The sequence below is a fragment of the Bartonella eidoli genome (assembly GCF_036576145.1).
In the GTDB taxonomy this organism is placed as follows: Bacteria; Pseudomonadota; Alphaproteobacteria; order Rhizobiales; family Rhizobiaceae; genus Bartonella.
In genome coordinates this window covers 173015-230685 of the sequence record NZ_JBAFWX010000002.1, presented here as the reverse complement: position 1 = coordinate 230685, position 57671 = coordinate 173015, and the positions used below count along the sequence as shown (strand labels likewise).

Sequence of the window (57671 nt, the reverse complement as noted above, 5' to 3'; positions counted from 1 at the left end):
AGCTGAAATTATTGATGAAAAAAGTGAAGGTGATGCAGTTCGTTTTTTCTTACAAGTTCCAACACGAATAACACCTTTTATTGTTAACAAAGGTTCTGTTGCGCTTAATGGGACATCTTTAACAGTTAATTGTGTTGAAAGTGATGTTTTCGATGTTCTCATTATTCGTCATACACTTGAAGTGACTACTTGGGGACAGGCAAAAGTCGGCGACCAGGTTAATTTAGAAATTGATCAGCTTGCTCGCTATGTTGCTAAACTTTCCGGTTTTCAAATAAAAAATGAAAGTTTATCGTAATTTTTAAAATTTTATGCTTTGTATTTCAGTTTTCTTGATTAACTTTTTATGAGATTTCATTATGATAGAAGAGATAAGTAAAAATCCACATATTTTGATTATTGAAGCACGTTTTTATAATGAAATTTCTGATGCGCTTCTTGATGGTGCGGTGGATACCTTGCAAAAAGCAGGGTCAAGTTATGATGTTGTTACAGTTCCAGGGGCATTAGAAATACCAGGTGCAATAGCTTTTGCTGAAAAAAACAGTAAGGTGCCATACGACGGTTATGTAGCACTTGGTTGTATTATTCGGGGTGAGACATATCATTTTGAAATTGTCGCGAATAATTCTTGTCGAGCATTAATGGATTTAACTATTCATCAGCATTTGGCTATTGGAAATGGTATTTTGACCGTTGAAGATGAAAAACAAGCGTGGATTCGTGCAAAAAAAAATGAAAAAAATAAAGGTGGTTTTGCTGCTGAAGCTGCTTTATGTATGATCACTCTGAAAAAGAGATTTGGAGATAATCATTAAATATGGCTGATATAAAAAGCAGATATTCTCCGCGTAAAGCTAATAAACGTGGTGTGGCGAGACTTGCTGCGGTACAGGCTCTTTATCAAATGGATATAGTTGGTACTGGTATTATGGAAATAGCGTCTGAGTATGCAGCCTATCGTTTAGGAAAAAATATTGATGGAAATCAATATCTTGATGCTGATTTCCAATGGTTTTTTTCTATTATAGCTGGTGTTGTCCAAGATCAAAAACAGCTTGATCCTATGCTTCATCAACAACTTTCTGCAGAGTGGTCTCTTTCACGTCTTGATTCTATATTGCGAGCAATTTTGCGTGCAGGTTTATGGGAATTGATTAACCATCCTAATATCCCTATTGCTGTTATTGTGAGCGAATATGTCGATGTAGCAAAAGCATTTTTTGAAAGTGATGAACCAAAGTTGGTCAATGCAGTTCTTGATAATATAGCAAAAGAAGTTCGTCTTTAAAAGTAATCATACAATCTCGATTTTATCGAGATTGTATATAAAATATTTTAAATTTAGCTATGGGTAATAGGTAAATTTGTAGAGCCTTTGAATATTTGAAGTAAAAAAGGCTGTTCTTTTCCAGTAGTGGGTGTTGTCTGTGCTATAAAATCAAACACTTGACCATCTTGTAAACCATAATTGGCTATTTTAGTAACCTGGTCATTTTTATTAAAGTAAATAGCTAACACTTTGCGATCAATGATTTTAGTTTTCATAAATTGCATCCCACGGTATCGAGTTTGTGAGATATAGTAGAAGATATCATTATCATATTGCGTTTTTAGGGAGGGGTTTCCTAAAGCTAAAATAACCTGTTCTTGGCTTGATCCAACAGAAATAGAATCAAGAGCACTTTGATCAAGTACATAGCCTTCTTTATATATCTGACTTGATCCTGAAGAATCAATGAAACGGCAACTAGAAATTGTTATTGCACATGTTATTAGTAGCCCAATCGATAATTTAGACTTGATGGAGGTTATGATGTGGGATAACTGAAACAATGATATCTCCCTTTTAAATTAGAAGTGCGATAAATTTAAATGTAGTTACATGACAAGGAGGTATCTTCAGAATTTTTTCTAATTTTAGATTAATCTATCATAGTTTATACTGAGTTTCCTTGTTATAAGCTAAATTATGCCATACAGAGTTTCTCTAGAAAAGGAAAAAATACATAAAATGTAACCTAGCTCAAAGCATAGTGCATTATGTTTTTTCACATTTAGGAGCTATTAATGAATGCTAAAAATGTTTCTCAAATGACATTTGCTTTGGTTTATCCAATATCGGTACGTTCATTGCCTGCTAAAGGTATAAAAGTACGTATTTGTGCAAATCAACAAGAATGTGCACATTTAGCTAAGAATCATGATTTGATTGAAGTCAAATTTTGTGAAGGGGAGTTTCATATTTTACCATCAAAAAAACGCGGGGTACGTGTTAAAGGTTTATTGCGAGCAGGTGTAGTACAATTATGTGTTGTCACATTAGAACCGTTAGAAAACATTTTAAATGAGGATATTGAGGTTGTTTTTGTTCCTGAAGGTTCAAATTTAATTAAGCCAAAAATACCAGAAGATACAAATGAATTATTTTTAGATGTAGATGGATTGGATGCACCAGAAACATTCTATGATGATAAAATAGATATTGGTGCAGTTATGGAAGAGTTTTTTGAATTGTCTATTGATCATTATCCGCGTAAAGAAGGTGTAAACATAAGCATAACTAAAGGTTTCGATGAGATCGAACAGAAGTTATCACCATTTTCTATTTTGGAAAAGTGGAAGTAGAAAAAGTGGGATTAATTGTAAGTAGATAAAAAATTATCTGTTGTATACTAGCATAAAAACGGTATTTTCTGCGAAGCTGTTTTTTACGATATGCTTTATAAGTATTTATCAGCAAAAATTATAACATAAATCTAAAAATGTAATTAAAAGATTAGGATATTCAGGTGTGGTTAAAATTTCTGTGGATGTAATGGGCGGTGATTATGGCCCGGAGGTAACTATTGCTGGAGCAGCAATTGTACAAAAATATTTGCCTAATATTCATTTTTTGTTTTACGGGGTAGATGAGTCTGTTAGGCCGGTTTTAAAGAAATATCCCTCTTTGTCTTGCACCTCACATTTCTATCCAACAGAAAGTTATACACGTATGGATGAGAAGCCAAGCCAAGCGCTTCGTACCGGACGTGGTAAATCATCAATGTGGTATGCGATTGAAGCGGTTAAAAATGGTGAAGCTGATGTTTGTATTTCTGCGGGTAATACTGGCGCTCTTATGGCAATGTCCTATTTTTCTTTAAAAATGATGGCAGAGGCTGAGCGTCCTGGGATTGCGGGGATTTGGCCAACACTTAGAAATGAAAGTATTGTTTTAGATATTGGGGCAACTATTGGTGCATCTGCTCGTCAGCTTGTTGATCTAGCAGTTATGGGTGCTGGTATGTTTCGCGCCTTATATCACATTGAAAAGCCAAGTGTTGGGCTTTTAAATGTTGGGGTTGAAGAGGTTAAAGGTCTTGATGCAATTAAAAAGGCTGGAATGATATTACGTAAAGTGCAATTGGAAGGATTAGAATATAGAGGTTTTGTTGAGGGCGATGATATTGGAAAGGGAACAGTCGATGTTGTTGTTACTGAGGGGTTTTCTGGTAATATCGCTTTAAAAACCGCAGAAGGTACTGCAAGGCAGATAGGGGAAATCTTAAACACAGCCATGCGTAGCTCTTTTTTTTCGTATCTTGGGTATCTTTTATCACGGAATGCATTCCGTACATTAAAACAGAAAATGGATACTGATAAGGTAAATGGTGGAGTACTTTTAGGTTTGAATGGTGTTGTCATAAAAAGTCACGGTGGTGCTAGCGCTAGTGGCTTTGCTTCTGCTATTCGTGTTGGTTATGAGATGGTTAATAATGAACTTTTACAAAAAATAACTTCTGATTTACGGCGATTTCATAAAAATAAGGCGATATTTTCTGATAAAGATAATGAAGAAATAATGAATGAGGGTGTCATATGATCAGTACTTGTCATACAAGTAAAAAAATTCAAGAAAAGGTTAGTATCGAATGATTCGATCAGTTATCTGTGGCGTGGGAAGTGCCTTGCCCAAAAAAAGCTTATCGAATGATGAGATTGCAGAGTTTGTTGATACTTCTGATTCGTGGATTGTACAACGTACAGGAATACATCAACGTTATATTGCTAATGAAAATGAAACGACAGTTTCCTTAGGAGTTGAAGCTGCGCAAGCTGCACTGATGAATGCTGGCCTAACAGTTAACGATATTGATTGTATTATTTTAGCAACTTCAACACCAAATCGTACTTTCCCTGCTTCTGCTGTTGAAATTCAATATGCTTTAGGAATGACGCATGGGTTTGCTTTTGATCTTCAAGCTGTTTGCTCTGGTTTTATTTTTGCGTTAACAACAGGAGATGCTTATTTGCGTTGTGGGGCAGCCAAAAGGATATTAGTTATCGGATCTGAAACATTTTCTCGAATTTTAGATTGGGAAGATCGGACAACTTGTGTTTTGTTCGGTGATGGCGCAGGAGCAGCTGTTTTAGAAGCTCAAAAAGCGGAAAGAGGTTTTCCCTTTGATTGTGGTATATTATCTGCAAAATTGCGCTCTAATGGTGCATATATGAATAAGTTGTACGTTGATGGTGGCCCTTCAACAACGCAAACGACAGGTTATTTACGCATGGAAGGGAGAGAAGTTTTTAAATATGCAGTTGGTATGATAACTGATGTAGTTGATGATTGTTTTGCAGCTGTTGGTATGAATTCTTCGCAATTAGATTGGTTTGTGCCTCATCAGGCTAATAAGCGTATTATTGAAGCATCAGCTAAAAAACTTGGAATTTCTATGGATAAAGTTGTAGTTACTATTGGTCAACATGGTAATACATCTGCAGCATCAGTGCCATTGGCTTTAACAACAGCTGTTTGTGATGGAAGGATTAAAAAAGGAGATATTGTTATGTTGGAAGCAATGGGAGGTGGCTTTACATGGGGGGCAGTTCTTATTCGTTGGTAGGTTATAGCCGCTTGACCATATTCGAATAAGCCGTATAAATCACTTTTTAATTTTTAATATTAGAATAGGTGTTATAATGACAAGTAAAACAGTAACGCGTGCAGATCTGGCGAGCGTGGTTTGTAGAAAGATAGGCTTGTCACACAGTGAATCAGCAGCTTTAGTTGAATTGGTTTTAGATGAAATTTGCAATTCACTTATAAAGGGTGAAGCAGTTAAATTATCTTCTTTTGCAACTTTTCAAGTTCGCAGTAAAAATGAACGAGTTGGACGCAACCCCAAAACTGGTGTAGAAGCATCTATTCCACCGCGGCGTGTTGTGACATTTAAGGCCGCTAATGTGCTGAAACAAAGAATTTTAGATTCGCATCGTGCAAGAAAAAATAGTATCACATAAATGAAGGTTATGTCAGTGTAGAGTGTTTATTTAAAGTAATTATTGAACTCTGTTTAAAAAGTTTCAAATGTAGCTGAATATATTATGATCTTGAGTGTATGTTACTGAGACGTTAAAAGTTAATTGATAAGCGCGATGTTATTTATATATTGGGATAAGGTATTATAGAATGGATAAGAGCTCCGATGCTTTTCGCACAATTAGCGAAGTAGCCGAGTTGTTGGGGCTGCCACAACATGTGTTAAGGTTTTGGGAAACACGCTTTACACAAATTAAGCCAATGAAGCGTGGGGGTGGAAGGCGTTATTATCGTCCAGCTGATGTGGATTTATTAAACGGCATTAGACAGCTATTATATGAGCAGGGTTATACTATAAAAGGTGTGCAGCGTCTTTTAAAGGAAAGCGGTGTCGCTTTTGTTGTTGCTTTTGGTAGTGGTGATCTTGATGCTATGAATGTTGTAATGGAAAAGAAAAGTGCAGGGCAGACGCTTGAACTTACCCATAATAAACCTAAAAGGTCTTCTTTTGGTCTTTTAGGTTTTATAAAAAATGAGGGTGATACATCCGTTGGTACAGTTAATGCTTATAAAAATAAGAGTGATAAAGAATTATTACAAGAAACATTGTTCGAATTAATCGAGTGTAAGCGCGTTCTTGATCGAGCGCGATAACAGGGATGAATTTTTTATTCTGTGCGTATTAACGTAATTTACATCAGACGCTGCAAATCTGGTGGTATTGCTTCATTTGAAAGTTGTTTAACTACTTCCTCTATAGATAAAGAGATTTGATCTGTACTTCCTAAACGGCGCATATTGACACTGTTGGTTTCAGATTCACGTTTACCGCATACCAAAATTATAGGCACTTTTTGTAAAGAATGTTCACGTATTTTATAATTAATTTTTTCATTACGAATATCTGCTGTTGCTGAAAGACCAACAGCTTTAAGTCGTGTTGTTATTTTTTTTGCGTATTCATTTGCTTCAGATGTTATTGTTGCCACAATAATTTGTTGGGGTGCAAGCCAAAGTGGCATGTGTCCAGAAAAATGTTCGATTAATATACCGAGAAAACGCTCCATTGATCCAAAAATAGCACGATGAATCATAACTGGTTGATGTTTTTCTGAGTCTTTATCAATATAAAATGCATTAAAACGTTCAGGAAGATTAAAGTCAACTTGTGTTGTTCCACATTGCCATTCACGGCCGAGAGCATCTTTTAGTGTATATTCAAATTTTGGTCCATAAAACGCGCCTTCGCCAGGAAGGATACTTGTTTTAATTTGTCCTGCAAATTTTGTTTCAATGGTTTTAAGTACAGAGGCCATAATATTTTCAGCGTGATCCCATAATGCGTCGGATCCAACACGTTTTTGTGGGCGTGTTGAAAATTTAAGGCTGATTTCTTTAAAACCAAAGTCAGCATAAGTTGATAAAATCAAATCATTGATCTTAAGGCATTCATCAGCTAATTGTTCATCTGTACAAAAAATATGCGCATCATCTTGCGTAAAGCTACGCACACGCATGAGACCATGTAAAGAGCCTGAAGGTTCATAGCGATGAACAAGACCAAACTCTGCAAGTCTAATTGGTAAGTCGCGGTAGGATTTTAAACCATGTTTAAAAATTTGTACGTGGCCAGGGCAATTCATTGGTTTTAGAGCGTAAATGCAATCATCACTCCAATCATCGATTGCTGGAATTGCTTTAAACATATTTTCCTTGTACCATCCCCAATGACCAGAGACCTCCCAAAGCGACTTATCAAGTACTTGAGGAGCATTCACTTCAGAATATTGATGATCCTCTAAGCGTCTACGCATATAATTGATCAAATTTTGAAACATTTTCCAGCCTTTTTTGTGCCAAAAAATCATTCCAGGACCTTCTTCTTGAAAATGAAATAAATCCATTTCACGTCCTAGGCGACGATGGTCGCGTTTTTCAACTTCTTCCAACATGTATAAATAGGCTTTTAAGTCATTTTCGTTAGAAAATGCTGTTCCATAAATTCTCGTTAACATTGGCTTATTTGCATCACCACGCCAATAAGCTCCTGCAACTTTCATCAACTTAAAAGCAGTACCAATTTGTCCTGTAGACTGCATGTGCGGACCGCGACAAAGATCAAACCAATCGCCTTGATAGTAAATTTTTAAATCTTGATCTTCTGGTATACTATCAATAAGTTCAACTTTGTAAAATTCCTTTTTTTCAGAAAAAATCTTTTTTGCTTTTTCACGAGACCAAATTTCCTTTTTAAAAGGTTTATTCCGTTGGATAATTTCATGCATTTTCTTTTCAATGATAGCCAGATCATCTAGTGTAAAAGGCTGTTGTCGTGAAAAATCATAATAAAAGCCATTTTCAATGACGGGGCCAATTGTAACTTGTGTTTCAGGAAAAAGTTCTTGCACCGCTTCGGCTAGGACATGTGCACAATCATGGCGTATTAATTCAAGAGCACGTGGATCTTCACGAGTAATGATTTCTACTTTACCAGAGTGTTCTAATGGGTCTGATAAGTCTCGTAAAATTCCATTTAGGCTATAGGCTACCGCCTTTTTTGCAAGCGATTTAGAAATGGATGTAGCCAATTCCAAACCAGTCATTTCGACGGGGTAATCGCGCTTTGAGTTATCAGGAAAAGAAAGAGAAACAGAGGAAGACATAATACACAACTCCTTTATCCAGTTCCGCCAACGGTTGCGGATGGTCTTATAAAAAAATAGCAAATAACTATAGAGCTAATCAGTGATTTTCTTATCACTAAGCATAAAAGAAGAAAAGAATTATTTATTATTATGTTTGGCAGAAATTTTCCAATAGCGCCAAGGCTTATAAAAACAGTAAAATTTTTCAAGAAAGGTGGGGACTGGATCAAAGCCATGCGTTCCAAATGGACCGCAACGTATAATACGAAAAAAGCTCATCCACGCACCAGTCCATAATCCATATCGTGCTATTGCTTCATAAGCATATTCTGAACAGGTTGGCATATGGCGACATTGATTTCCTATAAAACTTGATAATGTTATTTGATAAAAACGTATCAATGTAATCCCGAGTAAACGCCCAGGTGTTTTTCGCCAAGGTCCTGTATAATTACGAGTCTGTTTTTTTTTCTGCGAATGCAATTTAAGCATTTATTTTTTCTTCAAATTCGTTTTTCTCAATTTGTTGAATACAGTCTATAACGGCATCAAAGCTTAGCATCGTTGATGCGTGTCGTATTTTAAAATCTTTAATAGGCTGTAAACAAGAAAATGCTTCAAATGGAGTTGGGGGAGGGGGGCCATCTTCCGTTAACATATTATAAACTATCTTGTGTAGTGTTTTAATATTTTGTGTTGTTTGGCCGATGATATGGCGCGCTAAAAGTGAAGCAGATGCTTGTCCTAGCGCGCATGCGTGCACTTCATGGGCAAAGTCTGTAATTATATAGTTCTCTACTTTTAAATCCACGGTAATTGTTGAGCCACAAAGATGTGCGTATTTTTTTGACGTCGCATCTGGGTGATTGAGACGTCCAATTTTGCTGATATGGGCAGCATATTCAAGTATTTTATCATTATAGATATTGTCAATCATATCAGTTATTGCCTAAATTTGAAAACCGTGATTGCTTAAGCTTTTAAATCTATTATATAAAGCTTATACAAAATGAAATGAATATATAGCAAATATTTTGTACATAATAAGCAATGAGCTTGGAGTTTTTTTATGCACGATATTAAAGGATGTCCCACAACCCGATTTTTATCAGGGGAAGAGCGGCGCCCTAGTTTTGAAGAAGTGGAAGCAGCGGTTCGTACATTGTTATTATGGATAGGGGAAGATCCGAATCGAGAAGGGCTTTTAGATACTCCAAAGCGCGCAGTTAAAGCCTATAGCGAGCTTTTTATTGGGTACCATGAATCAGTTGAAGAGGTTTTAAATACGGTTTTTGAAGAAGTTTCAGGGTATAATGAAACAATAATAATGAAGGATATTCCTTTTTATTCACATTGCGAACACCATATGATTCCGATTGTTGGGAAAGCTCATATTGCCTATCTTCCTGATAAAAAGATTGTTGGTCTTTCGAAAATTGCGCGTGTTGTAGATATTTTTTCTCGTCGTTTACAAACTCAAGAAGCTATGACAGCTCAAATAGCAAGTTCTTTGGTAAAATACTTAAAACCTCGTGGTGTTGCAGTCTTAATTGAAGCTGAACATATGTGTATGGCTATGAGGGGAATAAAAAAACAAGGTTCTACAACAATTACGACAAATTTTCATGGCTATTATGAAAAAGATCAAGCTGCACAAGCTCATTTCATTATGATGGTTCATAAATCATAGTAAACTCTGTGGTTGAAGATGCGTTAGGTAGCTCTAAAATAAATTATGGAGAAGTGAAAATGGGCTTGTGCCGTTCTTTGTGATTTGTTAAGTTGGAGCAGATAAGTAATGTATTTAAAAATTGTGTGTGGTCGTGGCGGAATTGGTAGACGCGCAGCGTTGAGGTCGCTGTGGGGCAACCCGTGGAAGTTCGAGTCTTCTCGACCGCACCATAAGTGCACTGTAATGTGTGAACGGGATATAATAGCGGGGGGCGTGTTGTAAATGCGTGTTAGTGTTTTAACCTCGTTTAAGAGTATGTTTCGTGCCCGTAGATCAAATGTTGGTTCTTTTCGATAAGTTTTCAATAAAATTGAGTGCCCTTCCGTGAAAGATACAATTTTAAAGTATTTAGTGTTTTTGGTTTGCCTTGTGTTATTGGCAGCTTGTGATAGGTCGCGTGCTGTTCTTTGGCACGGAGTACATGCAACGCCATCTATGGTTGCGGTGCAAAGAGAGGTTGAAGGTGAGCCAGTTCCTCCTAAAGCAATTGTGCCAGTGTACGTTGCTACAAGCCGTAGAATGCAAGAAAATTATTCTCAGCCTTATGGGGCAGAGAGATCAAACAAAGTGCACTATAATCGGATTGATGTAGGAATTCCTCAACAACATATGAAAGGTGTTGTTGAGACAAATGCGTATAGACCTACCCATGATAAGTATTTCGCAGCGGTGGAGTTGCAAAAATATGATAGTAAGAAGCAATTTAAGAAACAGTTAAATATTGCTTTAGCTAAAAAAGCAAAAGGTAAAAGGGAAATTGTTCTTTTTATTCATGGTTATAATAATAATTTTGCAGATGGTGTATTTCGTACAGCTCAATTAATTTATGATTATTCTTTGAACGTTGTTGTTGTGCATTATTCATGGCCTTCTGCTGGATCGATACCTCTTTATATTTATGATCGTGATAGCGCTAATTTTGCACGTGATGGGCTAATTGAGCTCTTAACACTTATCAGTGAAACTGATGCTGATCAGATTTTGTTGGTTGCTCATTCTATGGGTAATTTTGTTACGATGGAGGCGTTTAGAACTTTAGCATTACGAGGAAATTATAAACCGATTCGACGTATTACAAGCTTTTTAATGGCTGCGCCAGATATTGATCTTGATGTTTTTGAACGTCAGCTTAATGATATTAAGCAGTTACCTAAGCCAACAGCTATTTTGGTATCGCGTGCAGATAAGGCGCTAGCTGTTTCAGGGCGTCTTACAGGGGGGCATCCTCGTGTGGGAGATGGTTCAGATATTGAAATATTGCGTAAAAATGGAATAGCCGTTTTTGATTTTTCTAATATTGATGGTGGTGCGCATAATGTATTTGCATCTTCACCAACATTGATGGCTCTTTCGAGGGAAGGTTCTTTAGCTTCAACAATTATGCAAGGTACAGAGTTATCGCCCAGTCAGGTTATTCTTGCTGATAGTAGTAGTGTTTTGGAGAAAACAGCGCGTATTATATTTTATGCACCTATGCGTATTTTTTCCCTATTAACTGGAAATTAAGTGTGAAGAGAGTAAAGTGGATCATCTAAGTATTTAAGAACGCTGTTTTAGTATTTTCTTTAGAATGGTTCTATAAAATCTAAGGCAGATAGTGGGATAAATATAAAAATTTGTCATTAGGTGATTTGATGATAGTTGCAGAAAAGCATTGTGCTAGTACACCTACATTAGTGGATTATTTATCTCATTCTGCAATGAGGTTATTAGATATTCATGCTATGCTTTTAAAGGTAAAAAAAGATAATGTAGGGGGAGAACCAAATTTATTACAACAAATTGATTCTACTCAAAAACAGTTAGATGAAATAAGCCATGCTCTTATTTTAGAATATCGTAAACGTCAAGAAAATGAGCGTTTCTTAAAGCAGGTTTTAATATCAATTTCTAGTCAACTCTTTTTGCTTAATAATGACTTTAAAGAAACAAGTCGACTTTTTTTTCAAGAGATTAGAATGATTCAATCTCAGATGCAGTGTTTTTACAAAGTTAAAGAGAAAAAAAAACTATCAGATAATGATGAATCTTCATCTTCTCCATCAAAAATTGATGAGGCTATTCAACAATTACAAAAAGCACGGGAGAAACTTATTATTGAAAGTCCACATCTTTTTGAAAAAGAATATTAAGTCTAAATTATCAGCCATAGAATACGCAAAAGTAGGTTAGGGTTTGTGGAGCGTAAAAGAGAATAGAATATCTATCTATATTAAAAAATGGATTGCATATATTTATAGGGACGATATCGTTAAAAACGGTTTTATAGCGAAGATTTGTAAGCCATTTTATCACGAAAACATTTTATTACTTTCTATTAAGAATTTATAGAGCGCTGCTATTATAAACAGAAATATCATAAAAAGACTTATGGTGAAAAGCTATTGAATTTCTGTATAGTTTACTTTTCTCTATTATTTAAATTAAGAGATAGGTGTATTTTAGCTTGTACAGAAAAGTGGAGTCATATTAATGTTAAAAAAAGTCATGATCGTGGAGGATAACGAACTAAATATGAAGTTATTCCGTGATCTTGTAGAAGCTAGTGGTTATGAAACCGTTGAAACACGGAATGGTCTTGCTGCATTAAATTTAGCTCGTTTATCAATGCCCTCTCTTATTCTTATGGATATTCAATTACCTGAGGTATCAGGAATAGATGTCATAAAACAATTAAAAAAAGACAAAGACCTTCAATCTATTCCTATTGTTGCTGTAACAGCTTTCGCTATGAAGGGAGATGAAGAAAAAATTCGTGCGAGTGGATGTGAAGAATATATGTCAAAGCCGATCTCGGTTCCCCACTTTATTAAAATGATAAAGCGATTTTTAGATTAAGACCTTATCGTACTTGTATTAATTAAGTGGTGACAAATTTAGTTTTAATTAGGTGAGTAAAGTTACCGTATATATTAAAAAGCTCCGTTGAAAACGGAGCTCGATGTAACGTTTGAGAATAATAATTAGCGCTTTGAAAATTGGAAAGAACGACGGGCTTTCGCTTTACCGTATTTTTTACGTTCAACAACACGACTATCACGTGTAAGAAAACCACCTTTTTTCAGAATTGTACGAAGCTCAGGTTCATAATAGGTCAAAGCTTTGGAAATACCGTGTCGTACTGCACCAGCTTGTCCTGAAAGACCTCCTCCTGCAACGGTTGCAATAATATCAAATTGTGTATCTCTTTTTGTAGCAACAATTGGTTGGCGAAGAACCATCCTAAGAACGGGACGAGCAAAATACTTATCACATTCTTTATTATTGATGATGATTTTTCCAGATCCTGGTTTAATCCATACACGGGCAACAGCATCTTTACGTTTTCCTGTTGCGTAAGCGCGTCCTAGTGAATCAAGTTTTTGTTCATGAATAGGGGTAATATTTTCATCAGTTTTCACAATATTTGTTATTGTGCTAAGCTCAGAAAGAGAATTAATTTCAGCCATAATTAAGAAGTCCTTTTGTTTTTGCGGTTTAGAGCACCAACATCAAGAGCTTCGGGCTGTTGTGCCACATGCGGGTGTTGGCTTCCAGCGTAAACACGCAGATTCTTTAATTGACGGCGACCAAGTGGTCCACGAGGAATCATACGCTCTACAGCTTTTTCAATAACGCGCTCTGGAAAACGGCTTTCAAGAATTTGACGAGCTGTACGTTTTTTTATTCCACCAATATAACCAGTATGCCAATAATATTTTTTATCTGTATATTTTTTTCCAGTGAGAGCTATTTTGTTTGCATTAATCACAATAACATTGTCACCATCATCAACATGTGGAGTAAATGTAGCTTTATGTTTGCCGCGTAGGCGATTTGCAATGAATGTGGCAAGACGACCTAACACAATGTTTTCTGCGTCAATAATAACCCATTTTTTCACCACTTCAGTTGGCTTTTGTGAAAAAGTTGCCATAGAAGTATCCTCTATTGAAACTCTTATGAGAGTATTTTCCTGTTTCTTTGCGTCGAAAATTGTTATTATAGCAAATACCCAACGCATATTGATTTCCCTGATATAACGTCTTTTAACTTACGTCAAGAAAAAATAAAAACTTATAAAACAATACTTTATGGATGAGGTATTATAATACCTTATATTTATATTTGTAATTGAAAGGAAAAGTAAATGCTATGGTTTAATTATTTTTAAAAATCTAAATTGTATTTGATCTATTTTTGTTATAGGTGAATGACAATGCAGCAGTCTCGTTATTTTCTTAATGTTGAATCTTCTGCTTGTGGTCAGGCATGGATAAATGCTCTTGATTCTCAAGGTATAGCGAATGCTTGCGCTATTTCCCAAAAATTTGGTTTTCCAGATACATTAGCCAGGATTCTTTCGGCGAGAAACGTGGATGAATCTGAAGCTATTACGTTTATTAATCCAACACTGCGTGATTTAATGCCTGACCCAACGAGCTTTACAGATATGCAATGCGCAGCAGAACGCATAGTTAAAGCTATTATAAATCAAGAAAAAGTTGCGGTTTTTGGTGATTATGATGTTGATGGTGCTTGTTCATCAGCAATTATAGCACGATTTTTACGGTACTTTGGTATGAAAGTAAAAATTTACATTCCTGATCGTGTTGTTGAAGGATATGGACCAAATAAACAAGCAATGAGGATGTTAGTAGAAGAAGGTGCACGTTTAATTATTACTGTTGACTGTGGTGCTAATAGTCCTGATGCAATAAAAGAAGTAAGACTTGCAGGTGCTGATGTTGTAATTTTAGATCATCATCAAATGACTGAGATTCACCAAGAAGCTATTGCTCTTGTTAATCCTAATCGCCCTGATGATTTTTCTGGACAAGGGCATTTATGTGCTGCTGGTGTTGTCTTCATTACGTTAGCATGGGTTAATAATTTATTGCGGAAAAAAAAATATAAAGGGGAGATACCAGATCTTTTGAGTATGCTAGATCTCGTTGCGTTGGCTACTATTTGTGATGTGGTACCGTTACAAGGTGTTAACCGCGCTTTTGTTGTTAAGGGGCTTCAAGTTGCTCGTTCTATGTATAATCCTGGGATAGCAGCTTTAACAAAGGTTTCACGTATAGGTGAACCGCTTAACAGTTTCCATCTTGGTTTTCTGTTAGGACCTAGAATTAATGCTGGAGGTCGTATAGGAGATCAATCATTAGGAGCACGTTTGCTTTGCTGCGATGATAATGAGGAAAGCAGAAAAATAGCAGAACAATTGGATCAGCTCAATCAGGAGCGCCAAAAAATGGAAGAGATTCAATTAACTCAGGCAGAAGCTTATATTGATTCTTTATATGATAGTAAAGAAGAGCCATCGTCGCTTGTTGTTGCTTATCAAGAATGGCATCCTGGAATTATTGGCATTCTTGCATCTCGTTTAAAAGAGCGCTTTTTTTGTCCTGTTTTTGCAATTGCTTTGAAAGATGATGGAAGAGGTACAGGATCGGGTCGGTCAATTAGTGGAATAGATTTAGGTGCGCTTGTTCATGAAGCAGTCGCATTAAATTTATTAGAAAATGGTGGAGGACATAGTATGGCAGCTGGTATTACGATTCAGTCGAACAAAATAGACGTTTTTAGAGAGTGGTTGGAAAAAAAAGTCTCTTTAATGGTTTCTCAGTTACGTACTCAAAAGTCCCTTAATATAGATGGTTGCCTTTCTGCTTTTGGCGCTAACAAAATACTTTGCGATTTAGTTGAAAAAGCAGGACCATTTGGTTCAGGGAATGCTGTTCCTGTTTTTGCTTTTCCTTCTCATAGATTGGTTAGTGTATATGAGGTGGGAAAAGGTGGACATCTCCGCCTTGTTATTTCCAGTATTGAAGGACAAAAATTACAAGGGATAGCCTTTCGTGCAGTGGGAACACCACTTGGTCATTTTCTTTCTGAAAATATTGGTAAAATACTTCATTTTGCCGGAAGCCTTAGCTTAAATCATTGGAACGGAACCATATCTCCACAGTTACGAGTGGTTGATGCTGCTGTAGTAACGTGATAGAATTTTTTCTATAAACTAAATATTTATACGAGAAGCAAAGGTAGAGTTTTCCTGTATGAATCGGAATCTTGCTTCAGCTTTAGTTCCCATTAAATTTTCTACTATATCTTTAGTTTCTTGTATTTTTACTTCATCAATGGAAATCCGTAAAAGTGTACGTTTTTGAGGATGCATCGTTGTTTCTTTAAGTTGTTCAGCACGCATTTCACCAAGACCTTTAAAACGTCCAATTTCAATCTTAGCTTTCCCGGTAAATTCAGTTTTTAATAATTCATCTTTATGAGCATCATCGCGTGCATAAGCGACCTTTCCTCCTTGTGATATTCTATAAAGAGGAGGAACAGCGAGATATAAATGTCCTTGACTAATAAGATCAGGCATTTCTTGAAAAAAGAAAGTAATGAGAAGTGAAGCAATATGAGCACCATCAACATCAGCATCTGTCATAATAATAATACGCTCATATCTAAGATTTTCTTCACGATATTTAGAGCGCGTTCCACATCCAAGGGCAAGTATAAGATCACGAATGGTTTGGCTTAAGCTCATTTTTTCACGTGCAGCACTTGCTACATTTAAGATTTTTCCACGAAGAGGTAAAATTGCTTGGTTTTCTCTGTTTCGTGCTTGCTTTGCAGAACCACCAGCAGAATCACCTTCAACAATAAATAATTCAGCACCAGCAGCGGAATTTTGGCTACAATCTGCTAGCTTTCCTGGCAAACGCAATTTCCTTACAGCAGTTTTTCGATTTATCTCTCTATCTTGACGCCGTTTAACACGCTCTTCAGCTCGTTCAATAACCCAATCAAGAAGCTTGGTAGCTTCTTGTGGAGAATTGGTTAACCAATGATCAAAAGGGTCACGTATTGCATTTTCAACAATACGTTGCGCCTCGACTGTTGCTAGCCGATCTTTAGTTTGGCCAACAAATTCAGGATCTTTTATGAAGATTGATAGTATTGCATTCGTTGAAATCATAACATCATCTGATGTAATAATAGCAGCACGTTTATTTCCTGTTAATTCAGCATAAGATTTTAATCCACGCAAAAGGGCTTGTCGTAATCCTATTTCATGTGTGCCACCATCTCTGGTAGGGATAGTATTACAATAAGATTGTATAGAAGAATCTCCGCTATGCCAAGCTACAGCCCATTCAATTGAGCCATGGCCACTGCGTTGTTTTGTTTGGCCGGAAAAAATTTCTGATGTTATTAGACATTCATTTTTTAGAGATGAAAGCAAATAATCTTTTAGCCCATCTGGAAAGTGAAAGACAGCTTTTGCAGGAATATTTTTTGTGTTTTCAAGTATGATAGGATCACAACTCCAGCGAATTTTTACCCCACCAAAAAGATAAGCTTTAGAGCGCGCCATTTTGTAAATTTTTTCTGGATCAAAAGCTGCTTTTTCACCAAAAATTTCACTATCAGGATGAAAACGAATTCGCGTGCCGCGACGGTTATATACCTCACCTAAATCTTCTAATTTTGATTGAGGAATGCCGCGTGAGAATCTTTGTCGATACAGTCTGCGTTCTCGCGCAATTTCAACTTCTACATCGTCGGAAAGGGCATTAACAACAGAAATTCCTACTCCATGTAGTCCACCAGCAGTTTGATAAGCTTTTCCATCAAATTTTCCACCTGAATGGAGTTGGGTCATAATAACTTCAAGAGTAGATTTTTCAGGCATTTGAGGATGATTTTCAACAGGAATACCGCGCCCATTATCGGTGACCGTTAAATAACCATGTTTATCTAATGATACATCAATCAAGTCTGCATAACCAGCGACGGCTTCATCCATTGCATTGTCAATAATTTCGGCAAATAAATGATGAAGTGCTTTACTATCTGTTCCACCGATATACATTCCCGGCCGTAAACGTACGGGTTCTAAACCTTCGAGAACCCGAATAGATGAGGCGTTATAACCATCTTCTTGCACATCTTTTTTTGTAGTCATTTTTTCTTTGCTCACTAGAGTTTTTGACTTTTTTTCTTTTGCTTTGGTTATAGGTTGAGCATTGCTTAAAATACTAAAAAGATCTTTGTGATTATCGTTCATGACACTTGATTATCTATCTAATGAAAATAAAATCTATGCCTTCTTTTTATTGAAAAATCAATGCGCTTAGAAAGCATCAATTGTTGGACCAAAAATTTCTTCAAATGTTTTCCTTAAAGCAATATCGATTTCGTGCATTGTCACAGAAAATCCTAAATCAAGAAGACTGGTTACACCATAATTGTTGATCCCACAGGGAACAATTCCTGAATAATTCTTTAAATTAGGGTTGACGTTAATAGAAATTCCGTGAAAGCTGACCCACTTGCGTACTCGTATACCAATGGCGGCGATTTTATCCTCAGAAAAGAGATTATTTTGTGTTGATGGGTGATTTAGTCGTTTAATCCAGACTCCAACTCGATCTTCACGACGTTCACCTGTAATATTAAACTTTGCAAGTACTTGTATAATCCATTCTTCCAGAGCGCTAATAAAAGCACGAATATCTTGTTTTCTACGTTTAAGATCAAGCATAATATATACAACGCGTTGTCCAGGTCCATGATATGTGAATTCACCACCACGACCTGCATCATAAACAGGAAATAAACTGGGTTTTAAAAGGTCTTTTTTGTTTGCACTTGTTCCTGCCGTATAAAGGGAAGGGTGCTCAAGAAGCCAAATTTGCTCTCGTGCTGTTTTTGTAAAAATATTGTTTACACGCTCCTGCATATAGCGTAGAGCTTCAGGATATTGAACTAAGTCCTCACTTATTTTCCATTCAATTGGTGGACTGTTGTCTGTCGTCTTAAAGTGATGAGATAAGCAACTACGATCAATATGTTTTGATTTAAATGTCATTAGCAGTATTTAGGTTTGTTATAGTTTTTATGTAATTGAAAAAGACTGTAAAGTAAAATACATACTTGTTTATTAAAATTAAGATGATGTAGCAATAACAAGTTTCATAGTAAAAGCTTATTGCATTGTATGCTTTAGATAAAGGAATAGCAGTTCTTTTTAGAAAAGAAGCAGATTTTTGTCGGAGGATTTTTGCAATGAATCGTTCTAATTCACTTAACCGTTAAGCTTTTAGTAGTTTTTCACTAGAGAGCTTAAGCTTAAGGGGATTAATCGAAGAAATTTGGAAGGAATGGCTTTGTAAGGTCACGTTTTGAAATTCTATTTTCTTACCTTTGTAATTTGACAGTAGGTTTTGCACTAAGTGGGAAGAGGTGGGATTAGAGCAGAATTCGTGGTAATTCATTGTTTTTACGTGTAATTTCTACCATTAAATGAGCATTTTATCAAATACAATTTTGACACCTAAAAATCGCAAAAAGTGCGAAAAATCGTAAAAATCAGAATTTTTCAGTAAATAAGGTAAGGAGGCTTTGAAAAGCCTTTGAAAAGTCTTTGAAGATTTTAAAAAAACCTTTGAAAGCCCAGAAAACCACCTTTGAAAGCCCTTTGAAAAAATAACGTAAAGAGTGAAGTCATCTTCAAAATCAGTTAAAAATCACTAAAAAAGCAAAATAGAAACGCGCCATGTGGCACATTTCTATTTTTTATTGATATAATTATTTAAAAACAATATGTTAATTTAGTTTGTTAATGTAAATAGAAACGCGCCTTCATTTTTGTATTTTAGATGATTGTTAAGCCGTATCTTGTGTAGTTTCTAGATGTGCTTTTTCAGCTTCGATTTGACGCTTTAAATGAATTTTAAGAAGAGGAAAAACTGCTTCAATTTCTTCGCTATCATTGATGTTTTGAACAAGCTCTTGCAGTTTTTTATAAAGTTCTGCCGCGAGTTCCGCTATATCTTCAGGGAGGAGTTTTATTTTTGCATCACGATAGGTTGTATAAGCTACACGTCCAAGCTTTTTCATAAGACCAGAAGGAATGGTGGGTGTTTTTAAATCTGCCACTTTCGCCATGTCAGTAAACATCTTACCTTCACCAGTAGCAAGCCATTCCACAGATACACCGCAAACATTTTTGTCAGCTATCAACATCGACATGGGTGGTTCACGTAAGCCAGTTTCATAATTACTCATAGTACTTTCTGGTAATGCAAGATGCTCAGCAAACTGTTTTCGTTCCACAAAACTAAGAGCGCATTGAAAGCTCTTTAAAAACTTTTTTAAAAAAATGAATTGGTGCAAAACTTGGTGTCAAATTATGCAAAACCTACTGTCAAACTACAACAGCGAAAAATCTGGTGTCAAAAATACGCAAATAAAATGCAGTGGCGGAGGGGGTGGGATTCGAACCCACGGTACAGTCTCCTGCACGCCGGTTTTCAAGACCGGTGCCTTAAACCGCTCGACCACCCCTCCAAATTGAATACGCTTTTTGCAAAGTTTTTACAAAAGGTCAATCATTTTAATATGTTTTAAACATTTTTTAAAAAAAATTTAAACTGCTTCAAAATAATTTCTAATTTAATGTTAATAAATATTAAAAAATAGAATTTTAAGTATTAGCATTTTTTAGATAATAATTTTTAAAAAAAACTTGTTTATTTTTTTTGCATTTTTACTTTACATTAAAAGCCATGTAGAAATTATAATTAAGGTTTATCTTTTACATGATTTCAATTAGGATTATATTGTTGTACCTATAAAAAATGACCTTTAGTAATTATGGAAAAAATAGATTTTAGTAAAATATACACTTTTAATTTTAAAGCTACAGAAAAAGAACCAGTGACTGTTTATATAGTTCCACTCGTTAATATTTAAAATATTAACGGTCACCGTGTCTTTACAATAAATGATGGTGATCTAATAGAGCTTTTTTAAAATTTTATTCATAAATTTAAAAGATATCCAAAATCTTATGCTAGTGATTTAAATTGTGAATACGCTATAATAAGATCATGATACCATTTTAATAAAGATAACAAAATTGTTCCTGAATTGAAAGATTTTATATTACCTTTTAATAGAATTATAAAAAGCATACTAAAATTTCACAAAAAAAATCTAAAATATTTACATGATGTTTCCGTACTTTTTTCTAATCACCTTTAAGTAGCGTCATTGGAGGATTCCTTGATTTGGAAAAGATGAAACAGCTATCAAATAGCAATTAATGATAGTAAAAGGTTAGTTTTAGCTCTCAAAAGAGGATTTCTTGTTTGGGAATAATGGAAATACAATAACTTTTTGAGTAATTGGTTATGAGTCTACCTTCTCATCAAATATAATGCCTTGATATGTTTTTTTAATTTATGTAATTTTGTTATAGGTTATATTAAAGGTATTGTGTACATGCATCCATTAGTACAGTGCGACTTTCCGTTTAAAATAGCCGCAGTAATTGTGTAGCATTAAGAAATATTCTCATTTTTCTGTCTTTTTGAAAGGCTCTTTAAGAAGAATTTTTCACTTCATGAAATGGTTTATATCATTGCCTCTCTATCTATTCTCGGATTTTTGCATTTCGTAGACGTGACAAAAAAAATTCATTTTTTAAAATGGATAATTGAAAAAATAAAAGAAAAAAATTCTCACATACCTATTATAACAACAAGCCGATTCTGTTTCTGTAATTTATAAATTAATAAATTCTCTTATAAAAGATTAAAGAATCTTACTTTCTTTGTTGACATAACTCAAATTTCTTTAAACGTGCATAAAATCAATAAGTCATATACGATAAAAATTAATGGTGGGCGATGAGAGACTCGAACTCCCGACATCCTCGGTGTAAACGAGGCGCTCTACCAGCTGAGCTAATCGCCCAACGCAACTGGGTAAGCACTGTTTAAGAACTTTAAAAAGAAAACGCAAGAGTAAAGATAATTTTTTAGAATAAAAAAAATATTTTTTTGTTATTTCTTTAATTTTTTTAAAAAACACATAATCACGCTTGACAGAAATGCATGAACCCCTTACACGAGCATCTATGCCGATTTATTAATTGGCTTTGGAAAGAAATGCGCGGGTGTAGCTCAGTTGGTTAGAGTGCTGGCCTGTCACGCCGGAGGTCGCGGGTTCGAGTCCCGTCACTCGCGCCATTTAATTTTAGAGTGTATACACATTTTGTTTCAAGATTTTTTTAGTCTTGGTATTCGTGTTTTAAGTTGTAGGCTAAAATTAGGAATTCCTTTTTTTCATATAGTTTATGCGAATAGGGGGTTGCGTCTTTCTTTTCTCTGCGGTAGCTATGCCAATAGAGTATAATATCGCGCGGCATGCCCTTGAAGCTGTACGAGCGGAATTAGCGGTATTATTCCAGTTTGTTCGTTTTTATTAACGATATTGGGTAATTGCGTTAATTCGAGCATTTGATTAAAGCGGAAGAGGATTATGACTCATTTATTGAGCTCTTATTTACCTATATTTATTTTTATTATTATTTCAGCGATTATCTCTGGGGTTTTGTTGGTTATGCCTTATGTTGTGGCTTATCGCTCCCCCGATCCCGAGAAATTATCAGCTTATGAATGTGGGTTTAATTCATTTGATGATGCTCGCATGAAATTTGATATTCGATTTTATTTGGTTTCGATTTTATTTATTATCTTTGATCTTGAGGTTGCTTTTCTTTTCCCCTGGGCAGTTTCATTTAAGTCGATAGGCATGTTCGGCTTTGTATCGATGATTATGTTTTTAGCGCTTTTGACTATCGGGTTTGTATATGAGTGGAAAAAAGGAGCTCTTGAATGGGATTAATGTCTAAAAATTCAAAAACTTCTGTTCTACAGTCTAAAGGAATTATTGATCCTAATACAGGTAAAGTAATAAATTCTAATGATGATTTTTTTCGTGATATTAATGCTGAACTATCAGATAAGGGTTTTTTAGTTACTTCGGCAGATGCTTTGATTACTTGGGCTCGTACTGGTTCTTTGATGTGGATGAGTTTTGGTTTGGCTTGTTGTGCTGTTGAAATGATGCAATGTTCGATGCCACATTATGATAATGAGCGTTTTGGATATGCGCCACGCGCTTCACCCCGTCAGTCGGATGTCATGGTGGTGGCTGGTACTTTAACAAATAAAATGGCGCCTGCTTTAAGGAAAGTCTATGACCAGATGCCTGAGCCGCGTTATGTGATCTCTATGGGGTCGTGTGCGAATGGTGGTGGGTATTATCATTATTCTTATTCGGTTGTACGTGGGTGTGATCGTATTGTTCCTGTAGACATTTATGTCCCAGGGTGTCCTCCTACGGCGGAGGCGTTGCTATATGGTATATTGTTGTTGCAGAAAAAAATTCGTCGTACTGGGTCTATAGAGCGGTAGGGGCATTGTGTTGTAATGAGTGAAGCATTTATTGAGCTTTCTTCCTATTTAAAAAGTCAATTGGGTGATAAGCTTGAGGAAACCATTTTTGCATTCGGGGAATTGACTATTGTGTCGCGTCTTGATGCAATCATCGATGTTTTAATGTTTGTTCGTGATGATTCTCGTTGTCAATTTGTAAGTATTATAGATATTAGTGGTGTTGATTATCCTTCCCGAGATAAACGTTTTGATGTATCCTATCAACTATTGTCTCCTCGCCATAATTTGCGATTGCGGGTTAAGGTACGTACTGATGAAGGTACCCCTGTTGCTTCTGTTTGCTCAATTTATCCTGGGGCAGAATGGTATGAACGTGAAACATACGATATGTATGGAATTTTATTTTCGGGGCATCCGGATTTGAGGCGGATATTGACTGATTATGGGTTTGAAGGGCATCCTTTGCGAAAAGATTTTCCTGTTACGGGATTTGTTGAATGTCGCTATGATAATGAAGCGAAAAGGGTGGTTTACGAACCTGTTGTTTTGCGGCAAGAGATGCGCAATTTTGATTTTCTTTCTCCTTGGGAAGGGGAGCAGTGTGTTTTTCCGTCTGGTAAGCGAGCAGATGATGGTAAATGATATTATAATTGATGAAGTGCACAGTAGTGTATTGAGGCAATACATTTGAAATGACTGAATGTTTTGGCGTTATAAAAATGTTAGCGTCTAATATAAGGTTTGTTTGAAACAAGAGGTTGATTGTGGCTGAGGTCAATGTTCGAAACTTTAATATCAATTTTGGTCCGCAGCATCCTGCAGCGCATGGGGTCTTGCGTATGGTTCTAGAACTGGACGGTGAAGTTGTTGAGCGTGTAGATCCGCATATCGGATTATTGCATCGCGGCACAGAAAAGTTGATGGAAACAAAGACCTATCTTCAGGCTGGGCCTTACTTGGATCGTTTGGATTATGTTGCTCCTATGAATCAGGAGCATGCTTTCGTACTTGCTATTGAAAAATTATTAGGCGTTGAAGTTCCTAAACGAGGGCAATTAATACGTGTTTTGTTTTCTGAAATTGGACGCCTTCTTAATCATTTGCTTAATGTGACAACGCAGGCAATGGATGTTGGTGCTTTGACGCCACCGCTTTGGGGGTTTGAGCAACGTGAGAAATTAATGATCTTTTATGAGCGTGCTTGCGGTGCGCGTCTTCATGCAAATTATTTTCGGCCTGGCGGTGTTCACCAAGATTTACCTGAATCTTTAATTGAAGATATTGGTAATTTTATTGATCCATTCCTTGTCGCTCTTGGTAATCTTGATTCTCTTGTGACGCCTAACAGGATTTTTAAGCAGCGCAATGTGGATATTGGTGTGGTTAGTATTGATGAGGCTTGGGCTCGTGGTTTTTCTGGAGTTATGATTCGTGGTGCTGGTGTTCCATGGGATTTGCGTAAGAGCCAGCCTTATGAATGTTATGATGAAATGGAATTTGATATTCCTGTTGGTAAAAATAGTGATTGTTATGATCGTTATCTCATTCGTATGGAAGAAATGCGTCAATCAGTGAAAATTATGCGTCAGTGTGTGAACCGTCTGCTGAGTACTGAGAGAAATACGCCGATTTCAAGTTTAGATCGCAAAATTGTTCCACCAAGGCGTAGTGAAATGAAGAGTTCTATGGAAGCATTGATTCATCATTTTAAGCTTTATACGGAGGGTTTTCATACCCCTCCTGGTGAAGTATATGTGGCTGTGGAGGCTCCAAAGGGCGAGTTTGGCGTTTATCTTGTTTCTGATGGAACTAATAAACCTTATCGTGTTAAATTACGTGCTCCTGGTTTTGCGCATTTGCAAGCGATGGATTTTTTAACTCGAGGTCATATGTTAGCAGATGCTACAGCAATTTTGGGGTCAATTGATATTGTATTTGGGGAGGTTGATCGCTAATGTCTGTGCGCCGTCTTGCGGATGATGTTTACCAGCCTGCAAAGTTTTCTTTTACGGAAAAAAATAAAATATGGGTAGAGAAGACTATAAAAAAGTATCCTGTAGGGCGTGAGCAGTCTGCTGTGATTCCGTTGTTGATGCGTGCTCAAGAACAGGATGGTTGGGTGACGCGCGCGGCAATTGAGCATATAGCTCAGATACTCTCAATGGCTTACATTCGTGTTTTGGAAATTGCGACTTTTTATACTCAGTTTCAACTTCGTCCAGTTGGAACGAAAGCGCATGTTCAGGTTTGTGGGACCACACCTTGTATGCTGCGTGGCTCTGGTGAACTTATTAAAGTTTGTCAGCAAAAAATTCATGATGAACCTTTTGTTACTAATCAAGATGGGACATTGTCATGGGAAGAAGTGGAATGTCTTGGTGCTTGTGTAAATGCTCCAATGGTTATGATTTTTAAGGATACTTATGAGGATTTAACAGCTGAGCGTCTTGGAGAAATTATTGATGCATTCGAAGCTGGTAAAGGTTCTGAAGTAGTGGTTGGTCCGCAAAATGGTCGTCAATCATCGGAGCCTATTGGTGGTTTAACTTCTCTAGTAGACGGTACGGAAGAGGAAAAGAAAACATTTAATTCTGCCAAGAAAAAGAATGATAGGAAAGTAGGAATAGAATAGTAGGATAGATGCTGTTATTAAAGTGGATGCTCATTATTTCATCTGTTTGTTGATTTTTTATAAAAGTAAAAATCTTTAAAAGATGTTTAGAAGTTGCGTTTGAGGAAATGCTAGAGATGCTACAAGCAAGAAAAAAAGGGGGGAATATGCTGGCTGATAAAGATCGCATTTTCACCAATATTTATGGTTTGAAAGAGAGATCATTACAGGCTGCGATTTTGCGTGGGCATTGGGATGGCACAAAAGAAATTATTGAAAAAGGCCGTGATTGGATTATTGATGAAGTAAAAGCCTCGGGTTTGCGTGGTCGTGGTGGTGCTGGTTTTCCTACAGGAATGAAATGGTCTTTTATGCCTAAACAAAGTGATGGTCGTCCACATTATTTGGTTGTAAATGCAGATGAGTCTGAGCCAGGAACATGTAAAGATCGAGATATTTTGCGTCATGATCCTCATACTTTAATTGAAGGATGTGTTATTGCTACTTTTGCCATGGGAGCTAACGTTGCCTTTATTTATATTCGTGGTGAATATATTCGTGAGCGTGAAGCTCTTCAGGCTGCCGTGGATGAATGTTATGACGTGGGTTTGCTTGGTAAAAAAACTAAATATGGGCATGTATGCGATATTATTATTCATCATGGTGCTGGTGCTTATATTTGTGGTGAAGAAACAGCTCTTCTTGAAAGTCTTGAGGGTAAAAAAGGTCAGCCTCGTTTAAAGCCACCATTTCCTGCTAATATGGGGATTTATGGGTGTCCAACGACTGTGAACAATGTAGAGTCTATCGCTGTTGTTCCGACAATTTTGCGTCGGGGTGCTTCATGGTTTTCATCGATTGGGCGTGCAAATAACGTTGGAACAAAATTATTTATGGTTTCTGGTCATGTTAATGCGCCTTGTACATTTGAAGATGCTCTTGGTGTTTCCTTTCGAGAGTTGATTGAAAAGCATACAGGCGGTATTCGTGGTGGATGGAGTAATCTTTTAGCAGTTATTCCAGGTGGAGCTTCTTGTCCGGTTGTTCGTGGCGAAGATATGATTGATGCAGTTATGGATTTTGATGGAATGCGGGATGTTGGGTCTTCTTTTGGGACAGGCGGTATGATTGTTATGGATAAGTCGACTGATATAATCAAAGCAATTTGGCGTATAGCTGCTTTTTTTAAACACGAAAGCTGTGGTCAGTGTACACCTTGTCGTGAAGGTACTGGTTGGATGATGCGTTTGCTAGGACGTATGGTTGAGGGAAGAGCGCAAAAACGTGAAATTGATCTTTTGTTTGAAGTCTCTAAACAAGTCGAAGGGCATACTATCTGCGCGCTTGGTGATGCAGCAGCGTGGCCTATACAAGGGTTAATACGTAATTTTCGTTCAGATATTGAGCGCAGAATTGATGATTATACGCGAAATGCAGTTCAAAGAAAGAATATTGCTTTGAAACCAGTTGTGTAAAGAGTTTGTTTCAAAAATATTGGAATGTGAATTTGGGTAGGTTATCCGCAGGCTAAATGAATGATGATAAATATCAAAGTTGATGGTAAAGAGATTGAAGTTCCTGATTATTATACATTGCTTCAGGCTGCTGAAGCAGCTGGTGCGGAAGTGCCGCGTTTTTGTTTTCATGAATCTCTATCAATTGCTGGAAATTGCCGTATGTGCTTGGTGGAAGTCAAGGGAGGACCTCCCAAACCTCAGGCTTCTTGTGCTATGGGGGTTCGGGATTTAAGGTTAGGGCCTAACGGTGAGACACCTGAGATTTTTACTAATACTGCTATGGTCAAAAAAGCACGTGAAGGTGTTATGGAGTTTCTTCTCATAAATCATCCGCTGGATTGTCCTGTTTGTGATCAAGGGGGAGAATGTGATCTTCAAGATCAAGCGATGCTTTATGGACGTAACTGTTCTCGTTATACAGAAAATAAGCGTGCTGTAGAAGATAAATATATTGGACCGCTTGTGAAGACTGTTATGACGCGATGCATCCATTGTACACGTTGTGTTCGTTTTACAACGGAAGTAGCAGGTATTTCTGAACTGGGGTTAATAGGTCGTGGTGAAGACGCGGAGATTACAACCTATCTTGAAAAAGCGATAACATCTGAGCTGCAAGGAAATATTATTGATCTTTGTCCAGTAGGAGCTTTAACGTCAAGGCCTTATGCGTTTCATGCTCGTCCGTGGGAGTTGATTAAAACAGAATCGATTGATGTCATGGATGCGATTGGTAGTGCTATACGTATTGATAGCCGTGGTCGTGAGGTTATGCGAATTATGCCGCGGACTAATGAAGATGTAAATGAAGAGTGGATTTCTGATAAGACGCGTTTTATTTGGGATGGGTTACGTACTCAGAGGTTAGATAAACCTTATGTACGTAAGGATGGAAAGCTTCAACCAGTAAGTTGGGCAGAAGCTTTTGCGAAAATTAAAATGGTGATTTCTCAAACTTTTCCAGAAAAGATCGCGGCAATTGCTGGAGATATGGCGTCTGTTGAGGAAATGTATGCGCTTAAAGCATTATTAGTCTCACTAGGATCAAGAGGATTTGATTGTCGTCAAAGGGGGATGGTTTTATCTTCTAAGTTTGGGCGTTCGAGTTACATTTTTAATCCAACAATAGCGGGTATTGAGCAAGCTGATGCATTGCTTATTGTAGGCTCTAATCCGCGTTATGAAGCAGCTGTTTTGAATGCGCGTATTTTAAAGCGTCAACGTATGGGGCAATTTCCTATTGGATTAATTGGAGAAAAAGTTGATTTACGTTATCCGTATTCTTATTTAGGGGCTGGTACTAATGCGTTAAATATGCTTATTAATGAAGAAGATAAGTTTTTTCATGTATTAAAGGAAGCTAAAAAGCCGCTTATTCTTATAGGGGAAGGGGCAGTTTCAGGGAAAGAAGGTTTATCTGCTTTAAAAAGTCTCGCAAGATTAGCTGATAATGTTGGAGCTCTTAGTGAGGAATGGAATGGGTTTGCTGTTCTTCATAATGCTGCTTCAATTGTTGGAGGGTTAGATATTGGTTTTACTTCTGAATTTGGAGTGGAAAATATTATAAAAACTTGTGAGGTTTTGTTTTTACTTGGTGCTGATGAAGTAGAGTTTACCAATAAAAAGGCTTTTACAATTTATATTGGCAGTCATGGTGATAATGGTGCGCATGTTGCTGATGTTATTTTACCAGCGTCAGCATATACCGAAAAATCGGGAATTTATGTTAATACAGAAGGACGTGTTCAGATGACTAACCGAGCCGGATTTGCTCCTGGTGAAGCAAAAGAAGATTGGGCTATTTTACGGGCTTTATCTGATATTTTAGAGCGAAAACTTCCTTTTGATTCTCTTTCTCAATTAAGGCAGAACTTATTTAATGAATATCCACATCTTTGTGCTATCGATGATATAGTTCCTTCGGATATAAGTGATATTAAAGCTCTTGGTTCACAAGTAGTTTCTTTGAAAACGCAAATGTTTACTTCTATGGTTAAAGACTTTTATTTGACAAATCCGATAGCACGTGCTTCTGCAGTTATGGCTGAGTGTTCGTCTTTAGCAAAGAGTCGTGTAGTGCAAGCTACAGAGTAAAGGCAAAGGGAAAAGAATAGTTATGTATGATTTCTTTATAACTTGGTTATTGCCATTACTTATTATAATTGGAAAAACAGTTCTTCTGTTGGTTGTTTTGTTGGTTTTAGTTGCTTATCTTCTTTATGCGGATAGAAAGATTTGGGCTGCTGTGCAATTGCGGCGTGGTCCGAATGTTGTAGGCCCATGGGGTTTATTACAATCTTTTGCGGATTTAATTAAGTTTATAGTTAAAGAACCTATTATTCCTTCTGGTGCTAATAAAGGTGTTTTTCTTTTGGCGCCTTTTGTTTCTGCTACACTTGCATTATCAACTTGGGCTGTTGTTCCTGTTCATGAGGGCTGGGCAATTGCGAATATTAATGTTGGTTTGCTTTATATTTTAGCTATTTCATCTCTTGAAGTGTATGGCGTTATTATGGGAGGGTGGGCTTCAAATTCTAAATACCCTTTTTTAGGAGCTCTTCGTTCAGCTGCACAAATGATTTCTTATGAAGTTTCAATTGGGTTTGTGCTTGTAACTGTTATTTTAGTGAGCGGTTCATTAGATCTGGCAACTATTGTTCATGAACAAAGTCATGGGATTGGCACGGCTTTTGGCCTTCCATTTAACAGTTTTCTTGATTGGAATTGGTTAATTCTTTTCCCGATGTTTATCATATTTTTTATTTCTGCACTTGCAGAAACAAATCGTCCACCTTTTGATTTAGTTGAGGCAGAGTCAGAGCTTGTTGCTGGCCATATGGTTGAATATTCTTCAACTCCTTATATGCTTTTTTTTCTTGGTGAATATGTTGCTATTGTTTTAATGTGTGCATTAACAACCATTTTGTTTTTAGGTGGTTGGCTGCCTTTTTTAGATGTTTGGTGGCTTAATTGGATTCCTGGTGTTGTTTGGTTCGTTTTAAAGGTTTGTTTTGTCTTTTTCTGGTTTGCTATGGTTAAAGCATTTGTTCCACGCTATCGCTATGATCAGTTGATGCGGCTTGGCTGGAAGGTATTTCTTCCTCTTTCTTTGGCAATGGTTGTGGTAACTGCTGCTTTTTTAAAATATACTGGTTTATCTTAAAAAGAGGTTTCATTGTGTCAAGTTTTCTTCAGGCGGCAAAATCACTCCTTTTGTTGGAATTTTTGAGTGCTTTTTTCCTAGCAATGCGTCAGTTCTTTTCACCAAAGCCTACTATTAATTATCCTTATGAAAAGGGGGTTGTTTCTCAACGTTTTCGTGGTGAACATGCGTTGCGCCGCTATCCAAATGGCGAAGAGCGATGTATTGCATGTAAATTGTGCGAAGCAATTTGTCCTGCTCAGGCGATTACAATTGAAGCAGGTCCACGACGTAATGATGGTACGCGTAGAACTGTTCGTTACGATATTGATATGGTTAAGTGTATTTACTGTGGTTTTTGTCAGGAGGCTTGCCCTGTTGAGGCTATTGTGGAGGGTCCCAATTTTGAGTTTGCTACAGAGACGCGTGAAGAGCTTTATTACGATAAAGAAAAACTCTTGATGAATGGAGATCGTTGGGAGCGAGAAATTGCTCGAAATATATTGATGGATGCACCTTATCGTTAAGTGTATCATTGAGTGAGTAATCGGATAAACTTTTCCGATAAGTTCTAATCTGGTATGAGTTTTCATACCAATTGTTTTATCAATTAAGGAGAGGCCTATGCTAACAGGTCTAGCGGTGGCATTTTTTTATTTGTTTTCTTTTATTATGCTTGTAAGTGCAGTTATTGTTGTTACGGCACGTAATCCAGTGCATTCTGTTTTGTTTTTAATACTAACATTTTTTAATGCGGCAGCTTTGTTTTTGCTTGCAGGGGCCGAGTTTTTAGGGCTTATTTTACTTGTTGTTTATGTTGGTGCTGTAGCAGTTTTATTTTTATTTGTGGTTATGATGCTTGATGTTGATTTTGCTGCGTTAAAAAGTGGTGCACTTCGATATGCCCCTATTGGAATTATTGTGGGAGCTATTGTTGCGGTAGAGCTTATCATTGCTTTTGTTAGTAACCATTTTTCTTCGAATTTAGGAATGCATAATATTACGCAACCAATACCAGATTTAACACAACGAACAAATACGCAAGCTTTAGGTGATATTCTTTATACAGACTATGTTTTTTATTTTCAAATTGCTGGAATAATTTTATTGGTTGCGATGATTGGTGCTATCGTTTTAACACTTCGCCATAAATCGGGTGTGAAGCGACAATCTATTGCAATGCAAGTTTCTAGAACTGCGGAAAGTGCAATGGAAATTAAAAAAGTTGAATCAGGTAAGGGAATTTGAGGGGAGGGGAGAGCCATGCACATTGATATTGCCCATTATCTTACTGTCTCTGCTCTAATGTTTACAATTGGTATTGCTGGGATTTTTTTGAACAGAAAGAATGTAATTGTTATTCTGATGTCAATTGAACTTATATTACTTTCAGTGAATCTTAACTTTGTTGCATTTTCAGCATTTCTTCATGATTTTGTTGGTCAAGTATTTGCTTTATTTATCCTAACAGTAGCAGCTGCTGAGGCTGCAATTGGTTTAGCAATCCTTGTCGTTTTTTTCCGTAATCGTGGTTCTATTGCGGTTGAAGATGTAAATGTGATGAAAGGCTGAAATATAATGTATTATACAATCATCTTTCTCCCGCTTTTTGGTTTTTTAATCGCTGGTGTATATGGAAAAGCCATTGGGGATCGTGCTAGTGAGATAGTAACATGTGGTTTTATGTTGATTGTTGCAATTCTGTCGTGGGTAGCTTTTTTTAGCATTGCTATTGGTTGTGCTTCAGTGGTTGATATACCGTTATTTAATTGGGTCAATGTTGGTATTTTAAATTTTAATTGGGCATTGCATATTGATACATTGACAGCTGTCATGCTTGTTGTTGTAAATAGTGTTTCTGCATTGGTTCATATCTATTCAATAGGTTATATGAGCCATGATCCTTCGAGACCTAGATTTTTTGCTTATCTTTCTCTGTTTACATTTATGATGCTTGTATTAGTGACGTCTAATAACTTAATTCAAATGTTTTTGGGGTGGGAAGGTGTTGGACTTGCCTCTTATTTGTTGATTGGCTTCTGGTTTCAAAGGGATTCTGCTAACAAAGCTGCTATGAAAGCTTTTGTGGTTAATCGTGTTGGAGACTTTGGCTTTCTTTTAGGTATTTTTAGTATTTTTATTTTATTTCAATCTGTTGATTTTTCTTCTATTTTTAAAGAAGCTGCAGAAAATAATTTTGCACAAAGCATGTTATTTTTAGGCTTGCAACTTGATAGACAGACAGCAGTTACTGTGGCTTGTCTTTTGTTGTTTATTGGTGCTATGGGAAAATCAGCACAATTTCTTTTGCATACATGGCTTCCTGATGCAATGGAGGGACCAACACCTGTGTCAGCCCTCATCCATGCAGCTACGATGGTAACCGCGGGTGTTTTTATGGTTGCACGTATGTCTCCAATTTTTGAACTTTCTTCAATTGCTTTGACAGTGATTGTTGTTTTTGGAGCAACAACTGCATTTTTTGCAGCAACTGTAGGGTTGGTGCAAAATGATATTAAGCGCGTTATTGCTTATTCTACGTGTTCACAGCTTGGTTATATGTTTGTTGCATTAGGTGTTGGTGCTTATGGAGCAGCTATTTTTCATCTTTTTACTCATGCTTTTTTTAAAGCTTTATTATTTCTTGGTGCAGGCTCTGTAATTCATGCTGTATCAGATGAGCAGGATATGCGAAAAATGGGTGGGTTACGTAAGCATATAAAGATAACTTATTGGATGATGGTAATAGGTACTATTGCGTTGACAGGCGTTGGAATCCCAGGCACATCTATAGGCACAGCTGGATTTTTTTCTAAAGATGCAATTATAGAGTCCACTTTTGCATCACATAATATTGCCTCAGAATATGCTTTTTATCTTCTTGTTTTTGCTGCTTTATTGACAAGTTTTTATTCATGGAGGCTTCTATTTATGACATTTCATGGTAAGCCGCGTGCAACGGTTGATGTTATGCATCATGTTCATGAATCAGCTCCAGTTATGTTGATTCCATTATTTGCTTTATCTTTAGGAGCATTATTTGCTGGTGTGGTTTTTCAACCTTATTTTTTTGGTAATTTATACGATATATTTTGGAAAGGGGCGTTATTTACAGGAAGCCACAACCATATTCTTCATGAAGCCCATAATGTTCCTACTTGGGTTAAATGGTCACCATTTTTTGTCATGGTTTTTGGATTTATGCTAGCTTATTTATTTTATGTTTCTTTTCCTTCTATTCCCAAGAAAATTGTTAAATTAATGCCTTCGGTGTATCGTTTTTTCTACCATAAGTGGTACTTTGATGAATTATATAATATTCTGTTTGTTCGTCCCGTTTTCAAAATAGGCTGCTTTTTTTGGAAGGTGGGTGATAATAAAATTATTGATGGTTTGGGTCCGAATGCTATTGCTGCCCGCGTTGTTGATATTACGAACAAAGTTGTTCGGATGCAGACAGGATATCTTTATCATTATGCATTTGCGATGCTTATTGGTGTTGCAGCGTTAATCACTTGGATGATGATCGGGAGTTTAAGCTAATGACCGATTGGCCTATTCTTTCTACAGTTACTTTTTTACCGCTTGTCGGTGTGATTTTAATTTTATTAATCAAAGATGATGGTGAAGCAGCAAAGCGTAATATACGTAATGTAGCATTTTTTACGAGTGTATTTGTTTTTGCTGTCTCTTTAGTAATTTGGGTAGGGTTTGATAATACAGATCCCAATTTTCAGATGGTTGAGAAATTTGATTGGTTGGGGAGTGGTATTTATTATCATATGGGTGTTGATGGTATTTCTATTCTGTTTGTAGTGCTTTCTTCATTTCTTCTACCTTTTTGTATTTTAGCAAGTTGGGAGAGCATTCAAGATAGATTAAAAGTTTATATGATTGCTTTTCTTCTTCTTGAAGTTGCTATTATTGGAGTTTTTTGCGCTCTTGATGCAATATTATTTTATGTTTTTTTTGAAGGTAGTCTTATCCCGATGTTTATTATTATTGGTGTTTGGGGTGGGCCGCGTCGTGTTTATGCAAGCATGAAGTTTTTTTTATATACTTTACTCGGTTCAGTACTTATGCTGGTTGCCATTATGGTTATGTATTGGGAGGCCAAAACGCTTGATATACCAACTTTAATGGCTTATCAATTTCCTGCACATATGCAGATGTGGTTATGGCTTGCATTTTTTGCTTCTTTTGCAGTTAAGATGCCAATGTGGCCAGTTCATACGTGGTTACCTGATGCTCATGTGGAAGCGCCAACAGCAGGTTCTGTTATTTTAGCTGGTGTGCTGCTTAAATTAGGAGGTTACGGTTTTCTTCGTTTTTCTTTGCCGATGTTTCCAATTGCTTCAGCTGATTTTGCTCCTTTTGTTTTTACATTGTCAGTGATTGCTATTATTTATACATCGCTAGTTGCTCTTGTTCAAAATGATATAAAGAAACTTATTGCTTATTCTTCAATCGCTCATATGGGGTATGTAACGATGGGGGTTTTTGCTATGAATGAGCAGGGTATCCAAGGTGCTATTTACCAAATGTTATCGCATGGAATTGTTTCTGCGGCTTTATTTCTTTGTGTTGGAGTTATATATGATCGTCTGCATACGCGTGAAATTTCAGCTTTTGGTGGTTTAGTAAATAATATGCCTAAATATGCTGTAGTTTTATTGATTTTTACCATGGCAAACATTGGTTTGCCAGGAAGCTCTGGATTTTTAGGTGAGTTTTTAACTTTAATAGGTGTTTTCCAGGTAAATAAATTGGTTGCAGTTTTTGCTACAACTGGCGTTATTTTATCTGCTGCTTATGCACTTTATCTTTATAGACGAGTGGTTTGGGGAACTTTGGATAAGGAAAGCTTAAAAGTGCTTACAGATCTTCTTACAAGAGAAAAACTTATACTTTATCCAATGGTTGTTCTTACTGTATTTTTTGGTATCTATCCAGCTCCTATTTTAAAAACAGCAGCGCTTTCTGTTAAAGCTCTTATTAATAAACTGCACTAGAAGAGAAAAATGCTCATGCAAACTGAAATAATAACTCAATTAGTGTTAATTTTCCCCGAGATTTTAATAGCATTGGGAGCGGTTATATTGCTTTTAATTGGCGTATATTCTAATGCACGTTCATATTTAACTATAACTGGTCTGGCGATTGCCCTTCTTGTTGCAACTATTATTATTATTATTATTTTTCCGAAGGGTGGCTTATTTCAAACTAATGCGCTCATTATAGATCCTTTTAGTCGGTATATGAAAGTTTTAACACTGATTGCGGCACTTTTTTCTCTGATTATGTCAGTTAGTTTTACCTGTGCACAAAAGTTTGATATATTTGAGTTTCCAGTGTTGGTTCTTTTAGCTACTCTTGGTATGATGTTCATGATTTCAGCTGGTAATGTGCTATCGCTTTACATGGGGTTGGAATTACAATCTCTGGCTTTATATGTTTTAGCTGCAATTAATCGTGACAATGTAAAATCTTCTGAAGCAGGTATAAAATATTTTGTTTTAGGAGCTTTATCTTCAGGATTGCTACTTTATGGTATTTCTTTACTTTATGGTTTTACTGGTCAAATTGGCTTTCGTGAAATTGCTATTTCTTTAAAAGATCAAAATTTACAATTGGGTGTTATTTTTGGAATTGTTTTTATTTTAGCTGGTTTAGGTTTTAAAATTTCTGCAGTTCCGTTTCATATGTGGACACCTGATGTCTATGAAGGAGCGCCAACACCTATTACAGCATTTTTTGCAGCTGCTCCTAAAATTGCTGCAATGTCCCTCATGATTCGTGTTGTCGTTACGGGCTTTATTCCATTAGGTAGCAATTTTAATGGTGTTATGCCCGCATGGCAGCAAATATTGGTTTTTATGGCGGTTGCGTCTATGGTATTTGGTGCATTTGCTGCAATTGGTCAAAGCAATATTAAACGTTTAATGGCTTATTCATCAATTAGTCATATAGGATATGCGCTTATAGGTTTATCTTCTGGAGATGTGTTTGGAGTAAAAAGCGTTATTCTGTATATGACTATTTATCTTGGAATGACACTTGGTTCGTTTGCATTTATTCTTGGAATGCGATCTAACAACGGAAATGTTGAGAGTATTTATGATCTATCAGGGTTAGTAAAGACTAATCCTCTTATGGCTGTGATCATGACTATACAGCTTTTTTCTTTAGCTGGTATACCACCTATGGCTGGTTTTTTTGGAAAATGGTATACATTTTCTGCTGCTATTCATGCTGATCTCGTTCCATTTGTTGTTATTGGTATGATTGCATCTGTTGTTGGAGCTTTTTACTATTTACGAGTTATTAAAATTATGTGGTTTGATGATGCGAAATCCCATTTTTTAACTCTGTCTAGTGAACTTCAGTTTTGTCTTAGTTTATCTGCTTTGTTTATTTTATTTTATACATTTGGAGGAATTTGGTTTGCAGAGTTAGCGGAAAAGGCGGCAACCGCTTTGTTTTAATGAACATGGCTTATATTCTATCAAATTTTGCCCAACAACAAGGGTATAGTATTAAAGCGTATGAATCTGTCGATTCAACGAATCTTGCCGCAAGACGAAAAGCGTATGCTGGTCATACTGGTTGTCTTTGGGTTGTTGCGCAAGAGCAATCACAGGGTAAAGCAAGACGAGGTAGATCGTGGTATAGTCCGAGAGGAAACCTTTATTCTAGTCTTTTGTTAATTGATGGTATTGTTCATAAAACTGCTACTCAGCTTGGTTTTGTTGCTGGAGTAAGTATGGTGGAGGCAGTAAAACATTTTATAAAAGATAATGAACGAGCGAGTAATATTATTAGTTTAAAATGGCCAAATGATATTTTACTGAAAGGATATAAAGGCTCGGGGATTTTACTGGAAACTTTTGAAATAATACCACATAAATATGCATTAGTTATTGGTATTGGAATGAATGTAAAACATCACTACGAAAATGCACCATATCCTACTTCAAGCTTAAAAAATATTAATTTGCACATTGATGCAGAACAGTTATTTACAGTTTTAACTGATTGTTTTGCTAAAAATTATCTCCTTTGGAAGCAATTGGGAGGGGACAGTATAATTCGTAAAAAATGGCTTTTATACTCTGCTCATCTTGGGCAGCTTGTCAAAATAGTGAATGACGGAAAAATCATCGAAGGTATTTTTGATGGTCTTGATAATGATTTTAACTGCATTTTAAAACAAAGAAATGGCTACTCAACTACTGTAACAGCTGGGGATGTTCATTTGTGTGAATTCCTCCGTTAGTGCGAGCCATTATTAATTGATAAAACTTTATTTCACCGTCGGATTATTTTGATGATTTAGGAGATATATATGGTTGCTGCCAACGAAAATGAATTGGTTTTTTTACCTTTTGGAGGAGTCGGTGAAATAGGCATGAACCTAGCGGCTTATGGTTTTGGTCCCCCCAATTGTCGTGAATGGCTGCTCATCGATATGGGAGTTAGTTTTGCTGGTCCTGAATTGCCAGGAGTAAACCTCATTTTGCCGGATATTCGCTTTTTGGAAAATGAAAAGCATAATATACGCGGTCTTATTTTAACACATGCTCATGAAGATCATTATGGTGCTGTCCTTGATTTATGGCCAAAACTCAAAGTTCCACTATATTGCACTCCTTTTACTGCAGGGTTATTGGAGAGCAAAAAGAAAGCAGATTTTGGAAATTATAAAATTCCATTAAATATTTTTCAAGCCAGTGATTCTTTTAAAGTTGGTTCTTTCATTGTTGAGGCTATTGCTGTTAATCATTCGATACCAGAGTCTGTATCTTTGGCAATTACAACTTCTTTGGGAACTGTAATTCATACTGGTGATTGGAAAATTGATCACACACCCTCCCTTGGGAATTTAACGGATGAACCGCGATTTCGCGCTTTAGGAGATAAAGGTGTTTTAGCGCTGCTTTGTGATTCAACTAATGCGTGTCGGGATAGGATATCACCATCTGAAAAGAAAGTACAGGAAAGCCTTTTTGAAATTATTTCAGGAGCTGAAGGGCGGGTTGCTATCGCAACTTTTTCGTCTAATGTTGGGCGTATACGCTCTATTGCTCTTGCAGCTCAAGATGCTGGGCGTAAAGTTCTTGTTATTGGTCGTTCCCTTAAACGAAGCATTATGGTTGCACAAGAACTTGGTTATATGGATGATCTATCGCCATTTGTTACGGAAGAGGAATATGGCTATATTCCACGAAAAGATATTGTTTTAATCGTAACGGGTAGTCAAGGCGAGTCCCGTGCTGCCTTAGCTAAATTATCACGCAAAGAAATGAACAATATTGTACTTTCTGCTGGTGATACTATTCTTTATTCATCACGGAGCATTCCAGGGAATGAAAAATCTATTATTGAAATACAAAATCGTTTCATAGATTTGGGAATAAAAACGATTACGAATGAAGATGCTCTTACTCACGTTTCAGGTCATCCTTATCGTTCAGAACTTTTACAAATGTATAATTGGACGAAACCACAGATACTTGTTCCTGTGCATGGTGAAGCAATACATCTTACTGCTCAGGCATCTTTAGCACGTCAAGCAGGTATTAAAATTGTTGTTAATATTAGAAATGGCAGTATGTTACGTCTTGCTCCAGAGCCTGTAGAAATCGTTGATCAAGTTCCTGTTGGTCGTATTTATAAAGATGGTTGTCTTATTGGTGACGAGGATGAGTTAGGGGTTCGTGAGCGCCGCAAATTAGGTTATGCTGGTTATATTGCTGTTTCTTTCCAAATAAATAGCAAGCATGATCTTTTGGGCGATATTGGTTTGACAACATCTGGTTTACCTGAAAAAAATGGGAGAGGGGAGGCTTTTAAAGATATTCTCTTAAACGTTGTGGAAAGCACAGTTCTTAATATTCCTCGCCTAAAACGAAAAAATGACGAACTTATTCGAGAAGCAGTACGGCGTGCGGTTAGAGCCGCTGCTAATGAGGTTTGGCAAAAAAAACCTATCTGTACAGTTTTTCTACATAGATCTAAGTAAGGTGTCTTGGTAGTGTGTTATTTCTTTTAAATTAAAAAATATCAGATTTTCTATCATTTCAAAATAAGTAAGATAAAAAGTATAATATACAAATTTTTCAACACATTATTGATATGTTTGTAAGCATTCAGAATGTAATTATAGTTTAGCGTATGTTATATTTAAATTGTTCTGATATGATCTATTTAATTAGGAGTTAATTACCTTAATGCGTTTTTCTCAATATTTCCTTCCTATTCTGAAAGAAAATCCCAAAGAAGCAGAAATTGTTTCTCATCGTCTTATGCTGCGTTCTGGTATGATTCGTCAGCAAGCATCAGGGATTTACTCCTGGCTTCCATTAGGTAAAAAAGTACTTGATAAAGTTTGTAAAATTATTCGTGAAGAGCAAGAGCGGGCTGGTGCCATAGAAATATTGATGCCGACAATTCAATCTGCTGATCTTTGGCGTGAAAGTGGTCGTTATGACGATTATGGTCAGGAAATGTTACGCATAAAAGATAGACAGGATCGTGATCTGCTTTATGGTCCAACTAATGAAGAGATGATAACAGATATTTTTCGTGCATATGTTCGTTCTTATAAAGACCTTCCTCTCAGCTTGTATCATATTCAATATAAATTTCGTGATGAAGTTCGTCCACGTTTTGGAGTGATGCGTGCACGAGAATTTTTAATGAAGGATGCTTATTCTTTTGATTTTGATCATGAGGGTGCAAAGATATCTTATTATAGGATGTTTGTTGCATATCTGCGCACTTTTTCTCGCATTGGTTTAAAAGCAATTCCTATGCGTGCTGATACAGGTCCTATAGGCGGTGATCTCAGTCATGAGTTTATTATTTTAGCTGAAACTGGTGAAAGTGCTATATTTTGTGATAAGCGGTTTCTTGAGTTGAATGTTCCGACTGCTTTAATTGACTTTACTGATAAAACTATTTTAGCTGATATTGTGAAGGAATGGACATCTTTTTATGCAGCAACAGAAGAAATGCACAATGAAGAAGAATGGAATAAAATTTCTAATACTAACCATCTATCAGCTCGTGGCATTGAAGTAGGACATATTTTTCACTTTGGTACTAAATATTCATCTCCAATGGGAGCAAAAGTTATGGGACCAGATGGAAAAGAGCATTTAGTCTCAATGGGATCTTATGGAATTGGACCTTCACGTCTTGTTGCTGCAGTTATAGAATCATCTCATGATGAACATGGTATTATTTGGCCAAAGTCGATATCACCATTTGATTTTGGTATACTCAATATGAAACCGGATGATAAAAAATGTATTGATACGTGTGAGACTCTTTATCAAGGATTATTACATGCAGGTTTTGATCCATTATTAGATGATAGAAATGAAAGCCCTGGATCCAAATTTGCAATTATGGATTTAATTGGTTTGCCTACACAAATAATCGTTGGGCCTAGAAGCGTTGCAAAAAATGAAGTTGAAATTAAAGATCGAAAAACAGGCGTTAAAAAATTTATAAAAATTGAAGAGGTACTTAGTCATCTTTCTGTAATTTGACGGATAATATTATGAATGCATTGAGGAGTAAATGGTTTTCATCATACGAGTGGATGATAGCTTTTCGTTATATGATTCCCAATAAAAAACATGCAGTTGCATCTGTTATTTCAACTATTTCTTTAATTGGAATTATGTTAGGAGTATTTGCTTTAGTTGTCGTTATGGCTGTTATGAACGGTTTTCGTACCGAGCTTTTAAATCGTATTCTTGGTATGAATGGACACCTTATTGTTCAAACGATTAATTCTGATTTTTCCGATTATAATACTCTTATTTCTTCTTTGGAGTCTGTGAGGGGTATAAAGTTTGCTTTGCCTGTTATTGAAGGTCAGGCGCTTGTACAAGGTGAATTTGAAGGAGGGTCTGGTGCTTTAATACGCGGCATGCGTAAACAGGATCTAGAAAAACTTAAAACAGTATCTCAAAACATCAAGTTAGGTACAATTTCTCAATTTGATAAAGAGGAAGGTGTAGCAGTTGGAAGTGGTTTAGCAGAAAAGTTGGGGCTTACAGTGGGAAGTAATCTTCGTATCATTACGCCTGATGGTGATGATACTCCTTTTGGAGTTATGCCACGCGTTAAGTCTTATAAAGTAACTGCTATTTTTGAAGTTGGTATGTCTGAATATGACTCAATATTTGTTTTTATGCCTCTCCATGAAGCACAAATGTTTTTCAATTTAGGGGATCATATTCAGTCTTTAGAGTTATTTTTAAATGATCCTGATGCTGTTGATAAAATAAAACCATTAGTAGATAAAGTTATTAATCAACAAGCTTATTTAATTGATTGGCGTACACGTAACCAAGCTTTTTTTTCAGCCTTAGAAATTGAACGGAATGTTATGTTTTTTATTCTTTCACTTATCGTTCTTGTTGCTGCTTTGAATATTGTTTCAGGATTGATCATGCTTGTAAAAGATAAAAATCATGATATTGCGATTTTGCGTACGATGGGGGCACATAAAAATGCGATTATGCGTATATTTATTATAGCCGGTATGATGATTGGGTTTATTGGAACAGTATTAGGGTTAATTTTAGGTGTTATAGCTACTGTAAACATCAATCATATTCAGAGTTTTATATCTTGGTTATTTAATGTAGATGTTTTTAATCCTCAATTATATTTTTTAACAAAGTTACCCGCAAAGATTGAATGGGGGCAAACAGTTATGGTTGCTATAATGGCTTTATTTTTGTCATTTCTTGCTGCACTCATTCCAGCATGGAGAGCTGCTAAACTAGATCCTGTACAAGCTTTAAGGTATGAATAATGACAGCTATTTTAAAGCTTGTTGAAATTGAGCAGCATTTTTTTGAGAGCGGTAAGCCCTTAATTATTTTAGATAAAGCTAATTTTATTCTTAATCGTGGGGAGCTTGTAGCGCTTGTTGGCCCATCTGGTTCTGGAAAATCAACACTTCTTCATATCGCTGGTTTATTAGAAAAGCCAACAAATGGTGATGTGGTATTACGGGGTATTTCTTGTGCAAAGTACTCTGATAACGAGAGGACAGCCATTAGACGAAACGATATTGGTTTTGTTTATCAATTTCATCACTTGCTTCCAGAGTTCACAGCTTTAGAAAATGTCATGATACCGCAAATGATAGCAGGATTAAGAAAATCTGTAGCAGAAGATCGTGCATTAAAGCTATTAACTTATTTGCGTGTTTCTCACCGAGCTAAGCATCGTCCATCGGAATTATCTGGTGGTGAGCAACAGCGTGTTGCTATTGCGCGAGCAGTAGCAAATGGTCCTTCTATTCTTTTAGCTGATGAGCCTACAGGGAATCTAGATCCAGTAACTTCAGCTTATGTATTTCAAGCTTTATCTGCCTTGGTTCGTCAGTCTGGTCTTTCTGCTCTTATTGCGACTCATAATTATGGTTTAGCAAAGCTAATGCATCGCCGAATTACACTTAGAGAAAAAAAGATTGTTGAACTTCCTTAAAGATGTGAGATACAAAATTTACTTTATAAACTGAATGATATGTTTATAACACTTTTTATTTATTAAGGAGATTTTTATGACGGTTTCTGTCGTTGACGAAAATCAATTAGATGCGCGTCGTCGCCGATTAGTTTTTCGTGCATGGCATAGAGGTATTCGTGAAATGGATTTAATTTTTGGATATTACGTGAATGCTCATATTATTGAGATGAATGATAAAACGATTTCTGAACTTGAATACATCATGTCTTTTGATGATTGTGATTTGTTGTTATGGACTACCGGAGTAGTTGCGCCACCATCTGAAATCGATAGCCCACTTTTTCGTGATATCATGAATTATCATGCTTGTATAAATTAAAATCAATTCCGATGCCCATATTTAGACAAAATATTACTCCTAAAAATGTTTCTTCCCATATGATCTTTGATGGTATTACTGATGGATTTGAAGCTTTTGCGCTTGCTAAATTAAGTGCAGAAATTGCTCAAGGGAAACCACTCGTTTATGTTATTCGTGATGGAACAAAAATTCCTCATTTAGTGCAAACTTTAAATTTTATTGAACCAAATTTGCCTGTTATTCAATTTCCTGCATGGGATTGTTTACCCTACGATCGTGTATCTCCTGGGATTTCTGTTATGGCACGTCGGTTATCCGCTTTGACACATATATCAAATCTGCGTAAAACCCCACATACAGCGATTATATTAACAACAGCAAATGCAATTATGCAAAAATTGCCTCCTCAAGCAATGATTGAATCCCAAGTTATTTATGCGCGTGCTGGCCAAAATGCTAATATGGAGCATTTAGTTAAATCTCTAGAGTCTAATGGTTTTGAACGCGTTGCAGTTGTGCGTGATGTTGGTGAATTTGCTGTAAGAGGAGGGATCGTTGATATTTTTTCTCCTATGGAGATAGAGCCTTTACGTCTTGATTTTTTTGGAAATACTCTAGAGGATATTCGCGTATTTGATTTAGAAACACAGAGAACAACAGGAAAAAGAACTGAATTTTTGTTGCAGGCAATGAGTGAAGTTGTCCTTACACCTGAAGTTATCAGTCGCTTTAAAAGCAGTTATATTCACGCATTTGGTGTATCAAAAAGAAATAACATGCTTTATGAAGCAATTTCTCAAGGTCGTCGTTTTGCTGGTATGGAGCATTGGCTTCCATTTTTTTATGAGAACCTTGATACTTTTTTTGATCATTATCATGATCTGCCTATTGTATTTGAGCACCGTATAGAAGAAGTTTTAATCGAGCGTTACCGGCTTATTGAAGATTATTATGATGCCCGTAAAGAGCGTGAAAATGATAAAGAGAATTCTGTTTCTTATCACCCTGTAGACCCTAATCTTCTTTATTTAACACCAGAGCATGTTTTAGAATGTGCAAAACAGTCCGAGTGTCGTGTTGATTTTACACCTTTTAATATTCCGAAAACTTTAGATCAAACTACTATTGTCCACACAAATGTTAAATTAGGGTATGATTTTATCAAAGAACGTAATGCACAAGAAAAAAATGTTTTTTCGAGTGTGGTTGATCATATTTCTTTATTGCATGATGCTGGAAAAAAAGTGCTTTTAGCCTGTTGGAGTGAAGGATCTCTTGATCGTTTAATTCAGGTTCTTAATGAGCATGGATTAAAAAAAATAAATATTATACAATCATTACAAGCCATAAAAAAAACACCAAGTAATTATGTATCTGCGGCCGTCATAACAATTGAGCATGGTTTTGAAACTGAAGATTTTGTTATTATTGCAGAGCAAGACATTTTGGGAGATCGGTTAATAAGGTCATCTAAAAGACGTAAAAAAAATACAAGTTTTATTTCTGAGATTTCTTCTTTAAATTGTGGTGATATTGTTGTGCATATTGACCATGGTATTGGGAGGTTTGTTGGTCTTAAAACCATTATGACAACCGGAATTTTACGAGATTGCCTTGAAATTAATTATGCAGGGGGAGATAGGCTTTTTTTACCTATTGAAAATATTGAACTTCTTTCACGCTATGGATCAGAAGAGACAGATATAACGTTAGATAAGTTAGGTGGTGTTTCTTGGCAGTCGCGTAAAGCACGGTTAAAAAAACATTTATTAGATATGGCAGGTCAATTGATCCATATAGCTGCAGAGCGTGCAACACATTCTGCTCCTGCTTTGGTTCCACCGACAGGGCCATTTGATGAGTTTGTTGCGTGTTTTCCTTATGAAGAGACGGAAGATCAAATAGGTGCAATTGATGCTGTTTTAGATGATTTAGCATCAGGAAAACCAATGGATCGTTTGATATGTGGTGATGTTGGTTTTGGAAAAACAGAAGTTGCTATTCGAAGTGCTTTTGTTGCAGCATTAAATGGATACCAAGTGGCTGTTGTTGTGCCAACAACGTTGCTCTCACGACAACATTATAAGACCTTTACATCGCGTTTCCAAGGGTTACCAATTAAAATTGGTCATGCATCAAGGCTTGTAAAGACTAAAGAACTTGCACAAATTAAAAAAGGCATTTCAGATGGTACAGTTGATATTGTTATTGGCACACATGTGCTATTAAGCGGTGCAGTCAGTTTTTCACGGTTAGGGCTTCTTATTATTGATGAGGAGCAGCATTTTGGAGTAAAGCACAAAGAGCGTTTAAAAGAGCTAAAAAGTGATATTCATGTTCTTACACTTTCAGCAACACCTATACCACGAACCTTAGGGTTAGCATTATCTGGTGTACGCGAGCTTTCATTGATAACAACTCCACCTATTGATAGAATGGCGGTTCGTACTTTTATTTCCCCTTTTGATGCACTGGTTATAAGAGAAACTTTACTTCGAGAATATTATCGTGGAGGACAAAGTTTTTATGTATGCCCTCGTATTTCTGATCTTTCTTCTATAGAGGAATATCTTAAAACGCATGTACCGGAACTCAAATTTGTGATAGCTCATGGACAAATGTCAGCGGGGCAACTTGATGATATTATGAATGCATTCTATGATGGACAATATGACATTTTATTATCAACAAGTATTATTGAATCGGGCCTTGATATTCCTACAGCGAATACGTTAATCGTACATCGTGCTGAAATGTTTGGTCTTTCAGCTCTTTATCAATTACGGGGCAGAGTAGGTCGTTCAAAACAACGCGCTTATGCACTTTTTACATTTCCTTCTGGTAAAGTTTTAACTTCAGCTGCTGAGCGTCGTCTTAAAGTTTTACAGTCTCTTGATAGTTTAGGAGCTAGTTTCCAATTGGCCAGCCATGATATGGATATTCGTGGTTCAGGAAATTTTTTAGGTGAAAAACAGTCGGGGCATATAAAAGAAGTTGGATTTGAATTATATCAAAAAATGCTTGAAGAAGCCATTGCTGAATTAAAAGAGGGTGAACAAAGTGAAGATAAACAGTGGTCACCTCAAATTTCACTTGGTACAACAGTCATGATACCAGAAAATTTCGTACCTGATTTATCATTACGTATGGCTCTTTATCGTCGTTTAACAGAACTGGATAATTTAGAGAAAATCGATGAATTTGCAGCTGAATTAGTCGATCGTTTTGGTCCTTTGCCACTTGAAGTGCGACATCTTTTAAAAGTTTTTTATATTAAAATATTGTGTCGAAAAGCTCATGTAGAAAAATTGGATGCTGGGCCAAAAGGAGGGGTTGTACAATTTCGTAATAATTATTTTGAAAATGGTATCGCTCTTGTCCAATGGGTTGAAAGGCAAGGTTCAATGGCAAAAATTAGACCAGATCAAAGTATCGTTCTTGTCCGTGATTGGACAACAGTGGATGAAAGGCTTGTTGGAGCAGTAAATATTATGAAGCAGCTTGTAGAAATAGCAACATAACATTCAATTCAGTAATATATTTTTTATCATTTAAATAGAGTGATATTTAGTAAAATATAATATTATAATATTACATTAAATAATAATAAATATTATATTTTATTTAACTCTATTATAATATTAAATTACTATATAAATAATTATATTTAATAATACTTTAAATAAAAAGCTAAGTAAAAGTTTCAAAGAATTTTTATCCTTTTATTCTCTCCACCAAGTTGGGAGACGATACTCATACTAGTGATGTATAAGTAGGATGCTTAATATATGACCAATAAACTAAACCACCCATTGTGAAGGTAAGTAAGAAAGCGGTATAAATAGCTGCCAGAAATAAGAACTCTATCCAATGTATGAACAGCGACGATAAAATCGACATCTGAATTTGTATCAAGCATTGCAGAGTATAGCGGGGTCAGTTACTCCAGAAAAATTAAAGCTTCCTTTTAAATCTCGAGAAGCTGAACTGTAGTGATTTTTTTGTTCATTTCCTGGGGATAGAGAGCTTTTTAATTTTCCTATAATCATGTCATAACCAAAAATTTTTAAACGATTTTGATATTAGCTATCATCTATAGTTCTTATTTCAACCTGAATATCAAGATGTGTGCCAAATTACTTTGAAATGCAAGCGTAAATTTTTCTTTTTCAAGCGATCGAGTCATGATTTCAAGTCGAAAAGGTAAGTCATCCGGCTGAATGGTTTTGTCTCTCTTTTTGTAAAGCTGGCTTCTTGTAAAAACTTCTAAGCTTTTTGAGCTATTAATCGATCCATACCTGATCCACCTGTTTATTGCTAGAAGCGCTTTTTTTGCACTTGCTGGTTTTCCAACAGATAAGAGAATATATCCATCACAATAGCCTTGTATTCTGGTGTAAGTATTATTTTAAGATAATGATTAGCCCATTCAAAATTGAAAAGTATTGATAACGCTTATCTTACTCTTCTATTCTTTAAAATATTACGACGCGTATTAAAAAAACAAAGCCCATAACATTTGCAGGGGTTCTTTGTGAAAAACTTTCTTTTATAACTTGCTTTTTGTTAACAGCTGAAAAGTTATAAGAATGTTTCCAACGGTTTGGATTTGTTTCAATAAAAACACGAACTATGCCTTTTAAAAAAGTTTCAAAGTGTGCTACTTCATTATGAAAGTATTCAATTTAGATTATTTAAAAATCATTTAATCCTTTATTAACAGGAAGATTTTCTATCCCAATAATTAGGGTCGCGTTTATAAATAATCCTTTCCCCTGGATCAACATGTTCAATAATATAAGGATCACTTCCTGGAATTTTATCTAAACCATTTTTTTTCTATAGAATCTATCCATTTCCATATATTAATTAAATGGCAGCCGTCCTTTCTCTTTAAGGAGTTTTACTGTGAATAAAACATCTTCAACCGTTAGAGGTTTTTCATCTGAAAAATGTTTTTTTGGATTAAGAAAAAAAGTAATTTCAGTACGTTTGTCATTTAACTCAACTTTTTCTACAAAAGACTATAAAGCATAAATGCCTCATCTCTGGAGTGGGCTATCATTGTTTCATACACAAAACTAGAAAATTGTTCATCAGCAAAAAGTTCTCTTGCAGTTGTTCGAAAGCTACGAATTACAAAGGGATATTCAGTCCATCAAATGTTCCGATAATATCATAAGTGATTTTACCTTTTTGATTTGCATGTATAAGGAAAATGGTCAAATTCATCTGATAACTTCGGCATTCCATGCATTGCAAGACCAGTTGCTAAAGTTCCACAATTAAAGGTTAAAAAGAGTATTACGAATGTAAAAAGAAGTTTTAAATAATGAAAAGTATAAAATAATATAGAAGTTTACTTTAATCATATTGCAATATTGATTCGTTTATGTAATTTTAATCTCTTATGTTAAGCTATTGTATGAATAAAATTCATCACAATCAATGCGATAAAAAGGAAAAAATTTTATATATTGAGTGCATAAAAGTTCAAATAACTGTTTTTTAGCTTCTTTACAAAACTTCATTTTTTTCTTTGTATTGAAGCAAGAGGCATTAAAGAGGTGCTATTATTAATTTAATGTACTTAAAATTATATGTAATATTCCTAATCTTGGGGTTATTAAAAGCACGTTGAAAGGATTAATTTAGTCATGTCACAAAAAAATATCTATTCTGCTGTTTCAGTACTAGCTGGAGCTGCTGCCTTCTTTTTTACAGTTCATATTCCTGTAAGTGCGCAGACTTTATCTCAAGGTTGGTATAAAGTTTGCAGTAAGCAGCATGATGTTGATATTTGTAATACAATGAATACTGTTGTATCAAGCACTGGACAGCCTTTAACAGCTTTTAACTTAGTTGAAATAAAAGGAAAACAAAATGAAAGACGTATAGGCATTCAAGTGCCTACGGGTCGTTTTTTGCCGGAAGGGGTTAACATTCAAATTGGAGATAGTTTTTCTAAGAAAATTCCTTACATTATTTGTAATGGGCCAAGCTGTATTGCTAATGATGTTCTAGATGATAAGCTGGTTTCTGCTATGAAAAGTGGTACAAAAATGGTTGTAACAACAGTTAACTTCCGAGGTTCAGCTAATCCTATTGAATTTTCTCTTAATGGATTTACGGCTGCATATACAGGACCTGGTATGGAAGAAAAAGATTTTCAGCAAGAACAAGTAAAGCTACAGCAAGCTATTAAATCAAAGCAAAAAGAAATTGAAGATCGTATGCAGGCTGAGCAAGAAAAAGCAAAAAAGAATTAATAAAAAACAAGAAAAGAGACTCTTTTACATATTTGTTTATTTAACTTAAATTGCTACAAAATATAATTTTGTAGCAATTTTTTTTATATTTAATTTTTAGAAAGAATTCTTCGTTTCCACCAACCCACACGTTTAGTCTTTGGAACATCATTAGATGTTGATAATTTAATAATAGGCTCATTGGCATTTCCTTCAGTTTTTGTCAAAACTGCTTCACCAACTTTTTCTATCATAGTTTCTTGTTCTGGTATTTTTTGTGTTTCTTCTTTACTTGTTAATTTTTTTCTTATTCTTCGTGTTTTCTTTGTTACATTTGCAGGAGCTTCTTTTTTTACTTCATGAATAGGTTCATCTATTTGTTTTATTTTAACTTTTTTATGTTTTGAATTATCGGTAACCTTTTCTTCAAGAATCTCTGCTGTTGTTATGCTTTGATCATTTTCGGGTATCTGTTTACTTTTCACTTCTTTTGAAGAACGTATCCTACGTTTTTTAGACTTCATAGCCACATCAGTTTCTGCAACTTCATTTTGTTGCATATTTGAGCGTTTTGTATCATTTTTTAATTCTTCAAATCCAACAGATGTAATCATTGAAGTACGGCGTTTACGGTTTGTCTTTTTCACTTCTTCTAGAGCTTTTTTAGCAAAATCTCCTACTGGCTCCGTAGAAGGAATACGAGGCTGATAAAAACTATTATCCTGATTACGGCGATTTCCAGATCGTCCTCGACGACGTCCTCTACGATGTAAATCTTCATCATTTGAGTCATCATCCTTTTTATGGGGAGCTAAAACAGCATTACTATTAATTTCTTTTTGATGATTTTTACGTCGGTGTTTTTGATTTGTTTTCGTTGATACTTCATCTTCAGTATCTTCACTATTTTTAAAAATAGCATTATCAATTTTTTCTTTGTCATTATCTTCTGAGAATAGTGTAGATTGAGCTACTGCTTCTGCTATTGTACTCTTTGAAATAGTGAGGTGTTGTGTTCCAATGCTATCATCTGCCTCAATACTAATATTAAGCTTGAAGCGCATTTCTAAATTCACAAGAATATTGCGTTTATGATTTAATACATAAAGTGCTGTTGCTGCAGGTGTGCGCACAATGATGTTATGTTGTGGATTATGAAGAAGATATTCTTCAATTGATCGTATGACGTGTAAAGCAATTGATGACTCAGAGCGGATACTTCCTGTTCCAGCACAATGCGTGCAGGGTTGCATTGTACTTTCTAAAACTGATACCCGAATACGTTGACGACTCATTTCAAGAAGACCAAAATGCGAAATATGACCAACTTGAATACGTGCGCGATCGCTTTTTAAGCAATCTTTTAATTTTTTTTCAACCATTCTAACATTACGTTCTTCAAGCATATCAATGAAATCAATTACAATTAAACCAGCTAGATCTCGTAAGCGTAATTGACGAGCTATCTCTTCTGCTGCTTCAAGATTTGTTTGCAATGCTGTTTTTTCAACAGAATGTTCTTTTGTAGAACGGCCAGAGTTTACATCAATGGCAACGAGTGCTTCTGTTTGATTAATAACGAGATAGCCACCTGATTTTAAAAAAACCTGTGGGAGCAATATCTTATCGAGTTGGGTTTCAATATTATTGCGAGCAAAAATAGGAGTCGGATCGCGATAAGGTTGAACAACTTTTGCATGACTTGGCATGAGCATACGCATAAAATCTTTTGCTTCACGATATCCTTGATCGCCAGAAACAAGAATTTCATTGATACTTTTATTGTAAAGATCACGTATAGAACGTTTGATAAGGCTGCTTTCTTCATGAACAAGACATGGTGCAGTTGATTGAAGTGTTAAAGTACGAATAGTATCCCATAACCGTGTAAGATATTCGTAATCGCGTTTAATTTCAGCTTTTGTTCTATTTGCTCCCGCAGTTCGTAGAATAACGCCCATACCTTTAGGAACCGATAACTCTTTGACAATTTCTTTAAGACGTTTACGATCTTGTATATTTGTTATTTTTCGTGAAATACCACCACCTCGCGCCGTATTTGGCATTAAAACAGAATAACGACCTGCTAAAGATAAGTAAGTTGTAAGCGCAGCTCCTTTATTACCACGTTCTTCTTTAATGACTTGAACCAACAAAATTTGACGTCTCTTAATTACCTCTTGAATTTTATATTGACGTTCTTGTCTACGTTGATAAGAAGAAAATTCTTCATGGACATCTTCCAGACCGACCATTTCAATATCATCGTCAGAGGTATTTGTATCAAATGTCTCTTCATCATCAATTGTAATTTCTTCAGAAATGGTATCGTCTTCAACAGCTGCTGTTATTATTTGATTGCTCTCATTCTTTTTTATTTTTCTGGAACGTTGTTTATTTTTGTGTGTGTCTTCAGCCAAATTTTCTGAATGATTTTCTTTAGCAGCTGCTTTTTCTTCTTCCTCAAGAAGAGCGAGTCTATCAGCTATAGGAATTTGATAATAATCGGGATGAATTTCCGAAAACGTCAAAAAACCATGTCGATTTCCACCATATTCTATAAAAGCTGCTTGGAGCGATGGCTCTACACGTGTAATACGTGCCAAATAAATGTTTCCTTTAAGCTGTTTTTTATGTTCTGATTCAAAATCAAGTTCTTCAATTTTGTTGCCATGAACGACAACAACACGTGTTTCCTCTGGGTGAGAGGCATCTATAAGCATTTTGTTTGACATAAGTTAAAATCCTGAAGGCAATATATACAACCTCATTCAAACGAATAGTACGACTATTAGTGAAGATAAAAAGCTGTTCGCCATAAAAAGGGGGGGCCAGCATGACAAGATGGTTTTTCACAGGTAAGTACACTACTGCATTTGCAATACTTACAATCATTATCCCCATCTGTTTTATATGACTCATATTTTTATAAGTCTCCGGCAAAAAAAATCTTGAAAACAGTTCGGATATCCGAATCATTAAATCTTTGAATAACGTAATCCTCGCCTTTGAGGCTTGAAGACTTTTCATCCATAAAATCCTAAACGCATATTGCGTAACAAACCTTTTAAAGACAACTTAATATGAGCTTTCGATAAATTAAGTCAATACCAGAGAGGTCATCATTGGCTAAGAGACGTAAATATTCTTTTATGTTGATATCATATTTTTTGAAAGTAGCAATATAAATGTGTTATCATAATTTTCTAAATTATTGTCTAGATTTATTTTTTTTCTGTTTATAAGAGATATATCGTTTATTAAATTAAATTTGATGTATCTTCTTGTATACGAAAAGGTTGATTGTTGCTTTAAAAGAGCATTTTATTTATGATAAAAAAAAATATCCAAAGATCAAAAGCAGTTTATAGGAACATTATTCTGCGATTCATATGTGGTTTATTGTTTTTTCTAATATTTCAGTCGTATAGCCAAGCTGCAGATACTTTAAAACTTATTAGTTTTCGTACCATTGGAGATAATGCATATACGCGCATTATCGCAGTTTTTAATGTTAAACCAAATGTGCGATTGCAAGTTTTTGATCATCCTGCACGTTTAATTATCAATTTACCCACGGTTGACTTTTCATCGCAAAGCACATCTTTAAATAAAAAGAGTACATTATCAGGTATGATTTCAAATGTGCGTTATGGTTTTTCTGATATAAAAACTTCACGTATTATTTTAACAAGCAAAATTGCTTTTTCTGTTGAAAAAAGCACAATACAAAAAATAGATAATGATTTATGGCAGTTACTGATTGATATTAAGCAAACTACGCAAAAGAAATTCGATAACATATTAAAGGATCAGCAAAAATATAATATAAACACCACTATACCATTAATTTCACCTCTCCATTTTTGTGTTGTTATTGATCCCGGTCATGGTGGAATGGATGGTGGAGCACAAGGCGTTACTGGAGTTTTAGAAAAAAATATAACGCTAGCTTTTGCGCGTGCATTACAAAATGAATTGAAAAGAGATTCTCATATTAATGTTATTTTAACACGAGATTCTAATACTTTCCTGAGATTAAGCGAAAGAGTTAAAAAAGCACAGCAGTTTAATGCTGATCTTTTTATATCCATTCATGCAGATAGTATTGGCTTACGTTATCTTCGTGGTGCTACGGTATATACTATATCCGATAAGGCATCTGATGAAATTGCAAAATCTTTAGCTGAAAGTGAAAATAAGGTTGATCTTCTTGATGGATTGCCTGAAGAAGAATCGATTGAAATTACAGATATCTTGACTGATCTTATTCGTCGTGAAACGCATACATTTTCAGTTAATTTCGCTAATAGTGTTATTTCAAATTTATCAAAAAGTCATATTAAGTTGATAAATAATCCTCATCGGTATGCTGGGTTTCAAGTTTTAAAAGCTCCAGATATACCTTCTGTTTTAATAGAAATAGGCTATTTATCTAATAAGGAGGATGAACAACTATTAAATAATCCTAATTGGAGAAAACAAGTGGCTGTTGCTATTGCGAATTCTATTCGTCAATTTGCTGCTTATAAACAGAAGATTATGCAGACTCTTTAAACTTATAAAAAAATAGAGTATCAGTATTAAATATAAATGGAAATAGAAGATAATCTTTTTATCTTGATTTTACGATGATAAAACCTTGTTTTATGATAAATATACTTGTCTTTTATCAATTCAGAAGAAAGCGATAGTCGTTTCGATGATGGTTTTTTTTAAATATATTTCAAAATGGATTGCTGCTATTGGATTCTTGGGAGTGGCAATGCAGCTATTCGTGATAAATAGTCACGCTAGTACACTGCCCGATTATGAAGTTCTTTCATTATATGAACCACCTGTCATGACACGTATTCATGCTTCTGATGGAAGTCTTATAGCAGAATTTGCAACAAAACATCGTCTTTATTTACCGATTCAATCGATACCCAAGATTCTTAAAGATGCTTTTATTTCCGCGGAAGACAAAAATTTTTATCACCATTTTGGTTTGGATCCTGAAGGGCTCTCTAGGGCATTGATCAATAATATTCGTAATATTGGCTCTGGAAAACGTCCAGAGGGTGCTTCGACTATTACACAGCAAGTTGCTAAAAACTTTCTTTTAAATTCAGATGCAACATTAGAAAGAAAATTAAAAGAAGCTATCTTGGCAATGCGTATTGAAAGAACCTATTCAAAAGATCATATTCTCGAACTTTATCTTAACGAGATTTATCTTGGTCATGGTTCCTATGGTGTTGCTGCAGCTTCTTTAGTCTATTTCAACAAATCTGTTAATGAGCTTACTTTAGAACAATGTGCCTATTTGGCCGCTCTTCCTAAAGGGCCTGCAAATTATGATCCATTTAAGAATACACAACGTGCCATTAATCGGCGTAATTGGGTTATAGATCGAATGATTGCTAATGGATACGTGACTTTGGAGCAAGGTGAAGAAGCTAAAGAAAAGCCTTTGGGAATAATTTTACGTAGCAATGATAATCATGTTTTTTCTTCTGATTATTTTGTTGAAGAAATACGTCGTTACTTAATGCGTAATTATGGAGCTAAAACACTTTATGAAGGTGGACTTTCAGTTCGGACAACCCTTGATCCTCAGTTACAATTGAGTGCTCGACGTGCTTTACAAAATGGCTTAGTTAAATTTGATCATTTGCAAGGATGGCGTGGAGCTTATAAACATATTGATGTAAAAAATGATTGGGGTATTCCACTCGCAAATATTTCAGCATTAAGTGATGTTCCAGAGTGGCATTTGGCGGTTGTCCTTTCTGTTAATGCTCATAAAACAGAAATTGGTTTACAGCCACAGCGTGAATCTTCAGGGTTATTATCAACAAAACGGAATGTAGCTATTTTATCTGAGGCTGATTCAAAATGGGCATTAAATATTATTGATAAAAATGGTTATCGAAGAACTGTTCAGAATTTATCTGGTGTTTTGCGGGTTGGGGACGTTATTTTTGTTGAAAAAATACCGAATACAGACAATCGCTATCGTTTGCAACAAATTCCAAAAGTTGAAGGCGCAATCATTGCTATGGATCCTCATACTGGACGTGTACTCGCAATGATGGGAGGATTTTCTTTTTCTACATCTGAATTCAATCGTGCAACACAAGCTTATCGCCAACCTGGTTCTGCCTTTAAGCCTTTTGTATATGCTGCAGCACTTGATAACGGATATACGCCAGCATCGGTTGTTTTAGATGGTCCTATTGAAGTTCGACAAGAAAATGGTGAAATTTGGCAACCTAAAAATTATGGTGGTACATTTGCAGGACCTTCAACGCTGCGTTATGGTATTGAATATTCTCGTAATCTTATGACTATACGCCTTGCTCATGATATGGGAATGCCTTTAGTGGCTGAGTATGCAGAACGTTTTGGTATTGTAGATAAATTGCAACCTTATCTCCCTATGGCATTGGGAGCTGCGGAAACAACAGTTTTACGAATGGTTACAGCTTATTCAGTTATTGCCAACGGAGGGCGCTCTATTAAGCCTTCATTAATCGACAGAATTCAAGATCGCTATGGGAAAACAATTTATCGTCATGATGACCGTATATGTGAAAATTGCAATGCTCAATCGTGGAATAATCAACAGGAACCAACCTTAATTGATGAAAGGGATCAAGTGCTTGATCCTATGACGGCTTATCAAATTACATCAATGATGGAAGGGGTTGTTAAACGTGGTACAGCTGCACGCTTGAATCATCTTAATAGGCATATTGCTGCTAAAACAGGAACAACAAATGATTCTAAAGATGTATGGTTTATGGGATTTACTCCTGATCTTGTTGTTGGTATTTTCATCGGCTACGATCAACCTGCACCGTTAGGGTATAATGGAACTGGAAGTGCATTAGCAGCTCCTATTTTTGATGAGTTTATGCAAACCGCTCTAAAAGATAAGCCAGATATTCCATTTAAAATGCCTGAAGGAATGGTATTAATGCCAATTAATCGTAGAACAGGAATGCTCGCTGAAGCAGGAGATCAGAATGTTATTATAGAAGCTTTCAAACCAGGAACTGGACCTGCTGATATTTATCAAGTTATTGATGGTGGTACTTTTTTTCAGGAGGGTGTACCCTCAATGACAATTTCTCCACAGGTCAATAAAGCGCTTGAAAGTGGTTCTGGTGGGTTATATTAGTTAATGGGTAGATGGTTCTTTTAAAAATATAATAAAAAGGTAAATAGCTATATCTTCTTGTTTGCGTGGTGTGCTTGCAAAGGTAGGTTTTATAAAATTATAACATTTGGTTAACACATTGATATAAAACGCTCAAAAGAATAGTTAAGAAAGTATAAATTAGTAATTAAGGCATTAAATATTATGCGTACAGAAATAGAAACTTTGGTTGATGAAATCCAACAAGCAATTAAATTGCTGAGGAGGCATCTTTGACTGGGATCAATCATTAAAGCGTCTCGATTATCTTAATCAAAAAGCAGAAGATCCGACACTTTGGGATGATGCGCAAAAAGCAAAAGATATGATGCGTGAACGTCAATGCCTCGAAGATTCGATAAATGGTATTCAATCGTTCATGCAAACACTTGAAGAATGTATTGAACTTATTTCAATGGGTGAAGAAGAAAGTGATATGGAAATTATCACTGATGCAGAAGATATAATACGCAGTCTTAAAAGTGAGATAGATAAGAAACAAATTGATGTACTTCTATCCGGAGAAGCAGATTCAAATGATGCTTACTTAGAAGTTCATGCGGGAGCAGGGGGTACAGAAAGCCAAGATTGGGCTTCTATGCTTTTGCGCATGTATATGCGCTGGGCTGAACAACATAAAATGAAGGCTGAAATATTAGAAATTCATGATGGAGAAGAAGCGGGAATAAAATCAGCAACTATCCTTATAAAAGGGCATAATACTTATGGTATGCTGAAAACAGAATCGGGAGTTCATCGTCTCGTGCGCATTTCTCCGTATGATTCGAATGCAAAACGCCACACCTCTTTTGCGAGTATTTGGGTTTATCCGGTTATTGATGATAATATTGAAGTTGATGTCTCAGAGTCAGACGTTCGTATTGATACATATCGTGCATCAGGAGCTGGAGGGCAGCATGTTAATACAACAGATTCTGCAGTTCGCATTACGCATATAAAAACGGGGATTGTTGTTCAATGTCAAACAGAGCGTTCTCAGCATAAAAATAAAGCCACTGCATGGGCTATGTTACGTGCTCGTCTTTATGAAGAAGAATTAAAAAAGAGGGAAGAAGAATCTAATGCTATTGAGTCTTCTAAAACAGAAATTGGATGGGGGCATCAAATTAGATCTTATGTTCTTCAGCCTTATCAGCTTGTTAAAGATTTGCGCACAGGTGTTGA

General features: G+C 35.8%; 48 protein-coding genes and 4 tRNA genes (2 of these 52 running past the window's edge). 40 read left to right on the top strand and 12 right to left on the bottom strand.

Going from position 1 to position 57671, the window contains the following annotated elements; genetic code table 11:
• From V5N68_RS02570 to nusB, 3 genes are all read left to right on the top strand, one after another.
• Positions 1 to 298, top strand: partial view of a riboflavin synthase gene (locus V5N68_RS02570; protein WP_332065622.1) — the end only. It extends 329 nt beyond the left edge of the window; the window shows 298 of its 627 coding nt (coding positions 330–627); its start codon lies off the left edge, out of view; the stop codon is at positions 296 to 298.
• A 61-nt stretch (positions 299 to 359) separates the two neighbouring features.
• Complete coding sequence (locus V5N68_RS02565) at positions 360 to 818, top strand: 6,7-dimethyl-8-ribityllumazine synthase (RefSeq protein ID WP_332065621.1); 459 nt, start codon at positions 360 to 362, stop codon at positions 816 to 818.
• 2 nt (positions 819 to 820) lie between these two features.
• Positions 821 to 1291 carry a transcription antitermination factor NusB gene (gene nusB / locus V5N68_RS02560; protein ID WP_332065620.1) on the top strand — a complete coding sequence of 157 codons (471 nt, stop codon included), beginning with the start codon at positions 821 to 823 and terminating at the stop codon, positions 1289 to 1291.
• Between the two features lie 53 nt (positions 1292 to 1344).
• Here nusB and V5N68_RS02555 read toward each other — a convergent pair whose 3' ends face one another.
• Positions 1345 to 1836, bottom strand: coding sequence for an outer membrane protein assembly factor BamE (locus V5N68_RS02555; RefSeq protein ID WP_442879684.1), 492 nt, complete (start codon positions 1834 to 1836; stop codon positions 1345 to 1347).
• A 234-nt stretch (positions 1837 to 2070) separates the two neighbouring features.
• Here V5N68_RS02555 and V5N68_RS02550 point away from each other — a divergent pair, with 234 nt between their 5' ends.
• The 5 genes from V5N68_RS02550 (at position 2071) to V5N68_RS02530 (ending at position 5959) form a co-directional block, all read left to right on the top strand.
• Entirely contained in the window at positions 2071 to 2628 is a 558-nt protein-coding gene (locus V5N68_RS02550; RefSeq protein WP_332065619.1) for a YceD family protein, read from the top strand.
• A gap of 166 nt (positions 2629 to 2794) precedes the next feature.
• Entirely contained in the window at positions 2795 to 3865 is a 1071-nt protein-coding gene (gene plsX / locus V5N68_RS02545) for a phosphate acyltransferase PlsX (protein WP_332065618.1), read from the top strand.
• Positions 3866 to 3914: 49 nt separating this feature from the next.
• Complete coding sequence (locus V5N68_RS02540; RefSeq protein ID WP_332065617.1) at positions 3915 to 4889, top strand: beta-ketoacyl-ACP synthase III; 975 nt, start codon at positions 3915 to 3917, stop codon at positions 4887 to 4889.
• 76 nt (positions 4890 to 4965) lie between these two features.
• Complete coding sequence (locus V5N68_RS02535) at positions 4966 to 5286, top strand: integration host factor subunit alpha (RefSeq protein ID WP_332065616.1); 321 nt, start codon at positions 4966 to 4968, stop codon at positions 5284 to 5286.
• Positions 5287 to 5455: 169 nt separating this feature from the next.
• Entirely contained in the window at positions 5456 to 5959 is a 504-nt protein-coding gene (locus tag V5N68_RS02530; RefSeq protein WP_332065615.1) for a MerR family transcriptional regulator, read from the top strand.
• Between the two features lie 38 nt (positions 5960 to 5997).
• Here the strand turns inward: V5N68_RS02530 and thrS are convergent, their stop codons facing one another.
• From thrS to V5N68_RS02515, 3 genes are all read right to left on the bottom strand, one after another.
• The gene (gene thrS, locus V5N68_RS02525; protein WP_332065614.1) at positions 5998 to 7968 is read right to left on the bottom strand and encodes a threonine--tRNA ligase; all 1971 of its coding nucleotides are present in this window, start codon (positions 7966 to 7968) and stop codon (positions 5998 to 6000) included.
• Between the two features lie 120 nt (positions 7969 to 8088).
• Positions 8089 to 8442: a membrane protein insertion efficiency factor YidD gene (gene yidD / locus V5N68_RS02520; protein ID WP_332065613.1), complete on the bottom strand. Its 354-nt coding sequence runs from the start codon at positions 8440 to 8442 to the stop codon at positions 8089 to 8091.
• Positions 8435 to 8887, bottom strand: a complete 453-nt coding sequence (locus V5N68_RS02515) for an iron-sulfur cluster assembly scaffold protein (RefSeq protein ID WP_332065612.1) — start codon at positions 8885 to 8887, stop codon at positions 8435 to 8437. The genes yidD and V5N68_RS02515 overlap by 8 nt, the downstream gene beginning before the upstream one ends.
• A gap of 132 nt (positions 8888 to 9019) precedes the next feature.
• On the opposite strand from V5N68_RS02515, the gene folE reads away from it, so the two are divergent.
• The 5 genes from folE to V5N68_RS02490 all read left to right on the top strand — a co-directional run bounded on the left by folE (position 9020) and on the right by V5N68_RS02490 (position 12520).
• Positions 9020 to 9640 carry a GTP cyclohydrolase I FolE gene (folE, locus tag V5N68_RS02510; RefSeq protein WP_332065611.1) on the top strand — a complete coding sequence of 207 codons (621 nt, stop codon included), beginning with the start codon at positions 9020 to 9022 and terminating at the stop codon, positions 9638 to 9640.
• Between the two features lie 127 nt (positions 9641 to 9767).
• A tRNA-Leu gene (locus tag V5N68_RS02505) sits at positions 9768 to 9852 on the top strand.
• 154 nt (positions 9853 to 10006) lie between these two features.
• Complete coding sequence (locus V5N68_RS02500; protein ID WP_332065610.1) at positions 10007 to 11188, top strand: alpha/beta hydrolase; 1182 nt, start codon at positions 10007 to 10009, stop codon at positions 11186 to 11188.
• 128 nt (positions 11189 to 11316) lie between these two features.
• On the top strand, positions 11317 to 11814 hold the full coding sequence (locus V5N68_RS02495; protein ID WP_442879683.1) for a hypothetical protein: 498 nt from the start codon (positions 11317 to 11319) through the stop codon (positions 11812 to 11814).
• Between the two features lie 340 nt (positions 11815 to 12154).
• Positions 12155 to 12520, top strand: a complete 366-nt coding sequence (locus V5N68_RS02490; protein WP_332065609.1) for a response regulator — start codon at positions 12155 to 12157, stop codon at positions 12518 to 12520.
• A gap of 125 nt (positions 12521 to 12645) precedes the next feature.
• Here V5N68_RS02490 and rpsI read toward each other — a convergent pair whose 3' ends face one another.
• Entirely contained in the window at positions 12646 to 13131 is a 486-nt protein-coding gene (gene rpsI, locus V5N68_RS02485; protein ID WP_332065608.1) for a 30S ribosomal protein S9, read from the bottom strand.
• A gap of 2 nt (positions 13132 to 13133) precedes the next feature.
• Positions 13134 to 13598, bottom strand: coding sequence for a 50S ribosomal protein L13 (gene rplM, locus V5N68_RS02480; RefSeq protein ID WP_332065637.1), 465 nt, complete (start codon positions 13596 to 13598; stop codon positions 13134 to 13136).
• Positions 13599 to 13880: 282 nt separating this feature from the next.
• On the opposite strand from rplM, the gene recJ reads away from it, so the two are divergent.
• Positions 13881 to 15668 carry a single-stranded-DNA-specific exonuclease RecJ gene (recJ, locus tag V5N68_RS02475; RefSeq protein WP_332065607.1) on the top strand — a complete coding sequence of 596 codons (1788 nt, stop codon included), beginning with the start codon at positions 13881 to 13883 and terminating at the stop codon, positions 15666 to 15668.
• An 18-nt stretch (positions 15669 to 15686) separates the two neighbouring features.
• Here the strand turns inward: recJ and parE are convergent, their stop codons facing one another.
• The 5 genes from parE to V5N68_RS02450 all read right to left on the bottom strand — a co-directional run bounded on the left by parE (position 15687) and on the right by V5N68_RS02450 (position 21439).
• Complete coding sequence (parE, locus tag V5N68_RS02470; RefSeq protein WP_332065606.1) at positions 15687 to 17744, bottom strand: DNA topoisomerase IV subunit B; 2058 nt, start codon at positions 17742 to 17744, stop codon at positions 15687 to 15689.
• A gap of 66 nt (positions 17745 to 17810) precedes the next feature.
• Positions 17811 to 18548 carry a lipoyl(octanoyl) transferase LipB gene (lipB, locus tag V5N68_RS02465; RefSeq protein ID WP_332065605.1) on the bottom strand — a complete coding sequence of 246 codons (738 nt, stop codon included), beginning with the start codon at positions 18546 to 18548 and terminating at the stop codon, positions 17811 to 17813.
• 797 nt (positions 18549 to 19345) lie between these two features.
• Positions 19346 to 19855: a helix-turn-helix domain-containing protein gene (locus tag V5N68_RS02460; RefSeq protein WP_442879682.1), complete on the bottom strand. Its 510-nt coding sequence runs from the start codon at positions 19853 to 19855 to the stop codon at positions 19346 to 19348.
• Between the two features lie 84 nt (positions 19856 to 19939).
• A tRNA-Ser gene (locus V5N68_RS02455) sits at positions 19940 to 20029 on the bottom strand.
• Between the two features lie 1334 nt (positions 20030 to 21363).
• Positions 21364 to 21439: transfer RNA gene (locus tag V5N68_RS02450), tRNA-Val, on the bottom strand.
• Between the two features lie 198 nt (positions 21440 to 21637).
• Between V5N68_RS02450 and V5N68_RS02445 the strand changes: the two genes are divergently transcribed.
• From V5N68_RS02445 to V5N68_RS02335, 23 genes are all read left to right on the top strand, one after another.
• Positions 21638 to 21714: transfer RNA gene (locus V5N68_RS02445), tRNA-Asp, on the top strand.
• A 292-nt stretch (positions 21715 to 22006) separates the two neighbouring features.
• Entirely contained in the window at positions 22007 to 22372 is a 366-nt protein-coding gene (locus V5N68_RS02440; protein ID WP_332065604.1) for an NADH-quinone oxidoreductase subunit A, read from the top strand.
• Positions 22363 to 22944: a NuoB/complex I 20 kDa subunit family protein gene (locus tag V5N68_RS02435; RefSeq protein WP_332065603.1), complete on the top strand. Its 582-nt coding sequence runs from the start codon at positions 22363 to 22365 to the stop codon at positions 22942 to 22944. The genes V5N68_RS02440 and V5N68_RS02435 overlap by 10 nt, the downstream gene beginning before the upstream one ends.
• 15 nt (positions 22945 to 22959) lie before the next feature.
• Entirely contained in the window at positions 22960 to 23568 is a 609-nt protein-coding gene (locus V5N68_RS02430) for an NADH-quinone oxidoreductase subunit C (RefSeq protein WP_332065602.1), read from the top strand.
• Positions 23569 to 23690: 122 nt separating this feature from the next.
• Positions 23691 to 24881 carry an NADH-quinone oxidoreductase subunit D gene (locus V5N68_RS02425; protein ID WP_332065601.1) on the top strand — a complete coding sequence of 397 codons (1191 nt, stop codon included), beginning with the start codon at positions 23691 to 23693 and terminating at the stop codon, positions 24879 to 24881.
• Positions 24881 to 25558 (top strand): NADH-quinone oxidoreductase subunit NuoE, encoded by a 678-nt coding sequence (gene nuoE, locus V5N68_RS02420; protein ID WP_332065600.1) that lies wholly within the window; start codon positions 24881 to 24883, stop codon positions 25556 to 25558. The genes V5N68_RS02425 and nuoE overlap by 1 nt, the downstream gene beginning before the upstream one ends.
• Before the next feature lie 146 nt (positions 25559 to 25704).
• A complete protein-coding gene (gene nuoF, locus V5N68_RS02415; protein WP_332065635.1) occupies positions 25705 to 27012 on the top strand; it encodes an NADH-quinone oxidoreductase subunit NuoF in 1308 nt (435 codons plus the stop codon).
• 63 nt (positions 27013 to 27075) lie between these two features.
• The gene (gene nuoG, locus V5N68_RS02410; protein ID WP_332065634.1) at positions 27076 to 29145 is read left to right on the top strand and encodes an NADH-quinone oxidoreductase subunit NuoG; all 2070 of its coding nucleotides are present in this window, start codon (positions 27076 to 27078) and stop codon (positions 29143 to 29145) included.
• Positions 29146 to 29167: 22 nt separating this feature from the next.
• Complete coding sequence (gene nuoH, locus V5N68_RS02405) at positions 29168 to 30214, top strand: NADH-quinone oxidoreductase subunit NuoH (RefSeq protein ID WP_332065599.1); 1047 nt, start codon at positions 29168 to 29170, stop codon at positions 30212 to 30214.
• A gap of 14 nt (positions 30215 to 30228) precedes the next feature.
• Positions 30229 to 30720: an NADH-quinone oxidoreductase subunit NuoI gene (gene nuoI / locus V5N68_RS02400; RefSeq protein WP_332065598.1), complete on the top strand. Its 492-nt coding sequence runs from the start codon at positions 30229 to 30231 to the stop codon at positions 30718 to 30720.
• 97 nt (positions 30721 to 30817) lie between these two features.
• Positions 30818 to 31441, top strand: a complete 624-nt coding sequence (locus tag V5N68_RS02395; RefSeq protein ID WP_332065597.1) for an NADH-quinone oxidoreductase subunit J — start codon at positions 30818 to 30820, stop codon at positions 31439 to 31441.
• Between the two features lie 15 nt (positions 31442 to 31456).
• Positions 31457 to 31765 (top strand): NADH-quinone oxidoreductase subunit NuoK, encoded by a 309-nt coding sequence (gene nuoK, locus V5N68_RS02390; RefSeq protein WP_332065596.1) that lies wholly within the window; start codon positions 31457 to 31459, stop codon positions 31763 to 31765.
• 6 nt (positions 31766 to 31771) lie between these two features.
• Complete coding sequence (gene nuoL / locus V5N68_RS02385; protein WP_332065595.1) at positions 31772 to 33736, top strand: NADH-quinone oxidoreductase subunit L; 1965 nt, start codon at positions 31772 to 31774, stop codon at positions 33734 to 33736.
• Positions 33736 to 35205, top strand: a complete 1470-nt coding sequence (locus V5N68_RS02380) for an NADH-quinone oxidoreductase subunit M (RefSeq protein WP_332065594.1) — start codon at positions 33736 to 33738, stop codon at positions 35203 to 35205. The genes nuoL and V5N68_RS02380 overlap by 1 nt, the downstream gene beginning before the upstream one ends.
• Before the next feature lie 15 nt (positions 35206 to 35220).
• Positions 35221 to 36678, top strand: a complete 1458-nt coding sequence (nuoN, locus tag V5N68_RS02375; protein WP_332065593.1) for an NADH-quinone oxidoreductase subunit NuoN — start codon at positions 35221 to 35223, stop codon at positions 36676 to 36678.
• A complete protein-coding gene (locus tag V5N68_RS02370; protein ID WP_442879681.1) occupies positions 36678 to 37469 on the top strand; it encodes a biotin--[acetyl-CoA-carboxylase] ligase in 792 nt (263 codons plus the stop codon). The genes nuoN and V5N68_RS02370 overlap by 1 nt, the downstream gene beginning before the upstream one ends.
• Positions 37470 to 37538: 69 nt before the next feature.
• The gene (locus tag V5N68_RS02365) at positions 37539 to 39215 is read left to right on the top strand and encodes a ribonuclease J (RefSeq protein WP_332065592.1); all 1677 of its coding nucleotides are present in this window, start codon (positions 37539 to 37541) and stop codon (positions 39213 to 39215) included.
• Positions 39216 to 39423: 208 nt separating this feature from the next.
• The gene (proS, locus tag V5N68_RS02360; protein ID WP_332065591.1) at positions 39424 to 40749 is read left to right on the top strand and encodes a proline--tRNA ligase; all 1326 of its coding nucleotides are present in this window, start codon (positions 39424 to 39426) and stop codon (positions 40747 to 40749) included.
• A gap of 11 nt (positions 40750 to 40760) precedes the next feature.
• The gene (locus V5N68_RS02355; RefSeq protein WP_332065590.1) at positions 40761 to 42029 is read left to right on the top strand and encodes a lipoprotein-releasing ABC transporter permease subunit; all 1269 of its coding nucleotides are present in this window, start codon (positions 40761 to 40763) and stop codon (positions 42027 to 42029) included.
• Positions 42029 to 42709: an ABC transporter ATP-binding protein gene (locus V5N68_RS02350; RefSeq protein WP_332065589.1), complete on the top strand. Its 681-nt coding sequence runs from the start codon at positions 42029 to 42031 to the stop codon at positions 42707 to 42709. The genes V5N68_RS02355 and V5N68_RS02350 overlap by 1 nt, the downstream gene beginning before the upstream one ends.
• A gap of 76 nt (positions 42710 to 42785) precedes the next feature.
• Positions 42786 to 43070: an FAD assembly factor SdhE gene (locus V5N68_RS02345; RefSeq protein ID WP_332065588.1), complete on the top strand. Its 285-nt coding sequence runs from the start codon at positions 42786 to 42788 to the stop codon at positions 43068 to 43070.
• Positions 43071 to 43081: 11 nt separating this feature from the next.
• Positions 43082 to 46573: a transcription-repair coupling factor gene (gene mfd / locus V5N68_RS02340; RefSeq protein ID WP_332065587.1), complete on the top strand. Its 3492-nt coding sequence runs from the start codon at positions 43082 to 43084 to the stop codon at positions 46571 to 46573.
• Between the two features lie 2136 nt (positions 46574 to 48709).
• Positions 48710 to 49321: an invasion associated locus B family protein gene (locus tag V5N68_RS02335; protein ID WP_332065586.1), complete on the top strand. Its 612-nt coding sequence runs from the start codon at positions 48710 to 48712 to the stop codon at positions 49319 to 49321.
• Positions 49322 to 49410: 89 nt separating this feature from the next.
• Here V5N68_RS02335 and V5N68_RS02330 read toward each other — a convergent pair whose 3' ends face one another.
• Entirely contained in the window at positions 49411 to 52035 is a 2625-nt protein-coding gene (locus V5N68_RS02330) for an Rne/Rng family ribonuclease (RefSeq protein WP_332065585.1), read from the bottom strand.
• A gap of 595 nt (positions 52036 to 52630) precedes the next feature.
• Here V5N68_RS02330 and V5N68_RS02325 point away from each other — a divergent pair.
• From V5N68_RS02325 to prfB, 3 genes are all read left to right on the top strand, one after another.
• On the top strand, positions 52631 to 53857 hold the full coding sequence (locus tag V5N68_RS02325; protein WP_332065584.1) for an N-acetylmuramoyl-L-alanine amidase: 1227 nt from the start codon (positions 52631 to 52633) through the stop codon (positions 53855 to 53857).
• Positions 53858 to 54065: 208 nt separating this feature from the next.
• Positions 54066 to 56468 (top strand): penicillin-binding protein 1A, encoded by a 2403-nt coding sequence (locus tag V5N68_RS02320; RefSeq protein WP_442879686.1) that lies wholly within the window; start codon positions 54066 to 54068, stop codon positions 56466 to 56468.
• Between the two features lie 183 nt (positions 56469 to 56651).
• A protein-coding gene (gene prfB / locus V5N68_RS02315) for a peptide chain release factor 2 (protein ID WP_332065582.1) occupies positions 56652 to 57671 on the top strand; the annotation gives its coding sequence in 2 pieces (ribosomal slippage) (positions 56652 to 56720 and positions 56722 to 57671; 1128 coding nt in all); it runs 109 nt beyond the window's last position.

Bases quoted from the DNA above. Each gene is read 5' to 3' on its own strand.
- V5N68_RS02350 (WP_332065589.1), top strand. From the start codon at position 42,029: ATGACAGCTATTTTAAAGCTTGTTGAAATTGAGCAGCATTTTTTTGAG.
- yidD (WP_332065613.1), bottom strand. From the start codon at position 8,442: ATGCTTAAATTGCATTCGCAGAAAAAAAAACAGACTCGTAATTATACA.
- V5N68_RS02530 (WP_332065615.1), top strand. From the start codon at position 5,456: ATGGATAAGAGCTCCGATGCTTTTCGCACAATTAGCGAAGTAGCCGAG.
- V5N68_RS02380 (WP_332065594.1), top strand. From the start codon at position 33,736: ATGACCGATTGGCCTATTCTTTCTACAGTTACTTTTTTACCGCTTGTC.
- V5N68_RS02335 (WP_332065586.1), top strand. From the start codon at position 48,710: ATGTCACAAAAAAATATCTATTCTGCTGTTTCAGTACTAGCTGGAGCT.
- nuoG (WP_332065634.1), top strand. From the start codon at position 27,076: ATGATAAATATCAAAGTTGATGGTAAAGAGATTGAAGTTCCTGATTAT.
- nuoK (WP_332065596.1), top strand. From the start codon at position 31,457: ATGCACATTGATATTGCCCATTATCTTACTGTCTCTGCTCTAATGTTT.
- lipB (WP_332065605.1), bottom strand. From the start codon at position 18,548: ATGACATTTAAATCAAAACATATTGATCGTAGTTGCTTATCTCATCAC.
- V5N68_RS02535 (WP_332065616.1), top strand. From the start codon at position 4,966: ATGACAAGTAAAACAGTAACGCGTGCAGATCTGGCGAGCGTGGTTTGT.
- V5N68_RS02355 (WP_332065590.1), top strand. From the start codon at position 40,761: ATGAATGCATTGAGGAGTAAATGGTTTTCATCATACGAGTGGATGATA.
- V5N68_RS02365 (WP_332065592.1), top strand. From the start codon at position 37,539: ATGGTTGCTGCCAACGAAAATGAATTGGTTTTTTTACCTTTTGGAGGA.
- mfd (WP_332065587.1), top strand. From the start codon at position 43,082: ATGCCCATATTTAGACAAAATATTACTCCTAAAAATGTTTCTTCCCAT.
- proS (WP_332065591.1), top strand. From the start codon at position 39,424: ATGCGTTTTTCTCAATATTTCCTTCCTATTCTGAAAGAAAATCCCAAA.
- nuoH (WP_332065599.1), top strand. From the start codon at position 29,168: ATGTATGATTTCTTTATAACTTGGTTATTGCCATTACTTATTATAATT.
- rpsI (WP_332065608.1), bottom strand. From the start codon at position 13,131: ATGGCTGAAATTAATTCTCTTTCTGAGCTTAGCACAATAACAAATATT.
- nuoE (WP_332065600.1), top strand. From the start codon at position 24,881: ATGTCTGTGCGCCGTCTTGCGGATGATGTTTACCAGCCTGCAAAGTTT.
- V5N68_RS02435 (WP_332065603.1), top strand. From the start codon at position 22,363: ATGGGATTAATGTCTAAAAATTCAAAAACTTCTGTTCTACAGTCTAAA.
- V5N68_RS02320 (WP_442879686.1), top strand. From the start codon at position 54,066: ATGCAGCTATTCGTGATAAATAGTCACGCTAGTACACTGCCCGATTAT.
- V5N68_RS02345 (WP_332065588.1), top strand. From the start codon at position 42,786: ATGACGGTTTCTGTCGTTGACGAAAATCAATTAGATGCGCGTCGTCGC.
- V5N68_RS02330 (WP_332065585.1), bottom strand. From the start codon at position 52,035: ATGTCAAACAAAATGCTTATAGATGCCTCTCACCCAGAGGAAACACGT.
- V5N68_RS02395 (WP_332065597.1), top strand. From the start codon at position 30,818: ATGCTAACAGGTCTAGCGGTGGCATTTTTTTATTTGTTTTCTTTTATT.
- V5N68_RS02440 (WP_332065604.1), top strand. From the start codon at position 22,007: ATGACTCATTTATTGAGCTCTTATTTACCTATATTTATTTTTATTATT.
- V5N68_RS02550 (WP_332065619.1), top strand. From the start codon at position 2,071: ATGAATGCTAAAAATGTTTCTCAAATGACATTTGCTTTGGTTTATCCA.
- nuoN (WP_332065593.1), top strand. From the start codon at position 35,221: ATGCAAACTGAAATAATAACTCAATTAGTGTTAATTTTCCCCGAGATT.
- V5N68_RS02565 (WP_332065621.1), top strand. From the start codon at position 360: ATGATAGAAGAGATAAGTAAAAATCCACATATTTTGATTATTGAAGCA.
- nuoF (WP_332065635.1), top strand. From the start codon at position 25,705: ATGCTGGCTGATAAAGATCGCATTTTCACCAATATTTATGGTTTGAAA.
- folE (WP_332065611.1), top strand. From the start codon at position 9,020: ATGCACGATATTAAAGGATGTCCCACAACCCGATTTTTATCAGGGGAA.
- nusB (WP_332065620.1), top strand. From the start codon at position 821: ATGGCTGATATAAAAAGCAGATATTCTCCGCGTAAAGCTAATAAACGT.
- V5N68_RS02325 (WP_332065584.1), top strand. From the start codon at position 52,631: ATGATAAAAAAAAATATCCAAAGATCAAAAGCAGTTTATAGGAACATT.
- V5N68_RS02430 (WP_332065602.1), top strand. From the start codon at position 22,960: ATGAGTGAAGCATTTATTGAGCTTTCTTCCTATTTAAAAAGTCAATTG.
- V5N68_RS02540 (WP_332065617.1), top strand. From the start codon at position 3,915: ATGATTCGATCAGTTATCTGTGGCGTGGGAAGTGCCTTGCCCAAAAAA.
- nuoL (WP_332065595.1), top strand. From the start codon at position 31,772: ATGTATTATACAATCATCTTTCTCCCGCTTTTTGGTTTTTTAATCGCT.
- rplM (WP_332065637.1), bottom strand. From the start codon at position 13,598: ATGGCAACTTTTTCACAAAAGCCAACTGAAGTGGTGAAAAAATGGGTT.
- V5N68_RS02490 (WP_332065609.1), top strand. From the start codon at position 12,155: ATGTTAAAAAAAGTCATGATCGTGGAGGATAACGAACTAAATATGAAG.
- thrS (WP_332065614.1), bottom strand. From the start codon at position 7,968: ATGTCTTCCTCTGTTTCTCTTTCTTTTCCTGATAACTCAAAGCGCGAT.
- V5N68_RS02495 (WP_442879683.1), top strand. From the start codon at position 11,317: ATGATAGTTGCAGAAAAGCATTGTGCTAGTACACCTACATTAGTGGAT.
- V5N68_RS02370 (WP_442879681.1), top strand. From the start codon at position 36,678: ATGAACATGGCTTATATTCTATCAAATTTTGCCCAACAACAAGGGTAT.
- V5N68_RS02515 (WP_332065612.1), bottom strand. From the start codon at position 8,887: ATGATTGACAATATCTATAATGATAAAATACTTGAATATGCTGCCCAT.
- parE (WP_332065606.1), bottom strand. From the start codon at position 17,744: ATGAACGATAATCACAAAGATCTTTTTAGTATTTTAAGCAATGCTCAA.
- recJ (WP_332065607.1), top strand. From the start codon at position 13,881: ATGCAGCAGTCTCGTTATTTTCTTAATGTTGAATCTTCTGCTTGTGGT.